We start from the raw sequence: 57,671 nt of genomic DNA on the forward strand, positions 1-57,671 counted from the left end.
ATATCTACAATCCTCAAATTCAATATCCTCTTTTAAATATTTACGTCCCTCAGGCTTACGGGCTGATTCGGGGAACGGTGGATGATATGGATCGGTGGATGCAAAAGTTATCGCCTATCCTCAATCAGCTAACGGTTGGACAAGCATACCAAGCATATGAGGTTTACCAAAAGTTGGAGCCATCGGCTCGGAAATTCTGGAAAGCTTGGAACTGGGCACAGTGGGTTTTAAATCCTGTGGCGGCGGTGGCAAAACAAGCCAGCAAGGGTTCTAGTAACCAGGCAACTCAGCAATTATTGGGGAATTTGAGCCAGTTATTTCGGGAAGCTGCCCTGAGAAACTTATGTCAGCAGGCGATCGCACTCTATGGACGTAGCACATTATCAGTTTCAGCAACCGTATCCACACCAACTCTACCCAAGGCAAAAACCCAAACACTCCGAGAAATCCTGACTCAAGCTCAACCAGCCGAAGTGGTTGAGCAAAAACCCGTGAATATTCTGCTGGTGGGGCGCACGGGTTCGGGAAAAAGTAGTCTGATTAACACACTATTTCAGGCAGATTTAGCAGCCGTTGATGTTTTGCCCAGTACCGATCGCATTCAAAATTATCAATGGCAAACTCAAAGTGGAGAAATCCTAACGCTTTGGGACACACCTGGTTATGAACAAGTCAACCGTGCTGATCTCCGAAACCTAGTGCTTGATTATGCCATCAACGCAGATTTGCTGCTGTTAGTTACCCCTGCCCTCGATCCTGCCCTACAAATGGATGTAGACTTTTTGCAAGATATGAAAGCAGAAGTTGCAGACTTACCAGCAATCGCGATCGTCACTCAAGTAGATCGTCTGCGTCCCATCCGCGAATGGCAACCACCTTATGATTGGGAATGGGGCGATCGCCCCAAAGAAATTGCTATTCGAGAAGCTACTGAGTATCGCGCCAAACTGCTGGAAACCTTCTGCAATCTAGTTGTACCTGTGGTTACAGGTGACAGCAAAACAAATCGAATCGCTTGGGGAGTAGAGGCGCTATCGTTGGGATTAGTGGACGCGATCGCACCTACTAAGCAACTCCGTCTCGCCCGCTTTTTACGTAACCTCGAAGCCCGCACCATCGCTGCTGCCAAAATCATCGACCATTACACTTTCCAGATGACAACAACACAGGGACTAACGGCATTGCTCAAAAGTCCCGTTCTCCAGTTTGTTTCTACTTTTTCAACGGGATCTCCAGCCCTAGCATATATGCTGGCAGAGCAAATTCCTGTGGAACAGTTGCCGATTGTGATTGGCAAACTCCAAATGGGATATGAACTTTTCTCGCTCTTAAATACAGGTAATCTTAACCCGCTCAACTTTGAATTGCTATCCCTCTGGCCGCTATTGCGGGAAAACTCTGCTTCACCAGATCGCAACGCCTGGGCATTTGGTCACGCCCTAGTGGAGTACTGGACTCAAAATTTAACGGTTGAACAACTCCGGGAGCGATTTGAGTATTATCTGTCGATTGCCAATTGAAGAAGGCAGGAGGCAGGAGAGAGAAGAATAATTTGATTTGTGAATCCTTGGTTCTATACTTCATTTAGCTGCAAACTGCTGTATAGAGGCAGGGGGCAGAAATTGGATAATTTATTTTTTGGAGTTCCCCAAGATTCTAAACATAAACAAGTATAAGATTTTAGGAAAAATCACATAAAAATGCTTACTGTTACTAAACTCAAGCGAATTGCGATGGCTATGCCTGCGGCGGGCATCGCAATCTTTTCTTTCACTCTCCTTGTTTACACCCAAGTTGCATCAGCCGCCTTAACTTTACCCCTACGCAGCAAAAAGGGAATGGTGGTTTCAGCCCATCCCTTAGCAAGTGAGGCGGGAATTTTAATCTTACGCAAAGGTGGTAATGCAGTAGATGCAGCTGTAGCCACAACCTTTGCAATCTCGGTAGTTGAGCCTTTTTCCGCAGGAATCGGTGGCGGCGGATTTTTGCTGATGCACTCTGAGAAAACTGGCGATATGAAAGCGCTAGATTTCCGCGAACGCGCACCCCTGAAAGCTACAAGAAATATGTATCTGGATGCAGAAGGCAAAGTGCGTCCCAATGCAAGTATTAATGGTTATTTGGCAGTAGGGACACCAGGAACTGTGGCGGGACTTTATGAAGTGCATCGTCGCTATGGTAAGCTTTCTTGGCAAGAGGTGATGAAACCTGCGATCGCACTTGCTAAAAATGGCTTTATTGTTAGTGATAGGGTAACTTGGCGTTCTCTGCAAGCAAACGATCCCCGCAAGGAAGTAGTTCTCAACAATCCAGCCGCACAAGAAATTTTCACTCGCAATGGTGAATTTTATAAACCAGGGGAGAAGCTAGTGCAGCGTGATTTGGCACGCACCTTAACAGCAATTGCCCAAAATCCCCAAAGTTTTTACACCGGAAGTATTGCTCGTGCGATCGCTTCTGATATGGTAAAAAATGGTGGTTTAATTACTCTAGAAGACCTCAAAGCCTATAAACCAATCTGGCGTACTCCCGTTTGTGGAAACTTTCGCAAAGCTAAAATTTGCTCAATGCCACCACCATCATCAGGAGGCGTTCATCTATTGCAGATTTTAAATATTATCGCTGATACTGATTTTAAATCTTTAGGATGGCATCATCCCGACGCTTTACATTTAATGGTAGAAGCAATGAAGATTGCTTACAGCGATCGCTCAGAATATTTAGGCGATCCCGATTTTGTCAAAGTTCCTGTACAAGAACTGCTCAGTTCAGCTTACGCCAAAAAACGCCGTCAAGAAATTAATATGCAAGTGGCTAGACCCTCGACCGAAGTCAAGCCAGTAGACAAAAAGACGCTACAACGTTTTACTCAAGCTAATATTCACAAATGGCAAGAAAATATCATCCCATCACGAAATCATACAAGCCGACATGAATCTCCTGAAACCAGTCATCTTACAGTTGTGGATGAAGAACGCAACGCTGTAAGTCTGACTTTCACGATTAATCTCAGTTTTGGTGCTGGTATCGTGACACCGGGAACTGGAATTGTTCTCAATAATGAGATGGATGACTTTGCTGTTGCACCAGGAGTGCCTAATGCTTTTGGTTTAGTTGGTAACGATGCCAATGCCGTCGCACCCCGTAAGACTCCCTTATCCAGCATGACTCCCACAATTGTCACAGAAAATGGTCATTTCCGAATGGCAACGGGTGCGCCTGGCGGTAGCACCATCATCACCCAGGTTTTGCAAGTCATCTTAAATGTGCTGGAATACAACATGGATGTTGGTACAGCTGTTTCTGTTCCACGCATACATCATCAATGGCTTCCAGATGAGTTACGCGTTGAACCCTGGAGTTTGGATGCTCTGACTATGCAAGACTTACGCAGACGGGGGCACAAAATAAAGGAAACTACTCCTTGGGGTAATAGTAACGCGATCGCTGTAACATCTGATGGAACTTTAGAAGGGGCGGCTGATCCTCGCGGTGAAGGTTCTCCCAGAGGTTTGTGAGCTAACAAGGGACTGGGAAGATGCAGAGAATAAGTAATGACCACATACTTCTCTTTTTAGGCTGTGCCCGAAGCGTAGCTATGCCGCAGCCTTTACGGCTTTGCTCAGTACAAGTGACCAATGACCAATGACTAATGACCAATGACTAATAACCAATAACTATTGATTTTGGGCTGTTGACTCTACGTAGCTGCTCCTACCAAACTCATTTGCCCGTGCGGTAGGTACTAGTGTCCAACCTGCTTTGAGAAGTTTTTGATAAGTTGCCCAACCTTTAGAACCATTTGGTATTTGATAATCTGGGACTTTAAAATGTCCAAAAGCAGTGTAAGGACGCCAAGGTTGATTGGGTTCTGTTTGCAAATACAAAATTTTCTCTCCGTTGCCACCAGACTTAGGTAACCAGCACATTTGTCGATGCATTGCAAACTCCTTTGCCTTTAGATAATAATGCATAATAACAGATTTTTGTCAAGGACATTGTCACCCTTGTGGGGTACTTTTTTGCCTAATACTTTAGACAAAGTGTAATTAAGTTCTATCCACTAAGAGTTAATTACTTAACAAGTCCTACCCTGAGAAAGCTGCTAGTAGGACACAAAGATAAACAGCTTTCTCTCACCTTCCTTGTAGGGGAGATTTTTCTAATGTTATCCGCGCTTTTTATGATTGTGTGTAACAATAACTACTGTTTTGACTAAGGTTCGCAATCTGGCTATTTGTTTTTCTGCTTACATACATAAGCGCAGATTTTGGAAACTACTTATTGATTAAGGGAACTCCAAAAAATAAATTATCCAATTTCTGGACTTCACTACGACTTTCCCTCCCCCTGCCCCCTGCCTCTATAGCTTTGGGGAAGCAAGCTACGCGTAGCGTCCCGCAGGGATGGTATATTTTTTGATTTTGAAGTCCCCAAGCTGGAGTTGCAGTTGCGCCTAGCGCAACCGCCATCTCCTCATGCGCCTTGGCATTCAATAAAAAATTGGTCTTTGATAACCCATAACTTGGATTATCACAAAGATGGAGCATACAACTTATCGCCAACAATCTGGCGAATTGTCTCTACTAGTTGAGTGTATGCAAAGTCAGATAAAACTGGTTTTGCTCCTTGCAAATCAATTGGTTGATCTAAATCAATCCATGACTTGCAACCGCCGTATTTAGGTTGGTAGGGAATTTCTTGTTGGCGTAATTTATATGTCCGTAGGAGGAGAATATAAAGCGGCTGGCGTGGTTTCCATTTGAGGCGATCGCTAATAAAATGCTCGTTCCAAATATGGAAGGGAAGCAAGGTGTTGACAATAGACTCGTCACTAACTGGCAAAATATCTGTAATTTCAGCCCAACTGCCGATGGGAACTGTCTCTGGATGCCAACCTGATGTTACTGGATAAACACGATCAGCATACTCAGCTTTCAGCATGAAAGCTTGTTGATGTTCATAAGTAGGATAAAGTAAAACTTGCTTGTGGGCAACTTGGAAATGTCCATTTCGTTCATGGATACCCCCTTTGCGGAGCAACATAATTGTTTTGCCACTTTCTAAGGCATTGACGGCGACTGCCCATTCTTTGAGAGCATGAAAAGTTGTAGTTAATTCCATCAGCATCTACTGTAACTCTGATTTAATTTCAATCTAAAACCGATAACGTGTAAAACTATCCAGGGAAATGAATTAGGAAGCAGTTATGGAAAAGCGCTCGCTTGGTACAACTGATGTGAAAATCACACCCATCTTGATGGGAACTTGGCAAGCTGGTAAAAGAGCGTGGGTGGGAATTGAGGATGTTGACTCGATTAAAACGCTCCGAGCCGCTTATGAAGCTGGGATCACCACAATTGATACTGCTGAAGCTTATGGTGAAGGACACTCTGAGCGAATTATCGCTGAAGCTTTATCTGATGTACGCGTAGACGCGTAGCGGCTTGTCGCCAGACATCGCGTGGAATATGCCACAAAAGTTTTCGCTAATCATCTAAAGTATGAACAAGTCATTCAAGCTTGCGTAGACGCGTAGCGGTGAGGGGGTCGCAGTCTTGGCGGTTCCCGTCGATTGCGACCCCCCGAACCCGTTGGCGAAGCCTCTCGTAGAGAAGGGCTTGTCGTTAGACATCGTTCTTTAACCAACTTGAAAACTGATTACATCGACTTTTACCAAATACATTGGTCCTCTGGTGCTTTCAATAGCAAAATAGTACCTATCGAGGAAACTATGAGCGCTCTTAACCTGCTCAAAGAGCAAGGTAAAATTCGAGCCATTGGTGTTTCCAACTTTTCCCACGCCCAGTTAGCAGAAGCAGCAAGTTATGGACGTATTGATAGTTTACAACCACCTTATTCTTTATTCTGGAGACAGGTAGAACAAGATGCATTGCCCTATTGTATCGAGAACAATATTTCTATCCTTGCTTATTCGTCTTTAGCACAGGGATTATTGACAGGGAAATTTGCTCTCGGTCATAAATTTGACCCAACAGATAACCGTGCTAAAAATAAACTGTTTCAAGGCGAAAACTTTGAACGTGCCCAACAAGCGCTAGAAAAACTGTGTCCTATAGCCCTTCTTCATAATTGTACCCTTGCTCAGTTAGCTTTAGCGTGGTTAATTGCTCAACCCCAAACAAATGCCATCGTCGGGGGGCGTTATCCCAAACAAGCGCTAGACAACGCATTAGCCGCCCAAATTAAGCTTTCTGCTGCCCAATTGGCAGAAATTGATGCCATTAGGCGTATTGTCACCGACAATCTAGATGATAGCCAGATTATGTGGAATTGCTGACAATTCAGTTTGGTTAGCTATGCTGATCTATCCAAGATCCCATTGATTCTCTTAAAAAGAAAGCTGGGGATCAAATTTATGGGTCTAGATTGCAAAATCTAACAGAACATGAACTTTAGTAAACTAAGGGTTGTAACTCACCAAAGTAAGTGATAACTTAAATAGTAGGACACCAAACAAAGCAAAACCAAACAGAAAGGGTCAATGACTTAGTGTCCCCTTGTCATGAACCCAAGCAAATGTCAGCATATCAAATATAGAAGTGGTAAAAAGCCTAATGTAGAAGGCAAAACCAAATTTTAAAGCGGAAAAACGCAAGAATGCTGAGTTTGTTCGTTGTTTAGTCCACCTTAGTTATTAACTTTCAATTACTTAATTAGTTTAACAATTTGAAGCCTGTAAACTCGATAAAACCTGGTCACCCTTGACCAGGTTTTTGGTGTTTTACCAAAACAGAATTCAGGAGTCAGGAGTTAGAATTCAGTTGGATATTCTGAGCGATAAAGCAGATAGCATAGCGGTAGCGAGTCTACGAGCGTTTGAATAAAGGCGTTTAAAAGCGTTTAAAACTTCCACCAAATCGGAAATTTGGTGGTCAACAAAACAGTCGCGGGTCTGAATGCCGCACAGATAGCGAAGCGTCTCGCAACAGAAGGGGAAACGCAAAAGGCGAACAAGCAAGGGTCTTGATTCTGGCCGGCGCAGCGTCTCCGGCTTTGCTCCTGAATTGTGACTGCTGAATTCTTCTTCAAACAAGAGGTCTAATATCAACACAAATAAGATTGTGGAAGCTTAGGCATGAGTAATGGAATGCAAATGCTAACATTACCGTGGTAGTCCAAATACCTACAGTTAATTCTGTACGTTCCTGGTTATCACTTACCTTTTGTCATGCTTATGGCTAAAACAACTAGGATTTTTAGCACGAATTTTGTAAAGATTAAAAAACAAAAGCAGTCAGGGCGTTGGCAGAAGACTAGGCTGGCTCACTTTTTACGCTTGCCTTTGTACTTCCTGATAGGATTGCTATGCATTCTTGGTTCACCCGTGCTGGCAAAAGTTCCTGGCACAATTAATTCTTCCTCTGAACTACCAATTAACAGTGTTACGTCGTTGGCTGTGACCTCTGACCCAGCCTCACTACTACAACAAGGCAAAGTTTTATACGATAGCGGAAAGTTTGCCAAGGCGGTAGAAGTGTTACAAGAGGCTGTCCAAACATATAGGCAACAAGGGGAGAGTCTTAGACTGGCAGCAACACTGAGTAATCTTTCCTTAGCTTACCAACAACTCGGTGCGTGGAATCAGGCACAGCAGGCAATTACAGAGAGCTTAAATTTGCTCAATGAACAGGGTGAAAACCAAAATCTGCAAATATTTGCCCAATCACTTGATATTCAAGGTCGTCTCCAACTGACAATGGGACAGGCAGACAAGGCTTTAGCAACTTGGCAGCAGACAGAAGAAATTTATAGGCAAGCAGACAATAAAAGCGGCGTGGTGCGATCGCAAATTAATCAAGCACAGGCGTGGCGAAGCCAAGGGTTTTACCCTCGCGCTGTCAAAACACTCGAACAGGTAAGCCAGACGTTAAAATCTCAACCAGACTCTATAGAAAAGACAGTGAGTTTGCGATCGCTCGGTGATACCCTTTTGGTATTGGGTGATTTGGAAAAGTCACGTCAGGCGTTAGAAGAAAGTCTGATAATTGCTCGAAATCTGCAATCAAACGCTGATATTGGGGCCAGTCTGTTCAGCCTGGGAAATAATGCCCGTAAACGAGAAGACATACCAAAGGCGATCGCCTATTATCAACAAACAGTTGCAGCATCTCCCTCACCCCTGATAAAAGCCCAAGCCCAACTCAATCACTTGAGCCTACTCATTGAAGATAAACGAGCCGCAGAGGTTCAAACTATCTTGCCGTTGGTAGAGTCTCAAATCGAGCAACTCCCCCTTAGTCGTGCCAGTGTTTACGCTCAAGTTAACTTTTCTGAAAGTCTGGCAAAAGTCAAGAGTGGCATATTGCAAGCATCAAGTCAAAATTATTACTCAGGATTTAGCACCAAAGACTCAGCAGTATTACTTGCCAACGCCATCAAAGAATCTCAAAGTTTAGGAGACAAGCGAGCAGAAGCCTATGCGCTGAAGAGTTTAGGCGGCTTGTACGAAGAAACCAAGCAGTGGAAAGAGGCGCAACAGCTTACCCGGCAAGGATTAGCTTTAGCACAGAGCAGCAATGCACCAGAAATTACCTATTCCTTGGAGTGGCAATTAGGTAGATTGCTCTGGGCACAAAAAGATATTAATGGTGCGATCGCGGCGTATGATTCTGCTGTAGGCACTCTCGAGTCTCTTCGCAGAGACTTAGTAGCCAATAAAGACGTAGTGAACCAGGATGTGCAATTCAACTTCCGGGACAGCGTGGAACCCGTTTACCGAGAGTCAGTAGAATTACTCCTGAAATCCCAAGAAGGAAAACCACCAGATGAAAAAATATTAGAGAAAGCACGAGAGCGGATTGAAGCACTCCAGCTAGCAGAATTGGACGACTTTTTCCGGGAAGCTTGCCTACAAGGCCAGAGAGTAGCCCTCGATCAAGTGGTAGATAAAGATAATCCCACGGCTGCCATCTTTTATCCGATTATTCTTCCTGACGAACTCCAGGTAATTGTCAAAATTCCCAAACAGCCTCTACAAAGCTACAGTAACAAGATATCCCAAGCAAACGTAGATAAACTCTTAGTAGAACTGCGAAAAAATCTTGTCAATCCTACCGCAACCAAAGTCGTTCAAACCCAGGCACACCAGGTTTACGACTGGCTGCTCAAACCTATGGAATCACAATTGCAAAAAAGTGGAGTAAATACCCTAGTGTTTGTGCTGGATGGTCAGTTACGCAATTTACCAATGGCTGCTCTCTATGATGGTAAACAATACTTGGTAGAGAAATATGCAGTTGCCCTGAGCTTGGGTCTGCAACTCCTCGACCCTAAACCGCTAGTACAACAGCAATTAAGAGCTTTAACAGCAGGACTGACTCAGCCGCCACCAGGTTTTTCTGAGTTTGCACCATTGCTTGCTATTAAATCCGAATTCGAGGGCATTACCAAAGCAGGTGTCTCGACAACTAGCTTACTAGATGGAGATTTTAAGAAAAAGAATTTAGAGAGTGAAATTGGTGATACTTCATTCAACATAGTCCATTTAGCAACCCACGGTCAATTTAGTTCTCGTCTTGAAGACACTTTTATTTTGGATTTCGATGGTCAGATTAATGTCAAGGATTTTGATACTCTCTTTCGCAGTCAGGGGAAAAGTATAGTAGAGCTATTAGTTTTGAGTGCTTGCCAGACAGCAACAGGAGACAGCCGTGCAACACTCGGTCTTGCAGGAGCAGCTGTACGAGCTGGGGCACGCAGTACGATAGCCTCTCTGTGGCAGATTGATGATCAATCGACAGCAATGTTTGTTAGTGCCTTCTATCGAGAACTCAAGAGTGGCAAAACCACCAAAGCCGAAGCAATCCACCGTGCCCAGCTAGAACTGCTGAAACATCCTAACTACAAAGCACCAAGCTTTTGGTCTGCTTATGTGTTGATTGGGAATTGGTTGTAATATTTATGAGTTATAGGACTAATATTTGATTTTTGAAATAACTCCATACAACTTAAAAAACCGGGGATCTCGATTGAGCAGTTTATTGTAGCTAACTTGGCTCTGTTACCCTCTAGAAAAACTGCTGAGAAATAAACCCACCAGCCTTCTCCCAAAAACAAGCCAATCCAACCAAAATACAATGTGAACAGCTACTATTATCCAAAATACAACTTGGTATGAAACCTTGCTACTTTTATGGCGTAATTTTCGTTGGGCAATAAATGCCCCCAACCATCCACCCATAAATTCACACAAGTGTAATCTCTTTTCTGATACTCTCCAACGCCCCTGTTTTGCACGAGATTTATCATCCGCATACAGTGTAAAGGTAATAAAACTCATTACAGGATAAAGAATCAGAGGAATTGGGTTGAAAGTTTTAAATGCAAAATGTATTGCTCCTAAACCCGGTAATAATGATAAGAGAAACACTTCAAATATTAAAGAAGATTTCGCTGTGGGCTTGAATATTTTTTTCCCTATTGCAGAAGATGAAGTTATCGGCATAGATTTGGATACCAGTCCCTCAATGAAGGCGTTGCAAGCATGAACTCTTCCGTCTTTATCAACTGTTAGCTGATAGCAAATTACATCACCAACTTGTGGACGATGATTTGTTTCTTTGAGTGCAGTGATATGAAGAAAAACGTCTTGACTGCCATCACTGGAGCGAATGAAGCCAAAGCCCTTGTCATCTTTCCATGTTGTTAGTTGACCTTTATGCAAAACAGGTTTCATAAAAGACGCTGATCTTAATACTTTATTGTTAATGTTCCCATCTCAATAGCAACAGACAACATTAATCCTGAACCCATCTACAAATGACTTTCAGGGCTACGCCTACGCAAAACCCATTGAGCCTTTATATCCTGAGGTTGATTGTCATCGTCTGCCTACTCAATAAGAGCTAATACTGGAACAATGAGAGTAATGCTAAACCGACATAATAAACTATGAGTGAACTTCCAAATAGTCTTGAAGATGCGATCGCCCAATCTCGTGTAGCCGTCCAAGCTGCCCTTGCAGATGGTTGTACTCGCATACAAGTTGAGTTCCTGTTTCCAGAACTCAAGTTTATGCCAGTGGCGGAACAATTTCTGCCACTGTTTACAGAATATGGTTCCCGTTTGAAGATTTTCTTTGCTGACGCTGGTGCTGCGGCCTTAGCCCGACGCGATTGGGTTGATACACCATTTCAAATTTTGGATATCGGTACGGGAAGGGCTGCTTCTTTGGAAACCAAAATTCAGCCAGAGGATGAAATTTTCTTATTCATTGCCCCCACTTCCGTAGAAGTACCGCAGTTAGAAAAGCTATGTGAAGTAATAGGCGATCGCCCTTTAGTCTTGTTAAATCCCCGCCTAGAAGATGCTGGAACTGTGGGTATTGGTTATACAGCAAGAAAAATCCGCGATCGTTTTATCAGTACCATTGAATCCACCTATTACCTCCGCCCTATAGACGATGAAACCGCCCTATATCGCTGCTACCCCGGACAGTGGGAAGTTTGGCTGGAAACCGACGGCGAATATCAAAGAATTGCCGAATTACCCAAAAGGCCATCAGGTGATGAGTTGGATCTCATCCTCTTAAAGGGACAACCGCAAACAACAACAGATGCTGCACCTGTGAGAAAGCCCAGTGTATTTAAGAGTTTGCAACGGTTTTTAAAGGCATTGAGTAGTTAGGATAATGCAGAGGTAGCAGAAGGAAACTTGATCGCCTGCTGCCTCATTTTGAGTTTTCTATACATAAACTTGATGCAGAAAACCCTGTATATTGTGCGACATTGCCAAGCTGTTGGACAGGAAGCTAATGCGCCTCTTACATCAGAAGGAAATCTCCAAGCGATCGCTCTTGCTGATTTGTTATTCGATTTTGGGATCGAGCGGGTTATCTCCAGTCCATTTATTAGAGCATATCAATCAATTGCTCCCCTAACGGAACGTCTGGGCCTCTCAATCGAGATTGATAACCGACTTTCCGAACGTGTGCTGTGTGCAACACCGCTTGCTGATTGGCGTGAGCGATTAGCTGAATCATTTACCAACCTTGATTTATATCTAGATGGTGGTGAGTCAAGTCGTGGTGCTATGGCGCGTGGGATAGCCGTAATTGATGAAGTATTGCAGCAAGAAGCAAACACAATTGCGATCGTGACGCATGGCAATTTGATGGCGCTGATCCTGAAGCATTTTGACGATCGCATTGGTTATGCTGAATGGGGAAAATTGAGCAATCCAGATGTTTATCGCATACAGTTTTTCAATGGTGCAACACAGGTAGAGCGAATGATCTGCGCTAACGACATTAGTATTAATCAAAACTTGCATTACTGATAATTCTCAGTAAGATTTAGATTGATTTGACTGCGCTGGATAATAGTTTTAATAAATGGTTTATTTAAAAAATCGTTATAAGTGTTTAAGGGCACTGCTAAATACAAAACTCGCTCAGAACCTATTTCTTAAGAAAGCATATCGATAATTAATAAGTCGATGTACATATCAGTAATATTTTCTATGCGAATTAACAAAGGATCATGAGTAATTCGCCACCCGTCTTTTTGCAATGCCGATTTTACAACATTGTGAAATTTATCTCTAGCTGACATAAACTGTTTTTTCAGCCTGTGTAGGCATTATAAATATATTTTGCCTTGCCAAAATTCTGAAAGAAGAAGAGGAGCCAAGAATCTTACTATTAATTCCTAACTCCTCACTCTTAACTTTTTTAATTCGCTTGCAACGGCGCGTTTAAGACTTTCTCAATGCGATCGCGTGTTTCTAGTAAGTGCGCTTTGGTATATTCATCATCTGAATTAACCTCCTTGAGCTTATCATTCAATTGTCTAAGTTTATACCAAGCTAAAGTACGAGCATCTTCTGGCACATATTCTTTTCGCAACACCATATCAGTTAAGATGTCCAGGTATTGTCGCTGTAAGCCTCGCCGTAAACTAGCAATCTTCATTGGTTTACCTTTTGGTTGGATTACTTCTGTCCAGATACCTGATTGCAAAGTTTCAAATAGTTCTGGTAGAGTCAGTGCATTTTCGAGCTTCGTTTTCAGTTCAATATCCTTGAGACGAGAAAGGCGATCGCCTGAGAGTAAATCCCGCAACACAGAACCCTGCATGAATAGCACTAAGTCATGAATTGGAAAATCCAAACGACCAACTTGCGGTGTACTACCCCAATGCCGCCAACGGGAAGGTGCTAATTTATTCAGTAATTCTGGTGAAAAACTCAAGGCATCTTCTGCAAATAGATATTTTTGCAGCGTTTCTAAAGCCTGCCGTTGTTCTTCAACTGGTACCGATTCAAATGGTAATCGGCGTTGGCCGACTTCAGAAGCCTTCCCCGAAGGTATCTCGCTAGGATGAATGCGAGAAAAAGACTGTCCCCCAATATATTTTGTGGTGTAATATATTTGCTGAAAATAGTTACCCAATACTGTACTAAAACGTTCGCTCACATCGCTGTAACTATCACCAGCCATTGGGAAACGCTTATCGAGACGTTCCCACATCACCCGCGAATTATTCAACTGCCACTGAGAATAAAGCAGCACATTGCCGCTGTTATCCCAAGCATCTGCTGTGGGGTCAAGGTCATACACATCTTCATCTGTAGAATAACTCAACTCTGGTTTGTAGGATTGTCCAGCAATTTCCTCTAAAATTGGCTTTTCTGCTATGGGAGTTGATGTCTGAATTGATAGGTAGCCGTATTTAATCGCCCACTCATCATAAGGGCCTACCATACTGGGAAAATAATCTCCCTGTTTTGTCCCTTGAGGGGCAATATTTGGAGGAATATAATCCATTACCGAAGTTGTCAGACCTTTGGTTTTGGTAATTTCCGTATTATTCATCTCTTGTGGTGATAGCAGTGTACTACCACGGAAGTTATGGCGCAAACCAAGAGTATGCCCAACTTCGTGAGCGATGATTAAACGTAAATATTCGTTGATATATTGTTTCATCTGGTCTGGAGTGGCCATGGTTTCTGGTAGCAATGACATTGCCAGTGAACCAACGGCAAACTGGTTAGCAGCTTCCATTCCGTAGCATAAATCGTACTCGCTTGCCATTTTAGATAAACGGTTCAATAACCCTTGTCCCTTTTGCATCTGTTGGGGGACACCGCTATTTTTTGCATCTAAACCATTGGCGCAAAGTAGACGATTTTGCATCAAGGCTGATAAAGTGGTGCGATTTTCTGTTTGGCTAGGTTGAATAATTTGGCGATATTCACTTTTGAGTACCCGCACGAAGCTAGCATCTACGAGAATATCTGCATCCAAAATTTCCCCAGTCAATGGGTTAACGCGAGATGGCCCCATTGCAAAATAACCATCTACTGTGTTGATCCAGCGAATCGTGTTATAACGAATATCTGCTGGGTCCCATGTGGCATCATCTGGCATTTGGCGAACTTCAATTGCGTCTTTGAATCCGGCTTTAAGAAAGGCTTTGTTCCACATTAAAACGCCTTCTTTGATAGGATCGCGGTACTCTAAGGGCACAGCGTTATCAATCCAAAAGACAATCGGTTTTTTGGGTGGAGAAATTGCTGCTTTCGGGTCTTGTTTTTCTAAATCCCAGCGATTGATGTAACGGACAAAAGAATCGCCGCGATCGTCTTTGGATAAATCTTGGTAGGCGGTGATGAAATAGCCGATGCGTTCGTCAGCAATGCGCGGGCGATAATTTTTATCGGGGAGTTGGGAGAGACTATAGTGTACGCGCAAGGTATAGCCACGGTTATCAGCTAGCGACGCAAAACTTGCCACTTCACTGTCACCACTACTGCTACTAGAGAAATTTAAAACTGACTCAATTTCTAAGTTTTGAGGAAAAGCTTTAGCAGTACCAAAATATGACTGGTCTGTGGTTGCTGGGACTCCTAAACTTGCAGATAATCCACCTAAATCTGTCAGTAGCAAATCTCCTAAGTCGATAAGAAGAGTTTTGCGTTCTGGATGAATGCTTTTAAGGGAAATGTTGTAAAGAACAGAATCACTAAAAGACCGCGCTAGCGATCGCGCTTGAGGATCTCCCTCACGAGTGCGAAAATTAACATTGCGGATCACGAAGTTTAATTTATCATCCACGCGCTGGAAATAAAACAAAAAATCTTGCAGAGGCATACCGCTGTAAATACCTCGTTCGCCAATACCCGATTCCAGAGTTGCTGTAGCTAAGTAATTTTTGTTAAGTTGCTCTGGCTTAATTTCTAAATAAATTTTATTCTTTTCTTTATTACGATAAAGAGTGAACAATCCTCCTGACTTTTGCGTGTCTTTGATTACTTCATCAAACGGCTCTAAATCATCCTTTGCCGTTGATGTTGGTGTTTTACTAGGTTTAGGTTTTTCTGCGGGTTTTGCAACTTGTAAAAATGGTTGCTGTCCTGCTTTTTTAGGATCTCCCACTACCCAAATAAACGGTTGAGGCTGTGCGTGTTTATTTTGATTAACCACCCAAACTTGCCCTGAAGGTAGCCTCTGCTTCTGATAAATATTGATATTATTTAGCGATAATGCTGAGGTTTTAGTTGAAGAAGTTTCTATCTTTAACTGAGTATTGGATTTCTCTTTGCTTCTGGCTGTTACTACGGCTTCTACAACCGGCGCAGCTTTACGGTTAGCTGACAACTCTGGATCAATGTTAACAGATGGTGACTTGGCGCTAGCCGTTGCTATTCCTAAAAATAAACCATGTAACAAAATCATATAAAAAGTTAATCTGTTCTTCATTCTATATATCTCCGATAGCTATCCCGTAATTAATCTTTAACTTTTGCAAAGTTATGTAGCGGCTTTTTGCCGATTATCTCGGCTGCTGTTATATCAAGCAGTAAGCTTTAGACTTCAATTTTAGTTGCTATTTTTCAGCAATATTCATGCTTTTGTACAGTAATATTTTTCCTAACAATTGCGACTTTCACAAACAGTAAGTATTATTTTTACATCAGACTAATAAATATCTTGGGAAAAAAGTATAACAAATTAGCCAAAGAAGGTGGAAAATTCCTTGATTTTTGAAATAATTTTTCTGATCACACTTTATTTGCAGCAGTAGAAGAAGCTTAAGCTTACTATGGGTTAGCAAGAAGCCGACTTCTAGGAACACCGTCGGTATAGACCATTGGAGATGTCGCCAATGGATGATATTTTTCGTGTAGTATTTATTGATACTATTAACTTCCGGCAATGAAAAGCAAACTAGCATAGAAAAATTTTTAATTCAGAATTATCGAAACAGTAATTTAAATGTAACAACGGACACAGAAATGTCAACATATTTATCTCAAGTCTGGCAACTGCTGAGAAATTATGTGAGGGATATAAGGTTAGAAGAGATGCCAAAGACCACATCTGTAAAAACCGAAGCAGTTTTACCTTTAGGAAAAAGTATTAAAGAACCATATAAAAGCATTAATTTTGCTCAAGATAATTTACAAGAAGATTTATGGTTTCAAAGACTGCAAAAAAGCTTAGAAAAATGGACAATATCAAAGAGCAGTTTGACTTCTGAGATAGTTGATCAGACATCTGACGCACTACCTTCTGGGTTCTGTTTCGGAGTGTGCGATCGCCAGATGCATGAAGAGATTTATGATTTACTAGGCAATCGGGCGCTAAAACCAGAAATAGTTAACCAACTAATGGAATTGGTTGTGACTAGTCAAAAAAATCGCCCAGAACTGCTTTTTTGGCGGCTAGAAGATTTTTATCGTCGCTGGTGTCAGGGAGAATTTATCGATGAGACACCAGATGATAACCTACCTCAGAAAACAATGATAAAGCTAGCGGCGCAAAATATTGCGATCGGGCTGAGGCAGGTAGACATATATACAGGGCTGAACGTATTGATTTTACTGTTAGAGCTACACCGCTACGCCCAAGAGCGAGATGAACTCAAACAAAAAATCACTTTTTTTCCATCTGCTCAACCAGATACAGACAATTTTTTTACATCCCAACTGCTGCGGATCATCAACTATAGTGATGCCCTGGAAATTGGTAATTTTAGTAATATAGTCGGGCAATTCCTCAAAGGCGGGAACTTTAGAGGTGTTTACTTGGGCGATGCCAACCTGATCGGTGCAGACTTTAGGGGGGCTGACCTAAGCCTTGCTTATCTCGGCGATGCCAACTTGACTGGCGTAAACTTCAGTGGTGCAAACCTTAGCGGTGCCAACCTCGGCGACGCTAACCTCAGCAGTGCCAACCTCAGTGGTGCTAACCTCAGTAGTGCCGATCTCAGCAGCACCAACCTTAGCGGTGCTAACCTTAGCTGTGCCAACCTTAGCCGCGCCGACCTCAACCGTGCTGACCTTAGCAGCAGTAACCTCAGCCGCGCCGACCTTAGGCGTGCCGACCTCAACCGCGCTGACCTCAGCAGCACTAACTTTAGCCATGCCGACCTAAGTAACGCCATCCTTTTCGGTGCGAATCTAAGTGAAGCCAACCTCTACAGCGCCAACCTTAACCATGCTGATCTCTGTCGCGCTGACCTCAGTGGTGCTGATTTGAGTCACGCCATCCTCAACGGTACTAACCTCAGTGACACAATTCTTTTTAGTACCAACCTTAGTAATGCCATTCTCATGGCCGCTGACCTCAGCTATGCCAAACTCAACGGTGCCAAGCTTAACAACGCCAGACTCAACGGTGCAATGTTCTTAGGCGCAGACCTTAGCGGTGTAGACCTGAGTGGGGTGATTCTCAACGAAGCCGACCTGAGTGGGGTGATTCTCAGCGAAGCCGACCTCAGTGGTGCCGATCTCACCGACGCGATCCTCTTCGGCACAGACTTCAGCTATGCCAACCTTAACAGTGCTAACCTCAGTGGCAGTAACCTCAGTGGTGCTATGCTCAACGGTGCGGATCTTAGTCATAGTAACCTCAGCTACGCCATTCTCGGTGGTGCCGACCTCAGCGATGCCAATATGGAAAAAATGACCTGGGGTAAAAAGCAGCAGTGGGAAGGTGTGCGGGGATTAGAGACAGCAGTGAATGTGCCGGAGGCGTTGAAGGAAGAATTGGGGCTGAATTGAGATGAGGGGGCAAGAGGGACAAGGGGACGTAAAATCCAAGCTTTGAACAGCAACTTTCGAGTTCTGAACACGATTTTCCGAGTTCCGAACACCAACTTCCGAGTTCCAAACACCAACTTCCGAGTTCTAAACACCAACTTTCGAGTTCTAAACACCAACTTTTGAGTTCTAAACACCAACTTTCGAGTTCCGAACACGATTTTCCGAGTTCCGAACACGACTTTCCGAGTTCCGAACACCAACTTCCGAGTTCCAATCTCAAAAGATGGGGATCTGAGCTTGAGCAGTGATGAATACTACCTCAAAGCCCGCTCTGAGTATGTTAACTGTACACCAGATGCCGATATCCCGCTTGCTAGAGTGTAAGTCGTTCACGTAAAATATAATGCCATTGTTGCGGCAGTTCTCATGACCTCATCTGCGTCGTTTGACACATTAGAGTCTTTACAGGCGGATATCGCTGAATTGATCGCTCGCTTACCGACATTAAAAAATCGGCAATTTATTCAGCAATCACTTGCGACTATTCTTCGTCTAGCTGATACCGAAATTGAACGTCTCGATTGGAAAATCTTGTCGGCTGCATTAGCAGATATGGAGAGGGGTTTCCAGCTATTTTATGATTATCGACATGTTCGTAAAGTCACCATCTTTGGTTCTGCTCGTCTAGCGCCAGATACGCCAGATTACCAAATGGCTCTTAAGTTTGCTCGCGCTGTTTCTCAATTAGGATTTATGGTGATGACAGGCGGTGGCGGTGGAATCATGCAAGCGGGTCAGGAAGGGGCTGGGCGAGAAAATTCTTTTGGATTAAACATTCAGTTACCCTTTGAGCAGGAAGCGAACCCGTTTATAGAAGGTGATCCTAAGCTAGTTCACTTCAAATATTTCTTTACCCGCAAGCTGTTTCTCCTTAAAGAAAGTGATGCTGTAGCCTTGTTTCCTGGAGGTTTTGGCACTCAAGATGAAGCTTTTGAATGTATGACATTAAGCCAGACTGGTAAATTTGGCCCAGTACCCGTAGTTTTAATTGATCACCCTGGTGGCGATTATTGGCGATCTTGGAGCGAATATATTGATAAGCAACTAGTGCAAAATGGTCTTGTCAGTCCTGAAGACCCCAACCTTTATACGGTGACGGATAACGTGGATGTGGCTTGTGACGCTATTACCCGTTTTTACCAGGTTTATCACTCCTGTCGATATGTAAGCAATAAATTAGTCATCCGTCTGAAGACAGATATATCAGATGATCAGGTAGAGCAACTCAATGCTAATTTCAGCGACATTATTATTCAAGGGCGGATTGAAAAAAGTCAGGCATTACCCCAAGAGGCACAAGATGAAACTGTTGGACTACCCCGGCTCATTTTGTGCTTCAATCAACGTGACTTGGGGCGCTTGTATCAGATGATTGCCACAATCAACCAGATGGGTACGCCTTCACCAGAGGATGCAGCGCATCCAGAAAGGAAGTAGGTCTTAACTAATTCCTAATTCGTAATTCGTAATTACGTTCGCGGACTCCTTCTCTCCGAAACGCTAAGAGCGAACGCGCTGCGCTAAGTTAATTTTTGGGTTTGTTGAGTCCCGTACTAAATTCTAAAATTGCTGCTTTATAAGTAGTAGGGGTATGAATCCTTAATTAATTCAATTACGAATTACGAATTACAAACTATTTTGATTTTTATTGCGAATTGCGTTACCGGAGCGGGGCGTTAGCCCATTGCGAATTGGATTTATGTGGCTATCTTTATGAACAATAGGCACTTTGGCATTGTCAAAGGAGCCGCGAAAACAATATTATTCACCCTACTTAACAGATGAGAAAAACAGCAGTTATCATGACTCAATACTGATTCTTGTAAAAAAGCTTGTATATTAGCACAGTAAACTCAAATCCTAACAGAGGAATAAAAAATGCTGGAATTATTGGGTTCAGGTTTAGTGTCGCTCTGGCTAGAGATGGCCGGGGTACAAATCAAACCTCTAGATGCCTTAGATGCTTTGACTTGGCAAAGTAGCCCTGGCTTGGTTCTTGCCCCTGATCCCAATCCAGCTGGGGCGACTACGGTGCAGCAATATCTGAAACAGTTAGTAACATCGAAACTAATAGCCCAAAATCTGGCTGAGAGTCAGGGGATTTGGATGCAGTCGGGGCCGATGTTAATGGCAAATCACCAAGGTACAACACCCCTGCCGGCTGCCTCTTTAACCAAAATTGCCACTTCACTAGTTGCTTTGAAAACTTGGGGACCAGACTTCCAATTTGATACCTTAGTCAGTGCTACCGGCCCAGTGGTAAAAGGGGTTGTACAGGGTGATTTGGTAATTACTGGTGGTGGTGATCCTTTGTTTGTTTGGGAAGAAGCGATCGCTCTTGGCAATACTCTCAATAAAATGGGCATCAAGCAGGTAAAGGGAAATTTGATCATTACTGGCAATTTTGCCATGAATTTCCAACGTCAGCCGATGCTGGCGGGTCTGATGCTCAAGCAAACACTAAATCGTGCGACTTGGGGCCGCCCCGCTATTTATATACACTCAATTATGCCCAAGGGAACGCCCAAGCCTGAAGTCTTGATTGCGGGTGCTGTGAAAGTTGAAGCGCAACCAAGCCCTCAACAAACTTTGTTAATGCGTCATCGCTCGTTGCCCTTGAAGCAACTAATCAAAGAAATGAATGTTTACAGTAACAACGAGATGGCAGAGATGCTGGCAGACTCAGTGGGAGGAGCCACTGTAGTGCAGTCAACTGCTGCTAACCTTGCTAGGGTGCCACAAGTAGAAATTCAGTTAATCAATGGTTCTGGATTGGGGCCGGAAAATCGTATTTCTCCCAGAGCTGCTTGTGCGATGTTGATGGCTATTCAAAAAGAAGCAGCTGCCCATCAATTGAATCTGGCTGACTTGTTCCCCATGTCTGGATTTGATCAGCGAGGGACACTACACTCCAGACACATTCCAGCCGCAACTGTAATCAAAACTGGGACTCTCCGGGATGTGAGCGCTTTAGCTGGAGTGATGCCCACACGCGATCGCGGTTTGGTTTGGTTTGCTATTATCAACCGTGGGACAAATGTCTGGGGTTTGCGGACTGGACAAGACCAACTACTGCAAAATGTTGTAAAACAATTACAACTACCTTTGGCTGTTCCTGTTAATCTCACTCCCCACTCAGCCATCAACTCTTTACCACAGCTAGGCGCAGCCAGTCGAAATGAAATTTTATTCAAAAGTTAGTTCATCGTCTAGAGTCACATCTGACAAGGTTTTGAACTAAAAGTGAGTATCGGTGTCTACTAGCCCTTATTTCCTTTTGATGTGTGTCACTACCTCGAAAGGTTTAGTACAGCACGGTGTAAATAAGCAGACCATTGAAAAGTCCTAAAGAGCTTATTTCATAAACCTTTTGACTTTTTATTTTTGACTTCCGCCTAGCGGTACTAGTATTATTTAGAAATCCAAAAGTTTTATTAATGGGTAAAAACCGAACTTGTAAAGGGTAAATGTCCATAATAGCTTTTGGGTTAAATTTTCAATTAAGTTGATTACAGATAGTTCGCAAAATGCCTTAACCTCAGTATTGAGAAGAGCAGACAAACCTCAAGTAAAAATAACTGTAAATAGATTTGTCACATCAAGAGGAAAGGGAGCAGGGGGTAGGGGAAAAGACCCCATACCCGCTTCCTGCCCCCTGCCTCTTCGGTCACGACTAAGCAACAATTAAGCTTATAAATTAGGTTGTGATTATGCGATTTCCGAAATCATCCCGGTCTATACGTCAACTCAGTAGTCATGTTTTAGCGATCGCGCTAGGAGTTTTGCTAACCGTTAGCACATTGCAGGTTTTGCCCTCCCAAGCCGAACCCGCACCCACAGTAACTGCTGGAGATACTTCGCAACTGATTGCCCAACGGCAATCACCAGCCACTGCTGCGATCGGTAGCAGTAGCTTTGTCACAACAGCAGTAAATCGTGTTGGTTCAGCAGTTGTTCGGATTGATACTGAGCGCACAATTACTCGTCGCGTTGATCCATTTATGGAAGACCCCTTTTTCCGTCGGTTTTTTGGTGACGGTTTCTCTCAACAGATGCCTCCTGAGCAGCAGTTACGCGGTGTAGGCTCAGGTTTTATTCTTGACAAGAGTGGGTTAGTTCTGACTAATGCTCATGTGGTCGATAAGGCTGATAAAGTAACAGTCCGGCTCAAAGATGGTCGCACCTTTGAAGGGAAAGTTCAAGGTATTGATGAAGTTACAGATTTGGCAGTAGTCAAGATTAATGCTGGTAACGATTTGCCAGTTGCACCCTTGGGTTCTTCCAGTAATGTCCAAGTAGGAGACTGGGCGATCGCAGTTGGTAATCCTTTGGGATTTGATAACACCGTTACCTTGGGAATTGTCAGTACTCTCAAACGTTCCAGCGCCCAAGTCGGCATTAACGACAAACGCTTGGATTTCATTCAGACAGATGCTGCCATTAACCCTGGTAACTCTGGTGGGCCGCTATTAAATGGCCAAGGTGAAGTGATTGGCATTAACACAGCCATTCGTCCTGACGCGATGGGTATTGGGTTTGCCATTCCTATTGATAAAGCTAAAGCGATCGCAGCCCAACTACAACGTGATGGCAAAGTAGCTCACCCCTATTTAGGTGTGCAAATGCTAACTTTAACACCCGAACTTGCCAAGCAAAATAACACCGATCCCAACTCTCCTATTCAGATACCAGAAATTAATGGTGTTTTTGTAATGCGAGTTGTCCCCAATTCTCCAGCTGCATCTGCCGGCATCCGACGCGGAGATGTAATTCTTCAAATTGATGGTAAACCAATTACCAGTGCTGAACAATTACAGAATTTAGTGGAAGACAGCCGCCTTGGTCAAGTATTACAGGTGAAAGTACAACGGGGTAATCAGACACAGCAGCTTTCAGTCCGTACTGCTGAGTTGCAAAATGCTTCGTAGGGGCAATATAGCCGATTTTAATAGTGTGGAATAGTAGCGACACCATTGGTGTCAACTTAAGCTCAGGTTTTACCTTAAGTTGACATCAATGTGCCGTGCCCCTACCAAATCAGGTGATATCTACGACGGGCTGCGCCTATGCGCCATTTCTCTACAGTTTTAGCACTAACTCCTGGAACTCTTTCCAAGTCTTGTAAAGATGTAAATTTTTGCTGTTGACGGCTAATAATTATCCGTTGTGCTAACTTCTTACCCACACCAGGGAGAGTTGCTAATTCTTCTAGACTTGCAATGTTGATATTGATTTGTTTAATTTCTTGTAGTTCAGTTGATGAACTTTTTATCTGGGGACAGCGTATTTGTTCTAATTTAATTTTTTCTTGAATTGCTGGTGGTAAACCGGGTTTAATTTTGGTATAAAGACGAGCAAATTCGCGCACATAATGGGCAGCAACTATAGAATTTTCAATCACTACAAGTGTCTCATCGTTACTGTTATTGGCAGCATCTGACCAATTATGAGAACCTGTAATTACTGTTTGGCTATCAATAACACCAAATTTGTGATGTAATAAATCACCTTTGGGTAAAACAGGTACGCCTACAGTAGTAATTGGATTTTGCCAAGGATGGTTATCAACTTCATATTTACATTTGTTACTAAGAGCAACCCCCATCATATCCAATGCCTCGCTATAAGGACGATAGGCAAATTGCGGTTCAATTAAAGCGCGAATTTGTACACTTTGTTGATGGCGATTTTCTAAGATATTGGCAAGACGCTGTTCGGAAAAGACAAACAACGCCATATCAATAGATTTGGTTGCTGAATCTAAAGTTTTGCCAATCAAACCATTACTACTGTTACTCCAAGGTTGAGTTGGTGAAGTAGGCGAAAATTGCACAGTAATTTGGGTGTTACCTAAAGTTATTTGTTTAGGTAAACGCATTGGTTTTTGTATACCAAATTGACTATCTGGCTTACCTCCTGGCCCATCTCCCCACATGATGTTAAACTCTTCTGTAAATAAAGATGCTAATTCCGGGCTGTCAATCTGCAATAAGTTATTAGCATTGCCTAAACTGCTGGAATTTGTGTAATCACCATAAGTATCACTCAAAGTAAAATTGGCAGAAGTTATAATTACGATGCGATTATCCACAATCACAAATTTGTGGTGCATCAAACTACTACCCGCAGAACCATCTGCTTGATCATCTATCCAAGTAATTTTGGCATTCTGCAAAATTATCAAAGCATCCCTTTGATTTATTTCTGTTGAACTAAGTTGATTATCTTGGTTAATATCGATAAATTTGCGAACTTCGTCGTAGCGTTCCTGCTCCCTTTTATCTAACTTACCTACTTCAGCAGATGTTAAGCTACTCCAAGGTCGGCTATAGGTATTTTCTAAAATTATCCTGACTTTTACCCCAGCTTTTTCCCTATCAACCAGTGCTTGGGCAACTTTGGGTAAACGTAATTCTTGCACCGCCACATCTACTGTAGATTTAGCTTGAGAGATAGCATCGACAATCTGTTTTTCTAAATCATCCCCAAGTCGAATTTGCTGACGGTAAAGTTCTTTGTATTCTGAAGACTCAGAATGGTTAAAGTAAACTTGAACTAACGGATCTTGTGGTAAAGCTGCTGGACGCTGATTGAAAGATTGCGCTCGTTGACAAGCAGCAAGGGGAAACATCAGTAAAAAGATATATAAAAAATACCTTCGTCTAGATAAAAGTTGCACTGTAATCTGTTAAAAGTGGATTGTGAGGGGACATATTTATCATTCCCAAAATTTGGTCTTCTGAATTAAGTAGAAAAATAACTTTTCAAGTAAAGGGAAAATCCACTGCTAAAGGCAGAATTACAAAGATTTTTTCAGGATTTGTCCACTCAAACTGGATATGCTGACAAGATCGGCAGCCTACTAACAACGTGTGTTCTCACCATTATCGGTTATATGCAAATTTATCTAGATTACAGCGCTACGACTCCAACTCGAAAAGAAGCGATCGCAGTTATACAAACAGTCCTCACGCAAGAGTGGGGCAATCCTTCTAGCTTACATGAGTGGGGACAACGGGCTGCAACGGTTGTGGAACAAGCCAGAGTCCAAGTTGCTGGATTAATTAATGCTGTCGATCCAGCATCAATAATCTTTACCTCTGGTGGTACAGAAGCAAATAATCTAGCGATTATGGGTATGGCTCGGTTGTATGCTGTTCCTCAACATATAATTATCTCCACCGTGGAGCATTCAGCAATTTCTGAAACAGTAAGGTTGCTAGAAATCTGGGGTTGGGAAGTTACGCGCCTATGTGTAGATGTTAAAGGCAGAGTCAACCCATTAGATTTAAAGGCAGCATTGCGACATAATACAGTTTTGGTTTCTATAATTTACGGTCAAAGTGAAGTTGGAACTGTGCAACCGATCGCAGAACTGGGTAAAATTGTGCGATCGCATGGTGCTTTGTTCCACACAGATGCGGTGCAAGCTGCGGGACGCTTACCCATAGATGTGCAACATCTGTCCGTAGACTTACTTAGCCTTTCCAGTCATAAAATATATGGGCCTCAAGGTGTAGGGGCGCTGTATGTGCGTCCTGGTGTGGAATTGATGCCTTTACTAGGTGGTGGCGGGCAAGAAATGGGACTGCGTTCTGGTACGCAAGCAGTACCTGTAATTGCTGGGTTTGGTGTAGCAGCAGAATTAGCAGCGCAAGAATTGGCTACAGAAACACCACGATTGATTGAGTTACGCGATCGCGCTTTTGCCCAATTAGCTGAGATTCCTGGTTTAATCCCTACAGGACATCCCTGCGATCGTTTACCTCACCATATCAGTATGTGCCTAGAAAACGCCGATGGAGAAAAATTGAGCGGTAAAACCTTGGTACGACAATTGAACCTTGCAGGTATCGGTATTAGTGCTGGTGCTGCCTGTCACAGTGGCAAACTTAGCCCTAGCCCGATACTGTTAGCAATGGGCTATTCCGAAAAAGCTGCCTTGGGCGGAATTCGCATCACATTAGGGCGCGATACGACGCAAGCTGATGTGGATTGGGCAGTAATGGTGTTGAAGCAAGTTTTGCAGAGGCTGACACCGCATTTATCTTTAGTCAAGCATTAAATCAATTGGGAAGCACTTTATATAGATGAGCCGTTTTTTTGTCGCCCTTTTACCACCACAAGACATTCAAGACTACGCCAACCAGATTAAGCAGCACTTTGCCGATCGCTATGCTAGTAGCGGGGCGCTAAAATCTCCGCCTCATATTACTCTGCAACCACCCTTTGAATGGGTAGATGCTAACTTGCCACTGCTAGAAGCATCTTTAAAGGAATTTGCTAGTAGACAACAGCCAGTAGCAATTACACTCAGGGGGTTTGATGCCTTTGTGCCTCGTGTCATATACATTAATGTAGTCAAAAGTCAAGAACTTTTGACTTTGCAAGCTGATTTAATGGCTTATACAGAAAGTAACTTGGGAATCGTTGACAAGGTTTCTAAAACTCGCCCTTTTGCACCCCACATGACGGTTGCGTTTCGGGATTTAACAAAGCAGAACTTTAAAGCTGCTTGGCCAGAGTTTGAAAAGCGCCAGTTTGATTTTGAGTTTACTGCCGACAAATTAACACTACTGCTTCACGACGGTAAGCGCTGGAATATTAAATCGGAGTTTGGTTTTTTGCTTACTGATTAGTAAATATTATTTACTAAATAATTTAAAAATTAATACAGCATTAGGCAGGATATCAACAGCTTATTGGTATTATTTTGATGCACTAACGCAATGATAATAAACCACAATGGATGAGAATCAGCGCCGTGCTTATTGGCGTGCTAATACTGCTTTAATTCGTAATCTTTTAATTGTCTGGGCATTGGTTTCCCTAGTTTTTAGTATTTTATTGGTTCAACCTTTGAATGCGATACGGTTTTTTGGCGTACCCTTTGGCTTTTGGATGGCGCAACAAGGATCAATCCTGGTATTTGTGGCCTTAATTTTCATTTATGCCTTTCAAATGGACAAGCTAGACCAAAAATACAATCTCAAGAAGTGAGGAAAAACCGTGTCAGTTGAAATTTGGACTATTGTATTGGTTGGACTTTCCTTCCTCGCCTACATTTATATAGGTTGGCAATCACGAGTCGAAAATAGTAAAGACTTTTTTATAGCAGGTCAAGGGATACCTTCAATTGCGAATGGTGCGGCTACTGCTGCCGACTGGATGTCCGCAGCCTCGTTTATTTCAATGGCGGGGCTGATTTCTTTTTTGGGCTATGACGGTTCTATTTATTTAATGGGTTGGACTGGCGGCTATGTACTGCTAGCATTATTACTGGCTCCCTATCTACGGAAATTTGGTAAATATACAGTGCCAGATTTTGTAGGCGATCGCTACTACTCTAATATCGCTCGTTTGGTCGCAGTAGTGGCGGCCATTTTCGTTTCCCTCACCTACGTTGCTGGACAAATGCGGGGCGTGGGCATTGTTTTTAGCCGCTTCCTACAAGTTGATATCAATACAGGTGTAATCATCGGTATGGTGATCGTCGGCTTTTTCTCTGTGCTGGGGGGGATGAAAGGCATTACCTGGACACAAGTAGCACAGTACTGTGTGTTGATTTTTGCCTACCTGATTCCAGCGATCGCGATCGCCTGGTTTCTCACTGGTAATCCTATTCCTCAACTAGCATTTACCTTCAGTGATATTGGAGAAAAACTCAATCAAATTCAGGTTGACCTGGGTTTTAAGCCCTATACTGAGCCATTTGTGAACAAGTCGATGCTAGATGTACTGTTCACCACCATTGCTTTGATGGTAGGTACTGCTGGCTTACCCCATATCATCGTCCGTTTTTACACGGTGAAGAGTGTGCGTGCAGCCCGTTTTTCTGCTGGTTGGGCATTGCTATTTATTGCCATTCTTTATACAACTGCTCCAGCCCTCTCCATGTTTGCCCGCTACAACCTGATTGATTCTCTGCACGATCATACGGTTGCAGAAGTGCAGCAGTTAGACTGGGCGACCAAGTGGGAAAAAACTAAACTTTTGGGTTTTGATGACATAAATAAGGATGGGCGTCTCCAGTTAACGCCAAATAAAGACACTAATGAAATAAAGATCGACCCAGATATTATTGTGCTTTCCACCCCAGAGGTAGCTAAACTGCCTCCGTGGGTAATTGGCTTGGTAGCGGCTGGCGGTTTGGCAGCTGCATTGTCTACGGCATCGGGTTTGTTGCTGGTAATTTCCAGTTCCATCGCCCACGATATCTACTACCGGATCGTAGATTCATCAGCCTCAGAACAAAAACGGGTGTTTGTCGGGCGGATCATGGTAGGTTTTTCCCTCGTCCTCGCCGGCTATTTTGGGGTGAATCCGCCAGGATTTGTGAGTCAGGTGGTAGCTTTTGCCTTTGGTTTAGCTGCTGCTAGTTTCTTTCCGGTGATTTTCTTGGGGATTTTCGACAAGCGCACCAATTCTGAAGGTGCGATCGCTGGTATGTTGACGGGTTTAATTTTTACAATAATTTACATTGTCGGCGTTAAGTTTGGGGGTATGCAACCCTGGTTCTTTGGGGTTTCTCCTGAAGGAATTGGTACTTTAGGTATGCTAATCAACTTCGCAGTTACCTTAGTAGTTTCTCGCCTAACGCCACCTCCTCCAGCAGAAATTCAAGCTATGGTAGAAGACCTCCGTAGCCCGATTATTGAAGAATAGGGAATGGGGAATGGGGCATTAGGCATTGGGCATAGTTATTCTTCCCTCTTCCCCTGCTTCCCGTGCTTCCCCTGCTCCCCCTGCCCCCTGCCCCCTACTGCCCAAGTTCTTTGATGTTCTTCATCACTTGTTGGTATAAGTCGTTGTTACCCTGAGTTTGAAAAATGCTTGCTGCTTGTTCCAAGTCTTTAAGCGCTCCCTGTTTGTCTCCATTGGTGGCGCGAGCATTTCCTCGGTTATTATAGGCAGCAGCAAAGTTAGGGTTGAAGCGAATGGCTTGATTGTAATCTGCGATCGCACCCTGTCGATCTCCATTAGCAGCACGGGCATTCCCTCGGTTATTGTAAGCGATCGCATATTTAGGGTTGAGGAGAATTGCTTGGTCAAAATCATCTAGCGCCCCTCTTTTTTCTCCCAAGGTGGCGTGGGCATTTCCCCGGTTGTTGTAGGCTTCGGCATAGTTAGGATTAAGGCGAATCGCTTCACTGTAATCTTTAACTGCTTCTCTGTTATTTCCTAGTGAGGCGCGGGCATTTCCCCGGTTGTTGTAGGCTTCAGCGTTGTCAGGGTTGATGCGAAGGGCTTCATTGTAATCTGCGATCGCTTTTTCCTTATCTCCCGAATCAAAGTGGACTAATCCTCGGCCGTTGTAGGCAGCGCCATATTGAGGGTTTTGAGCAATTGCCTTATCATAAGAAGCGATCGCAGCTTGCAAATCACCGTTTAAATGCTGATTCTTTCCCTGAAGATAGAATTCCCCACCAATAGAAGCTGTAGCTGAACGACGACTAGGTGGAGTGACTTTTATTTCTGTTACCAAAACATTATCATTTCTACTGCAAGAAACACTGCTAATTGCGCTCAATGTAGTAAAAATAGCTATGGTAAATAAAGTATTTACCCTTATTCCCTTTTGCTTAAATAAACGCCGTCTCATAAGTTAATATAAACTGCCACAACGCCTAAATGAAATTAGTACCAAGCTGTAAATTTTAATTCTTTAACTCAATAATTATTCTAACTTTTAATATAAGTGTAAAATTAATTTACGAATTTATCTGATATTCAATAGCTTTATTTAATAGTTTATATATAGGGGCGTTCGCACAGCGTATCGCAGACAAGCCTCTTGTACCACTTCGTGGAAGCAAGCTACGCGTTAGTGTCGCCGTTGATGCAGCCTCTCGTAGAGGAAGAAAGGAGAAGAGAAGACTTTATGTAGCGCATCTACGATAATTTTGATAACTCAAATAGAATTGCTATATAAATTTTGGTATTTGTAACTATATAAACAGTTTACTCATTCTGTGTTTCACTATCTTGAGTTTTAGAAGCTAGCCGCCAAGAGGTAATTTTTTCAATATCTACAGAGAGCTGTTCCAAATTTTGCCCTAAATCTTTCTGGAGTTTCTGAGTTAGTGTGATGGGAAAATCTAAATTAATATCTTGAGTTTGTGCTAGCCTTGCCAATTCTGAAAAAGTAGCTTTAACTGTAGTACGCTCATAACTAGTCAGCTTGTGAGCAGAAGTTTCGGATATATTCTGAGCTTGCATAGCTCTTTTCATCCGTTCTTGCAAATGCTCAAATTCGGAATTCAGCAACTTCCATTGTTGCTCAATTTCTGAGTATTTAGTACTTAGTGATATTAAATCTTCCGTTGCAGGTTCCGGGCTAGCTTGGGCTTGTAAACCTAACAAATTTAAGTGGATTTGAGCGAGATAAATACAATCTAAGTAAGCATACTCTATCTGTTCTTCAGTTAAGGGACGTTTTCCCCAATCGCTGGTTTGTTCTTGTTTATCGACATTGTTAAAGCTACAAAGTGCCGTAGCTATGGTTTTGAGTTGGTAATTAGGTAATGGCAAGAGATAGTAGGGAATTTTTTTTGCCATTTCCAAAGTACAAGTAACATTTTTAGCTTTCTTGTTACCGAGAAGTTTTATATCATAACTGGCGTTGTGAAAAACTTTTTCTATAGTAGAATTTATCATAATTTTTTCAATAAATTCAGCTATAATATTAGGCTGATCTAAGACATCTAAAAGGTAGACGCGATCGCCACTCATATCTTTGGGATTATCTAATACCTGAATCAGCGATAGTCTAGGATTACGACTTTTATAGTCAGCTACTTCTGTATCTATCCACAGCGTTTTAGCGTTGGTATATTCAGCAACAATGGCACTAATTTCGCGGGCGGAAGTAAGGTATGGCATTGGCTAATATTTCCTGATATTTGGGGCATTGTAAGAAAGCCATAGTTTTCTAAAGTAACATTTTGTTGGTAATTTTGCTGCCATACTAATTGCCAAAATGCTGAAGTTTTGAGTTGGGTAGGCGTAAACATCGCCAAACTGACTTAAATCTGATAACATCGAGTCACCACTGTGGGATGGTATAGCCTACCATTGAAAAAGCTACCGGGCATCTACATCATAGAGAGCTACAGGCGGTATGCAGAGCCATCCTAGTTAGCAGCCGTCAGGAAAATTGAATTGGCATTTCTAAAAACTGGCAGTAAAACCTTAGCTTCAAGAAATCGTCCAAGTTTCAATTTTTAGTAACCTAAGCGATTGCTTGGGCACTTTTGCTACTTCACATTTAATTGGTTTTTAACATCTTGCTCCTCACCATGACACACACTTCAATTAATCGCTTCAAATACTCAATTCGGAGAAGATAATGAAAAAGCTAATTCCATTACTAGTTAGTAGCATTTTGGTAGTTGGTACTTTTGGCTGTCAAGAGGCTCCTAAAACTGGTTCCGAAACTCCTAGCACTACAAATGAAACCGCTCAAGTACCAGCAACACCAGCTTCTCAGATAAATCCAACTGCTAAAATTCCCGGAAAAGAAACAACTCCTTTAGCAGCTAGCACAGATACTAAAGTTAAAACCGATTCTAAAAAAACGGCAGCAACAAAAGCTAAGAACGACTTAAAAACTGAAGTTAGCGAAAAATTGAACAAAGGCTTACCAAACAATAAGTTAGAAGTTGAAAATAAAGAGGGTGAAATTATCCTCAAAGGCACAGCAACTTCTGCTGAAGAACTCCAGAAAGCTGAAACCTTGGTTAAAGAAGTTCAAGGTGTGAAGACAGTGAAAGTAGAAGCAAAAGTGGAAGCTATGAAGCCATAAAAGAATAGCTGAAACTCTGAGTTAACAGTGGACTAGCTAAATCAGGTTATATCATCAGAAAATTTAAACAGGGTTTACGCAGATGTAATCCCTGTTTTTTTTGCTTAAATAAGGGTAAGGGTGAGTTAATCAGTAGTTAATTATCTATCGCCATTCATTCTGCATTTTTAATGCAGTTGTAGCATTCACAATTTCGAGACTCTCATCACTTTTTCCCTTTCGATCACCACATGAGACAGCGAAACCCAATAAAGCCGTGAGAATGTTGGGTTTAGTTCCTCTATTAAACTTACGCAAGTTTAAGTTTTTAACCTCAAAACTAGCTTGATAAAGTACTATTACCTAATGAGCATCCATAGCAGCTACTTTTGTAACATGGTTATTAAATTATTGGTAAATTAAGAATCCGGTTTTGGTATTCGTTATCCAAAGATGCTTCAGCAATTAAAATTAATTCATTAATATTCTGACCAATGGTTAATTTATAATTCAAAATAAAAATACCTGGTATATTACGACCTTGGGCGATATGTTCAAAATGTACAGGCATAGATTTGCGATTATTCGTAACCAATAAAAAGTAGTGTTCCTCACACCAGCATAATATTTATGGGTCTAATTGCAAATAATAAAGAATAGTCGCGTAAACTTATTCTAGTGTTAGTGATGTATAAATGTTGGAAATTTCTTCTGGAGTTCGAGCGCGGTCGATGTAATCGTAAAGGATAGTTTCAATTCCTACTCTTGTACCTTTGAGTCGAATATCATCAGGTCGCTGAAAATCGAAGTAATCTTCTAATTGCATAATTTACTTTGTTATGTTTACCCATAAAATTATCTTAAATACTTATAAAATATTCTTGCAATAAATAGTAATAAATTAATAGCGATCGCTTTGTCGTTGATTGTTTTTCCAGTTAGTTATCTCAACTAAAACTGGAATGATTTGATATAGTTGCTTTTTAGAGCCTGCAATGAAATTTCGTGCTTGTGTTAACTCTATCAGTATTGTGTGTTCTCTGAACCACGATTCTCCTTACCCTCTCTGCGTTCTCTGCGCCTCTGCGGTTCAATAATCTTCAAATTTCTCCCCTACCCTCTTGCGAATTTTTAATTAGTTGATACACTTGTTCTTCATTAGCCCAGTTAACCAGCGCCTATGGTTCATATCAAGCGCGTGGAACTTACGAACTTCAAATCCTTCGGTGGCACTACCTCAGTCCCTCTGCTACCGGGGTGTACTGTCATATCTGGGCCAAATGGTTCAGGTAAATCTAATATTCTAGATGCACTGCTATTTTGCCTCGGACTCTCCAGTTCTAAGGGAATGCGAGCCGATCGCTTGCCAGATTTAGTAAATAACACCCAAACCTCTAAAGGACGCGCTTCTATTGAAGCTAGCGTCACAGTCACCTTTGATTTGTCAGGAGAGGACTCACCCAAAGCCGCAAAGGCGCAGAGTGACGAAACAGGGAAAGAAGTAGATGAAGATCAGGAAAATTCCCACTCCCCACTCCCCACTCCCCACTCCCCAACTGAATGGAGTGTCACTAGAAGGTTGCGAGTCACTCACCAAGGGAGTTACACGTCGAATTACTATATCAATGGTGTACCTTGCACGCTGACGGAGTTGCATGAAGAATTAAGTAACCTGCGGGTTTATCCTGAAGGCTACAACGTGGTGCTGCAAGGGGATGTTACCAGCATTATCTCGATGAATGCGCGGGAACGGCGGGAAATTATTGATGAATTGGCTGGGGTAGCGGCGTTTGATCGCAAAATTATCCAAGCCAAATCAACTTTAGATGAGGTAAAGGAAAAAGAAGATAGCTGTCGGATTATCGAGACAGAATTAACTGCACAGCGCGATCGCCTTTCCCAAGATCGGGCTAAAGCTGAGAAATATCAAAAACTCCGCACGGAATTTCTGGCGAAACAATCATGGGAAGCTGTTTTATCATGGCGATCGCTACAAGCACAACAAGAAAAGTTAGTTAACGAAATTCAAACAGGCGATCGCAATTCTAGTGAACTCACTACCCAACTCACAAATCTAAATTCCGAAATCGTCCAAAAAACTGCTGAACTTGAACAACTCAATGCCCATGTCAAAGCATTGGGAGAAGAGGAACTTTTGGCGGTACAATCTACCCTCGCCACCCAAGAAGCTGAACGAAAGCAACTCCAGCGTCAGTTAACGGAATTAGAAACGGCTTCTCAAGAAACTGCTAAACGTCTAACTCAAACTCAGCAAGAAATTCAAAAGCAGCGTCATTCCCTTGAAGAAATTGCCCAAACACAAGTTGTAGAGGGACAATCTATTGTCTACTGTCAGCAGCAAAGAGATGAGACGCAGCAAGCTTTAGAAACTTCCCGCGAAGCAGCCGCAGAAATCGCCTCGGCTTCGGAAGCATGGGTGCAACAACAAACGGCATTCAACCGTCAAATTGAAACTTTGCTGCAAACTCTAGAACCGCAACGCACCGAACAAGCACAACTCAGGGAACGCAATAATCAATTACAGCAATTAATCCAAGAACAAACCCAGTTAATTGAACGCGACGAACCGCTATTAGCTCAAAAACAAACTGAATGTAGTCAAATTGAAACGGAATTTAACGCCTCTAGCGAACCCATCCAAAATTTAGCTCAAAATCTCTCAGCCACAGAACAAGAATTACAAATCCAACAGGAAACCCAAAAGCGGTTACTTTCTGAACAACGGGAAAAACAACGCCAGCTGGATAAAATAGAGGCGCAAGCGCAAGCACAGCAAGAAGTCCAAGGAACCCAAGCTAGTAAAGTCATTTTACAATCGGGAATGCCTGGACTTTGTGGCTTAGTTGTGCAGTTAGGAAAGGTGGAACCCCGTCATCAGCTAGCTTTAGAAATGGCTGCCGGTGGACGCTTGGGACATATCGTGGTGGAAGATGATAGTGTAGCCGCCGCAGGGATTGAATTGCTCAAACAGAAACGTGCAGGGAGAGCAACTTTTTTACCACTGAATAAAATTCACGCTCCTAAATTTACTCAAGATGCAACGCTACGTTTTGCTAGTGGCTTCGTTAACTATGCTGTTAACTTAGTCGATTGCGATCGCCGTTACAAAGATGTATTTAGCTATGTTTTCGGTAACACAGTGGTATTCGCCAGCCTGGAGGCGGCTCGGAAAAATTTAGGGTTGTATCGCATCGTCACCTTAGACGGAGAATTGCTGGAAACTAGCGGTGCAATGACTGGTGGTAGTAACAGCCAGCGTTCAGCATTGCGGTTTGGCAATGCGGAAGCGGCGGAATCTGATGAAGCGATCGCTTTAAGAAGTCGTTTAGTGGACATTGAACGAGTTTTAGAGCGTTGTACAGAAGCGATCGCAACTTTGTCAGCCAGAACCAAAAAACTGACGCAGGAACTCACAGAAGCGCGTCAAGCGCGGCGTGAACAGCAGTTGCAATTGGAACAGTTGCAGAAAGACATTAAGAATTTAACAGCACAATTAGAGGGGACGCGATCGCAACTCACACAAAATAGCGAAAAGTTAGCCACTGCTCAATCCCGATTGGAAATTTTAGAGCAAGAATTACCGGGGCAAGAAAATCAGTTGCAACAATTGCGACACGCTTTAGCAGAGTTGGAAGCTTCCCAAACTCCTAGTGAATGGCAACAAATCCAAGCGACAATTAAAATTCAAGAGCAACAATTGCAACAACGGGAGACAGCGTTACGCGAAGCTGAACAAAGATTAAAAAATTTGGAAAGTCAGCAACAACGATTGCAAGAAAAAATCCAAGAAGGGGAGGAGCGAATTGCCCAATATCATCGTGAGCAAGAGGCACGAAAAAATCAACTAACTTCCCTCACCACTCAACACTCAGAACTCAGCACTCTCATTATTGAAACTCGTGCGACGCTGAGTCAAATGGAACAGAATTTGGGAGAAGAGAAGCAAAAACGCGACGCCACAGAACAAGAAGTGCGATCGCATCTTTTGCGCCAACAACAATTGCAATGGGAAATCGAAAAACTCAAAGAAACCCAAGAGAAGCGGCGGGAGGAACTAATTGCACTGCAAAGCCAGTTACGGGATGTAGGAGCAGAATTACCAAATCCCTTGCCAGAAGTTCCAGATAAGGTAGATTTGGAAGAATTGCAGAAAGAATTGCGATCGCTTACCAAACGCTTACAGGCAATGGAACCTGTTAATATGCTGGCGTTGGAAGAATACGAACGCACCCAAAACCGCCTCCAAGAACTCACGCAAAAATTAGAAACACTAGAAGGGGAACGCACTGAACTACTTTTGCGGATTGAAAACTTTACCACATTGCGGCAACTTGCTTTTAAAGAAGCATTCGACGCTGTTAACGAAAACTTTCAATCAATTTTCGCCATTCTTTCAGACGGCGACGGCTATTTACAACTCGAAAATCCTGAAGATCCCTTTAGCAGTGGACTGAATTTAGTCGCGCACCCCAAAGGCAAACCTGTACAGCGCCTAGCTTCCATGTCTGGGGGAGAAAAATCACTTACAGCCTTGAGCTTTATTTTTGCTCTCCAACGCTACCGCCCATCGCCCTTTTACGCCTTTGACGAAGTGGATATGTTCTTAGATGGGGCAAACGTAGAACGATTAGCTAGAATGATTAAACAACAGTCACAACAAGCGCAATTTATAGTTGTTAGTTTGCGTCGTCCGATGATAGAATCAGCCGAACGCACAATTGGCGTTACTCAAGCACGAGGAGCTTACACTCAAGTTTTGGGGATTAAGTTACAATCATCCAATACACCTGCTTGAGTTTTTGTTAATAATAGTGTATATATAAACCGGATTGGAGATCAGGACTCGGTATAGAATGACCTCTGAACAGATAATTAGACGTTCCGACATATTAAATACCCAGGTGATTACCCGCGACAACGGCAAGCGGCTAGGCATCATCAGTCAAGTCTGGGTTGATATAGATCAGCGAGAGGTTGTGGCTCTTGGTTTGCGAGACAGCCTGATCTCTATTTCGGGCATACCGCGCTATATGTACCTCAACAACATCAGCCAGATTGGTGATGTCATCCTGGTTGATAACGAAGATGTAATTGAAGATATCGAAGTTGAATCTCTCAGTAATCTAATTAACTGGGAAGTAATTACAGAAACAGGTGAAGTCTTAGGCAAAGTTCGGGGCTTCAAATTCAACGGTGAAACCGGGAAGCTTAACTCCATATCCATTGCTTCTTTAGGATTGCCCCAAATTCCCGATCAATTTCTGAGTACTTACGAGTTTTCAGTCGATGAAATTGTCAGCACTGGCCCCAATCGGTTGATTGTGTTTGAGGGAGCCGAAGAACGAGTAAACCAGTTAACAGTTGGTTTACTAGAGCGCCTTGGTATTGGCAAAGCACCTTGGGAGCGAGATATAGAAGAAGAATACGGCTATACTCCACCGCGCCAAGTTGCACCAGCTAATCAACTACCTAGTGGAGTGCCATTGCAGCCACCCAGGCAAAAAGTTCGCGCCCCCGAACCCGTAGCGCGGGAAGAAGAATGGACAGAAGACTATGTGGAAGAAGAAAGGCCACAGCGTCAGGTAATGAAGGCGCGGCAGTATGAATCTATTCAATACGAAGAAGACGAAGAAGAAGATAACTGGAGCGAAGCAACAGGCAGCGACAGATATCAACAACCGCAACCGCTAAAATATGAAGCCCAGCCTTACAGCAAGCCATACGTTGATGAATACGATGATTATGACGACGTAGAGGGCGATGCTTGGGAGGATGTGCCGAAGCCTGTAAATATTCCCAAGAAAGTTAAAGAAAGACAGCCAGAATACGAAGAAGAAGGCGGATATTAGCGAGAAAGGCAGAGAGCAGGAGGCAGGAGCCAGAAGGGAATTCTGACTTCTGGCCTCTGTCTTCTTGACAATAATCCTACCCCCAACCCCTTCCCCGCGCCAGCGAGGAGGGGGTTTTTTTTATAAAAAAAGCAAAGCCCAATGGGCAATGCCATGTCCTTACGATAAATCTATATGTAAGCTGATGCGCGTCTACATTATATAAACACTCTTTACGGTCGTTATTCAACTTCTGAAATTCAGTACAACTTTCCCTGCTCTTAAAGCAATAGGACATTTTTTTATTTGGAAATCCCTAATGTTGCGTCATCCGAAAAAAATTGCAGTTAGAGATAGTACCCTCTAGGGTACTATTAACCTCCAAGTAGCCATACTACAATGTAAACAAGTAATTAAGCAGTTCAGTTATAGATTTAATTAAGTAGAAAAACACAAAAAAGATAGCTATGAAAAGGAAATTAACGGACTAAAATTGTCTTCGCTTCTGCATTTCTCATAACGGGAATGTTGCCCGAATAACAGTTGCTCATGAAGAGAATTTTTAAGACTATACTGCTTTATCTTTTGATAAATATTTAGTAGTTAGTCCGCTAATTAACTTTTGCATAGAGCAGCAAACTTCAAGTAGTTTTGAAATTAGCATTTTGGCTTCAATTTCCCAGTAAACTTGTCTTGCTAAAATGCCTAGCTTACTTCTATTTTGACTACGATAAAGGTAGGTTATTTTTCGCTGCTTATACCTGTAGTTTCTACTATAACCAACAATATTATTTTTAGAGATTAATCATGATTTCAATAGATGAAGCACCCCTAGCTAATGTTCTTGGATTTATAGCATTAGTTAGTTATATAGCCACATTACTTCCCACAACTCTTAGAATTGTTTTTCCGCAAACCAAAGAGACTGGAATTCCGCAATGGCTCCTAAAACGCCGCCGTATCATCGGTATTATAGCTTTCTTTTTGGCTTTAGGTCATGGTTTTTTAATGGTTCAAAAGAGAAATTTTGATTTTTTTGACATTAAAACATTTTGGATATATGTCCAAGGTGTAAGCACTTTCATAATTTTTATGCTTCTTTCTATAACTTCTAATAATTGGAGTGTGAAAAAGCTGAAAAAGAACTGGAAGCAATTACACAAACTCACTTATGTAGCTATGTTTATTTTGATTTGGCATATCTGGGATAAAATGTCAGGTCATTGGACGTATTTAACACCGATTAGCCTTATAGCTACTACCTTAATCACGGTTTTATTTATCATTCGGCTTTGGATTGAACGCCAGGAGAAGCAACAAAAAAAGGCAACCAAAGTAACGAAAGCAAATTTAGCAGAAAAGAGCATTAGATAGTTTCATTCGTACAAAATGGCGGAAGTAACTAATTAGTTGAAAAAGCTAAAGCAAGCTTTATTTTGTTCTAGCTTCTATTTCCTTATACTATTTTCGGCCAAATTGTGTAAATGGAGAGTAACTCTGTAGTGTCAAACTCAATTGTTAATAAAATTTCAATACTACTGGCAATTACCTCTACAGCAACCTTGGTTGGGTTTAGCTCCTATCGTTTACTATTTCCCTTCCAGATGGTTACACCTGACGTTATGACCTTGCCAAGCATTCAACCTTATCAAACTCTCAAAGGACATTCAGCGTGGATTTATGCGATCGCTATCAGTTCAGATGGTAATACTTTAGCTAGTGGTAGCTATAATGGCACAATCAAAATTTGGAATCTGCACACTGGCAAATTACTCCACACTTTTAAAGGTCATGCTGATGCAGTTGCATCCTTGGCGATTAGTGCTGATAAGCGTGTACTCGCTAGTGGTAGCTGGGATAATCGAATTAAACTGTGGAATCTAGAAACAGGAACTCTCATCCGTACCCTTGATGGGCATAGAGACGATGTAGCAGCAATTGCTATGAGTGCCAATGGAAAATTGCTTGCTAGTAGCAGTGCTGACAACACTATTAAGCTCTGGAATCTAGACACAGGCAAAGAATTTACACTCCAGAATGTAGGCTGGGTAAAGTCTGTTGCTTTTAGCCCCGATAGCCAGAAGTTAGCCAGTGGCAGTAGAGATAACTCCATTAGAATTTGGCAGCTAAACACTCCTAGTCCCACACTCATACAGACTCTGACAGGGCATACTCAAGAAGTATCTTCTGTTGCCTTCAGTCCTGATGGGCAAAACCTTGCCAGTGGCAGTAAAGATAAAACCATTAAACTGTGGCAACTGAGTGATGGCAAATTGTTGCACACTCTAACGGGGCATTCCCAAGCTGTGTGGTCTGTTGCTTTTAGTCCTAATGGACAGACTTTAGCCAGTAGTAGTTATGACACAACAATTAAGCTCTGGAATCAAGCTAGTGGCAAACTCCTTGCTAACTTTGCAGGACATACCAAGTCTGTATGGTCTGTTGCCTTTAGCCCGAATGGGCAAACTTTAGTAAGTGGTAGTGGTGACGAAACCATCAAACTTTGGCCTATACCCCGCGATACTAACGCTCAAACTCAAACACTTGAAAGATATTTAACATCGAGTCGTAGCTAAACAAATGTAGTCCATCTCTAATGACTAACGGAGAATTCTCGATATATTCTGGTTCAGCAACGCCACTTTTGTAACTAATGAGTTAACTGGTCAGAAACTCACCAAAAACTGATAGCGTCAAACAAAGGAAGATATCGTTGTGGACGTTAAAGCTTGAAAAGCCGTTCTAATTATTGGCAACTGCTGCCTTATATCCGACTCCAGTGGAAAACCATCACTAAGGGACTTGTTGGGATCTTGGGATACGTGCTGGCAACATTAGTGCTGATAAATCTTGCTGGTAAATTGGCAACTCCCTTTGCACAAGGTAATGTAGTAGCGATCGCTCAAATAACTGGTAACTGTGCTTTAGTATTTCTTGTTAGAGGCTTATTTCAGTCTATACAAGATATGTACATGGCAAAAGCTGCTTTGAGAGTTGCTTTTCATCTTCGTCAGCAAGTCTATGCACATCTTCAAAAGCTAAATCTCAGCTATTTTGAAACAGCAAAAGCGGGTGATTTATCTTACCGCCTCACCGAAGATGTTGACCGAGTTGGCGAAGTTGTAAATAAAGTATTTCACGACTTGATCCCCTGCATTTTGCAGTTGCTAGCAATTCTGATTTACATGATTTACCTAAATTGGCAACTGACACTAACAACGGTGATAGTTGCACCACTGATGGGTATTTTAGTTGGCTGGTTTGGTGAACGCTTACGCAAATATTCCTTAAAAAGCCAAAATCGCGTGTCGGGTTTATCAGCCATCCTGGCGGAAGTTTTCAACGGTATTCGTTTGGTACAGGCTTTTGCTGCCGAAAATTACGAAATCGCCCGCTTTGGCCATGAAGCAGAACGCAGTCTCAAAGCAAAATACTCAGCCGAACGTCTCAAAGTGATTCAGATTCCCATCGTTGGATTTCTGGAAGCCTTAAGTGCGTTATCGTTACTGATTGTGGGAGCGTGGCAAATTTCCCAAGGCAATTTAACAGTAGCGAATTTTTTTAGCTATCTGGCGGCGGCGGCGCTGTTAATTGATCCCATCGGTCACACTACTAATAACTACAACGAATTTAAGCAGGGTGAAGCATCTATAGACCGTGTTTTTGAATTGATGGCAATTCAACCGACGGTGATCGAAAAAGCAAATGCGATCGCTCTCCCCCCAGTCAAAGGCAAAATAGAATATCGTCATGTTTCCTTCGCCTATAAACCAGGTAAACCTGTATTAAAAGATATCAGTTTATTGGTATCCCCAGGTGAAGCGATCGCTCTTGTGGGTGCTTCTGGTGCTGGTAAAACCACATTTGTCAACCTTCTCCCCCGTTTTTATGACCCCAAACTTGGTCAAGTTTTGATTGACGATGTTGATATTCGAGATGTCAAGCTGCATAGTCTGCGGCGACAAATTGGGATTGTTCCTCAAGAAACCATTATGTTTTCGGGAACAATTGCCCAAAATATCGCCTTTGGACAAGATGTTTTTAATATGGAAGCAGTTAAAGAAGCGGCAAAAATTGCTAATGCTCACCAGTTTGTTAGCCAACTGCCGAAGGGTTATCAGACTTGGGTGGGTGAACGTGGGGTAAACTTATCTAGTGGACAAAGACAAAGAATTGCGATCGCTCGTGCTGTTCTGCTTAATCCCCAAATATTGATTCTCGATGAAGCCACATCAGCATTAGATTCTGAGTCAGAATCACTGGTACAGGAAGCGTTGGAAAGACTGATGGAAAAACGGACAGTATTTATTATTGCTCACCGTTTATCAACAGTTAAAAGGTGCGATCGTATTTTAGTTCTCGAACAGGGACAAATTGTCGAATCGGGAACCCACGAAGAGTTATTAGCCTTAGAGGGTCGCTATGCGCGGTTTTATGCCCAGCAGTTTAGTTAGAGGCAGAGGAGCAGAGAGCAGGGGGAGCAGGGGAGAAATAACTAATGCCCCATGCCCCATGCCCCTTTGCTAACTATCTCCTAGACTGAATATCCTTAATTAAGTCATAAAAAGGTTGCCAATTATCTTCCTGAGCAATTGGTTCCCAAATAGATTCAATCACAGGTCTTAATAATGCCGTTTTCGGATTATGAACAGCTAAAGTTTGGGCAATAACATTGGTGCGATCGCTCTCCAAATCATTCAAAATTTTATGATACAGTATGCACCAATCATCAAAAATTCCTGACGCACCCGGTACTGGCACAATATCTGAACTATTCATCACAAAACCTGGTTCATCTCGCCATTTCGATGAAAAAGTACGAGCCATCTCATAGAAGAATTGGTGATAACCAACTTGGCTGTCTTGCAAAAATTCAACCGTTAGATTCAACAGTTCCTCAGCTTGTGGATGCGGCAAATCCTCAAAACCTAACTTTTTCAACATCAAAGAACTGTATTCAACTTGATAATACTCAGCAAACATTGCTAATCCAGTTTCCATTTCCTCTTTATCGATAATCGCCTTTAAAGGTTCCTGGAGCATTTGTAAATTCAACTGACAAATACTTGGTTGATTACCGTAACAATAGCGTCCATAATAATCAAAATATGCAGCTATAAAGGATGGGTTATAAGTTGGGATAAACGCATAAGGTCCATAGTCAAAACTCTCTCCCGTAATCGACATATTGTCAGTATTTAGGACTGCATGACAAAAGCCAGCCGCCATCCATTGCGCTACTAGTTTTGCAACTCGTTTCACTAATTCGGCGTAAAACAAGACATATTTATCTTGTTCAGCACTTAAATGTCGATAATACTGCTCAATTACGTGGTCTAATAACTTCTTAGTTAAATCTGGACGCTGGAAAAAATGCAGTCGCTCAAAAGTGCCAAACCGAATATGAGAACTGCTCATTCTAATCATCACACATGAGCGAGTAGGCGAAGGTTCATCTCCCCGCCAGAGGGGTAAACCTGTTTCAATCATGGTCAGACAGCGCGAGGTACGTACACCCAAGTGGTGTAGTGCTTCCGCAGCCAGAACTTCCCGCACCCCACCTTTGAGCGTCAGCATACCATCGCCACCACGGGAGTAAGGCGTTCTTCCAGAGCCTTTCGTGCCAAAATCGTACAATTCGCCATCAGTGGCGCGTACTTGCCCGTAGAGGAAGCCTCTACCATCACCTAACTGTCTGTTATATTCACCAAATTGATAGCCGTGGTAACGCAGTGCCAACAAGGGTTTACGCCCCTGAAATTTGCCGAAAGCTGTGATAAAATCTTCGTCTTTGACTAATTGGGGATCTAAACCCAAGCGGGGTAGTAGTGCATCGTTACGCCAACGCAGGATGTGTTGAGGAAATTCCTCTGCTGCAACCTCATCGTAGTAGTCATCGCCTAGAGATTCCAAGGCGCTTTCGTAGTTGAGGGAGAGAAAAGGATTGCTAGAATTTTTGTAGTTTGGAGTTTCAGCCAGAGTCATTACAAGCAAAGCTTAATTCATTCTTCCCTTAATACTACCTCTGGCTTCAGCATCAGCATAGACGCAAAAAGCGGCCCATATCTAAAATATCGCAGCGTCACCATTAAAATCTAGAACGCATAATGAATAAAGTTTTGCAATTAAAGAAAAAGTTAGCTCAATTAGCTATTTTAGACGCTACATTTGAGGTTTTTGGCTCAGAATCACACCAATATCAATTTAAACCTTGCTTGAGTAACAAGGATATTCAAGTGTTTGAATCTAGATATAATATTACGCTACCAAGTGAATATCGAAACTTTCTCTTAGAAATTGGTAATGGTGGTGCAGGGCCTGGATACGGCTTATCTGGACTATCGGGAATTGAATCTGAAGATGTCATCCCAGAAAAAGTATACCGAGAGAACTACAAAATTCTCTCTAAACCATTTCCTTTGACAGAGGCATGGAATGATTTAGATTTAATTGTCGAGGACAATACGGATTTTGTTACCAACAATGATGCCTATTTCGACGATAAATTTATTCACGGTACTCTCACAATTACAAATTATGGTTGTGGAATTTATGGGATGTTAGTTATTACTGGTGAGCAGTCAGGAAAAATCTGGATAGATGATCGTACTAATGATAATGGAATATATCCTGCTTGTTTGAGTTTTTGCCATGCTTTCCATGACATCAACTCTGATGATTCTTATCCAAATAGCAATGAGGAGCAGCCTTTAAGTTTTTATGAATGGTATGAAGACTGGCTCAACCGAAGTTTAGAGCAAATCCGCCAGTCTTCTGAAACTTAATCTTAATTAAATAAAACTGATTTTCCAAAACTTGAAGCTGACTATTGCAGAGGTATAAACCAAGCAATTAAAGCTGCTTCAATTTCTGATAGTAAATTAGCGTCAGTTTGTAAGTATGCAAAGAGCAGAGGGACAAGGAAGGGATTTTTTTCGCTTATTTCCCCCTGCTTTGACACCTGAGCGACTAACTCAAATTGCTAGTTAGTTCAGGAAATTTGAAGTCCCTTTACCACCATTCTTACCTACAGCAGGAATTTCTAGTACGTTATCGGCAGCTTTACCAGTACCATCATTGACAACAAACATAGAGTTACCTAAATGTCCATTGGGAATGAACAGTTGCGGATGGTCAAAGGGCGCTTTGTCAGTGACAACTCGCTCATCAGTAAGTCCTTTTAGGAAAGCCACCAAGTCATCTTTTTCAGTTTGGCTTAATCCCAATGGGCGGAGAACCCCTTCCTGGCGGAAATCTCCACCACGATTATAGAAGTCCACCACTTGTGGCAAAGTCAAATAGCCACCATTGTGGAAGTAAGGAGCTGTCAGTTCTATATTGCGTAATCCAGGAGTCTTAAACTGCCCGTCTGCAACTACTGTGTCATTGGGGCTAACTGTAACATTGGGGCTTGAACCGAAAAGTAGCGGGAATTTCCCCAAAGCAGCCACCCGCGACTCCGAAAGCGGATTACCAAATGGGTCTTTACCACCAACACTGATGTCTTCTAGGGTGGGTCTAACACCGATATTGAAGTAACCTCTGTCCGAGACGGTTTTGGGAGTGGTGGTAGTGGCTCTAAGTCTTTGGTTCTTGACGTTGCTAACCGAGGCGCTGGTGAGTTCCAACCCACTATGGCAGAAGATGCAGGCAGCTTTACCCTCGAATAATTGTTTGCCTCGTTGCTGCTGGACGGTGAGGGCAGTGGTTTTTCCTTCTAAGAAGCGATCGTAAGGTGTATCGTTGGCAATGAGTGTAGACTCGTACAACTGAACTGCAAGCCCAAAGAATAGCGAGAAGTTATAATCCAACAGCCTGTACTCATTGGTTTGGGAAGAGTTATCAGCGCTGTTGACAAAAGTCCGTTTACCTTCAGCATCAACTTGGATGAGTTGATTAGAGTTCCACCACTCTGGCTTAAAGGCATCTTTAATCAGATCCTCGTAGGTTATATCCTTGAGTCCGGGTTGAGGCGAGTTACTGTTTGCACCTAAAACGCTGTCTTGTGGATGCACAACCTGTTTGCCTAGTGGTGTGAGTCCAGACAACTTTTGCCCCAGGACTCTGGGGAGCTTTGTACCCCCAATTGACAGAATATTGTCCAGCGAACCCTTAACAACTATAAATTTGCTGAGGTCAATTTGACCAAACTTATTACCAATTTCTTGAAAAGTACGACCATCGGCGGACGACTCGAAGGAGCTGAGTGGCGGGCCGACCGCTTGGGAAGCCAAAGACGAATTATTCAGGCTGACTTTGACAAATTTAAGCTGATTTGGGTTTTCTGCTTTCACCACAGAGGCGTTAGGATCTCTTAAACCGAAGGGATTCACCCCATTAAAAATATCTTGTGCCCTTCCATCCCAGAAGTTGCGGAAGTTGAATGCTGCATTAATTACGGTTGGCGTATTACGCGGCTGGACGCGGCGCACATTGATACCTCCCACTTTAAACACTGGATCTGGCTCACTTGTTTCTAGGTCTTTTGAGCTACCAGGTATAACACCAACAAATTTTGTATTTGCGACTCCTTGAGAGGAGCTAACATCGTTACTGTCAGATACCACAGTCGTAGAATCATTTGGATTTGACAGCTTGTGAAAGGGAAAATCTTCTTTTCTTAGCTGGTAGTTTGGCGCGCCGCCTATATTAAAAATTGTATCTGGATTCTCTGTACCATCAGCATTAATTCGCAAAAGCCCTGGAGCAATCTGATTTATGGATCTATTGTCGGCTCCAGCATGGAAGTGACAAGTAGCACAGGAGGTCTGTCCGTCGCTCCCAACCTGCATATCCCAAAAAAGAGTCTTTCCTAGCTTGATTGCAGCTGCTTTGTTTTTTACAAAGTCTCCAAGATTGTCAGGTTCTGGAACCGATACGCTCTTGAGCGAAACTGGAGCCGACCCCGTAACCTGCGCCGATACACTATTTCCAGCGATTACTGCTACCATAATAATCGCAGCAATTGTTATAGTCTTGGAAAATCTTGATCCTAGTCGGTTAAGCTTGCCAAAGCTTAGTCTCCACCATTGGTAGTTTATTTTCGTCACCAAAGATTTGAGCAAAATTCGACCTCTTGAGGTCAGTAGGAAGTAAATTAATAAGCCAGCAATAAAGGCTACTAAGCTTATTGCAAGTATAATTGTCATAATTTTGGTTACCAAATAATACCGAAACAAGCAGTAGTTGCTCCCACAACGGTTACGCGATACCAGAGCAAGTGAACCTAAATTAATTATCGTCAAGCAAGTACCTACATAATTTACATTGGGCATACAAGTTTTATGCAGAACCAGCCAATTGGTTACAAAAGTTTATAAAATTTCTGTCTGAATCTGACAGCGTAGTGTCTGTCGAGTTTTCAGTTCTATCTCATAAGTTTTTTGCAGACGATACGCAATATTTACAAAAGCTCACTAACTGCGCTACAGCCAATGTTTTCTCCGTAACCCAAAAATGAGGACGGGTCGCACGATGACTGGGATCATCGTGTTCATTTCAATTTTTGTACGCGCTCGAAATTTTCAAATGCTTAGTACCGCAAGGCGGAAGTCAAAAGTCAAAAGTATTATGGAGGGATTTTTAATGGTTGCTCTATTTCCGGCGTGGCGTACTAGAATGACGATTTTCGTTCAAATTAGATTAATAGGACTGCGCGTGTTTTCAGAGATTATTTATTACATTTACCAATAGTTATAGCAAGTAAGTAAAATATATTATCTTAAATAAAAATTATACTCAGCCGTTTTTAAAATTTAGGTGCTTGCCAATTAGGATTGATAAGACTTGTCATAATATGATCTTCCCATTGCCCATTAATTAATAAATAATCTCTAGCATATCCTTCAATGACAAAACCGAGCCTTTTAAGGACATTGCCACTGCGCCGATTGTGAGGCATATAATTAGCCATAACTCGGTGAAAGTTTAACTCTTGAAATAGATATTGAGTTGCGGCTTTTAGCCCTTCTGTCATATATCCTTTACCTTGTTTACTTTCAGCAAGGCTATATCCTACGTAGCAAAAATGAGCGACTCCTCGAACAAAATTACTAAAATTGACAGTTCCAATAATTACAGTGGGATTTGTTTTTGTAAAAATAAATAGCTTTAACGATTGCCCATTAATAAATTCTAGAAAACTATTCTCTATTTGATATTGCCAATATTCTTCAGTGAAAAAACCATCAGCCCAAAGAGGGTAGAATGGAGTGAGATAGGTTTTGTTATGAATGAAATATTTGAGAATTTGGGGTATATCTTCATGGATCGCTGTTCGTAATAATAGGCGATCGCTTGTAATTAGTGGCAATTCTGAGATCATAATCGACGGTATATCTTCCCAGCACATTCTCTAAATTTTATAAATTCTCTCATACCTACGCTTTAACAGCAGCAATAAGATTAACTGTCTCATTATCAGTACAACTGCCCAATGCCCAATGACAAGGTAAGTATTTATACTAGTAATCTGCCATTCATCCAAAATCTTGATAAGCTGATGTCTAATATCTAGAGCGGAAGGATTGAGAGCCAATGGGTGATAAAGCACAGTACGTGGCATAACTTCGATAAAATCGCTTTGCCTAAGCACTGTACCGCAGGAAATTCAACCAAAAGACAGCTCAAGATTTAACCCAGTCTACAAGAAGGATAGTGATGTGGTGGGAATACGCTACGATTGGCAGGAATTAGAGATTCGGGCGATATACGACACGCCATTGCTAGAGCTTATTTATCAAGCTGCTAGCGTGCATCGCCAATATCATGACCCAACAAAAATACAAGTTTGTAAGCTTATATCTATTAAAACGGGGGGTTGTCCAGAAGATTGTAGCTACTGTGCCCAATCTTCCCGCTATAAAACAGAGGTAAAGGCACAAGCACTCCTAGAAAAAGAAACAGTAGTTAACATCGCCCAGAAAGCTAAAGAAACTGGTGTTAGTCGCATCTGCATGGGTGCTGCTTGGCGCGAAGTGCGGGATAACTCGCAATTTGAGGAAGTCCTGGAAATGGTCAAGGATGTAACCTCAATGGGTTTAGAAGTGTGCTGCACTCTGGGTATGCTGACGGCAAATCAGGCCCGGAAATTGGAAGAAGCGGGACTTTACGCCTACAACCATAACTTAGATACCTCGCAGGAATATTACAGCACAATTATTACCACGAGAACTTATAGCGATCGCTTGAACACAATCGAGAATGTCCGTCAGACAAATGTTACCGTATGTTCCGGCGGTATCCTGGGTTTGGGCGAAACTGTCGATGACAGAGTTGGGATGTTACAAACTCTGGCAAACTTACATCCGCATCCAGAATCCGTGCCAATTAATATTCTTTCACAAGTACCGGGGACACCTTTAGAAAATCAGCCTGATGTCCCCATTTGGGATATTGTGCGGATGATTGCCACAGCCAGAATTTTAATGCCAGCTTCCGATGTGCGTCTGAGTGCTGGTAGGGCTAGACTTTCTCAAGTTGAACAAGCTTTCTGCTTTATGGCAGGAGCCAATTCTATCTTTTCTAGCGACGACAACAAAATGTTGACAGTGACAACTCCCTGTCCAGATTATGATAGCGATCGAGAAATGCTGAATTTACTTGGTTTGGGAATGCGTCCACCTTCCCAAAGACAAGAAAAGGTAGCTAGTCCGGCTGTTGTGGGATAAATATTTGATTTCGTGCAAAACATTTAGTCTGGATCTGAATCCTTGACTAAATGTTTTTTCTTTTGCCTTTTTTTAACAAGGTAGCCGCTATTCTCCTTCAAATGAAGTCAAGAGCTTTCTTAACAGCACAATAAGTAATTCCCGTTCTGATGGCTGCAAAACACTGAGGATGCGATGCTCATTGGCAACATGAGCTTTTACGGCTTTCTCAATTAAGTTAAAACCTTCTTCTGTCAATGTAATTAAAGTGCCGCGCCGATCGCTCGGATCTGGAATTCGTTTTACCAACCCAGCTTGCTCAAGTTGGTCAACGCGATGGGTCATTGTGCCCGATGAAACCATCAAAGTGTTAAACAATGCCGTTGGTGATAGCTGGTAAGGAGCGCCAGAGCGACGTAAGGTAGCCAATACATCAAATTCCCCAAGATTCAGACCAAACTCAGAAAACGTCTCTTGGATTGCGTGTTCAAAATGCTTGGCTACCCGTCCCATCCGCCCAATTACTCCCATTGGCGATACGTCCAAATCAGGACGCTCACGTTGCCATTGCGCCAAAATCATATCGACTGAATCGGAAGCCATTGTGCTGATTGCTGATGCAAGTTTCTTGATATCAAATATCTTAACATCAAGATAAATGCTAAAATCTCGATATCAAGTATCTTGATGTCGAGATAAAATCCATGAAGATAAAGACTACCGGAAGGTTTGATATTTGGCTGACAGCCTTAGCACCAGCAATCTGGGGAACTACGTACATTGTGGCAACCGAACTTTTGCCACCGAATCATCCGTTGTTAGTTGCAGCGTTGCGATCGCTACCCATCGGTATTTTGTTAACCGCAAGTTTGCGACAACTCCCCAAAGGTATTTGGTGGTGGCGCATTTTGCTGCTGGGAGGGTTGAATATTGGTATTTTCCAAGCCTTGTTATTTGTGGCAGCCTATCGTCTTCCCGGTGGAGTAGCAGCAACAGCCGGAGCAATTCAACCGTTGTTAGTGGTGATATTTTCGTGGCTATTACTGGGCGATAAACCATCCAAACGCTCAATAATGGCTGCCATTGCCGGATTTATTGGCGTTGGTTTATTGGTTCTCAGTCCTGCGGCTCGTCTTGATTGGATCGGAATTGGCGCTGCGATCGCAGGAGCAGTAACAATGGGCTTAGGAACGACATTAACCAAACGCTGGAAACGTCCAGTTTCTCTGCTGGTGTTTACGGCATGGCAATTGGCGATCGGCGGGATCATTCTTTTACCTATTGCCCTAGTTGTTGAAAAACCGTTGACTAACCTGAGTGTGACAAACCTATTGGGATTTGTCTATTTGGGTTTAGTAGGAACTGGGTTAGCTTATATGCTTTGGTTTCGCGGAATTGAACGATTAAAAGCCACAGCTGTTTCCTGCTTGGGATTGATGAGTCCCCTAGTTGCAACACTGATGGGATTTATTGTGTTACATCAAACGTTAATGCCAATTCAACTGATTGGAGCAGCGATCATATTAGTGAGTGTTTTAGTGGGACAACAAACTAATAGATCGGGCGATCGTTCGACCACTTTTAAGCGCAACTTGTTGTGAATTGAGGGACAGGCAGAGTACCCGTCCTTCAAAAGTCATAGGTTAATAGGTTGAATGTATCTCTGGGTTAAATTATTTTGGCAGTCCGCAAACCGAACAGCAGACCGACAGCCAAACCAAAGAACAAAGCTAAAAAGCCGATGTAAGCTACAATTGCAAACATTTATGTTTCTCCACAATACTTTCTAAATCTATTGAATCATTAGTTGTTGGGCATTGGGCATTGGAAAACTTTTCCCTAATCCCCAGTCGCCAGTCCCCAATCCCCAGATTGCGATAGAATACAGCCCACGGGCGCTTGTTAGGGGTTGAGCAATGACTTCTGTAATTAATGTAAATTTACCAGAGCAGTCTTATGAGATTGCGATCGCATCTTTGAATTTAGATCAACTGGGTCAACAGATGGCCAGTCTCAAGCTAGGCAAGAAGGTATTGCTGGTTTCTAATCCGACGATTTTTAAACATTTTGGGGAAAGAGCGATCGCATCCTTAACATCTGCTGGATTTGAAGTTGCTAGCTGCACCCTACCACCAGGGGAACGCTACAAAACCCTCAATTCCATTCAAAAACTTTACGATGTCGCCTTAGAAAACCGCCTAGAACGTTCTGCTACTATGGTGGCTTTGGGCGGAGGTGTAATTGGCGATATGACTGGCTTTGCAGCCGCAACCTGGCTGCGTGGCATTAATGTTGTCCAAGTGCCTACAACTCTTTTGGCGATGGTAGATTCGGCAATTGGTGGCAAAACTGGCGTAAATCATCCCCACGGTAAAAACTTGATTGGGGCATTCCATCAACCGCGTCTAGTATTAATTGACCCAGATGTGTTGAAAACTCTACCTATGCGCGAGTTTCGGGCAGGAATGGCAGAAGTTATTAAATATGGTGTAATTTGGGATGCCGAATTGTTTGCCCAATTGGAAGCAAGTAAACGCCTCGACCAACTCCGCTATGTAAAACCTGAACTGTTATTTACCATATTAATGCGCTCTTGTCAAGCCAAAGCTGATGTCGTTAGCAAAGATGAGAAAGAAGGCGGATTGCGGGCGATTCTCAACTATGGACATACCATCGGTCATGCAGTGGAAAGCTTGACTGGTTATCGTCTAGTGAATCACGGTGAAGCGGTGGCTATTGGCATGGTCGCAGCCGGTCAAATTGCCGTGGAATTGGGAATGTGGCAAAAAGAAGACACGGAACGTCAAAATTCTTTAATTCAAAAAGCAGGTTTACCGACTCAGTTACCATCTGGGGTAGATATTGAAGCAATTATTGAGGCATTGCAGTTAGATAAAAAAGTCAAAGCAGGGAAAGTGCGGTTTGTTTTACCAACAGAGATTGGTGTAGTCACAGTTACCGATGAAGTCCCATCAGATATCATTCGGCAAGTGTTGCAGGGAATGTGAACAATTTGAAGAAGAATTCAGGAGTCAGAATGGGCTAAACGCCCCGCTACCGCTAATAGGAGTCAGAATAAAAATTAGTTGCTCTGTCCTTCAATTACGAAGTACGAATTACGAATTATTGAGCCATGATACTCCAAACCAAGAATCAATTAACCTTGCAAGAGTTCTTAAATCTTCCAATAGATGAGGGAGATATCACCTATGAACTTGTTGATGGTCAAGCAATTCCTAAGATGTCACCAAAGTTTTTTCACGCAAAACTTACCCGCGTCCTTCTCAATTTGATTGAGCAGTGGTGTGAGGGAAAAGGAGAGGTTTGCCCGGAATGGGCTGTTGCATTAACCCGTCGGGGGCGAGATTGGATGCCAATTCCAGATATTTTATATATCTCTAATGAACGTTTACCCGGCAACTGGGACGAAGACGAAGCTTGTCCTGTTCCTCCTGATTTGGTGATTGAGATTATTTCCCCAGGACAAACCTTTGGACAAATGGCAGCTAAAGCCAAAGACTATTTAGATGCTAAGGTGCTGCGGGTGTGGGTATTAGATAGTAAAGCCAGAAGCATTACTGTTTTTTATCCAGATGCAGCACCACAAACTTATATGGGAGAAGAATTACTCAAAGATTCTTTGTTTGAGGGATTAGAATTTACTGTTGAGCAGGTGTTTCAAAAGGCAAAAATACCATTAGATACCGAATAGCAAACTTTTTGCATCTAACACAATTCTCTTCGTCTCAACGTCCATCTAAATTTTAATCGGCGGTTACTACTCAAACTTTTATATCTTTATCCAGCAACGCCTATTTTTGAAGGTGCGGTTCTTTCTGCGGTTGCTGCTGGCTATTTGTTGGTTGCAATTTTTGAAATAAAGCTGGTGGGGTAGCTTTGCGGAATGCACCGCAGTAGTGCATAGTCATAACCGCCTTGAAAGCCCAATGGTCTGTTGGCACATCACTAAAGGGATTCGGTAAAGTTTCTGCTTGATTCTGAACACAAGCATTCAAAACTTGATTCGATTTTGCTGGAGTGTCGGTAGTAGGTTCTTGAGATTTAACAGGGGTTACAAAGCTAGTAGTAGCTAGCACTACGACTGTTGCCAGAAGTTTGCAGTTCATAATTTAAGTTTTCTAGGAATGAAAGTCTACCCTATGTTAGTTCCCAGGCTGTTGCCCAGGAACTAGAATAAACTTGCTGAGATTAAGCGTTAGAAAACATGGTAAGCATTACTAACATAACAACTAATGCACTGATCCAAAGAGCTAAAGATCCCCAACTAACTGAATCTTTTTGTACTTTTTGCCAGAAATTGCTAACTAAGTTATTCCGAATTGCCATTTTATAATCTCCAATTTTTATTAAACTTGTACTGACTCAATGCATTAAGCCTACATTAAGTTAAGAAAAATTCATGTTTTAGGATATCAGCTTTTATTTGCTGATCCCCAGAGCTAATCAACAGAGAATTAAATTAATGCGTACAGCAATGTTGACGACGGGCTACGCATAAGCGAATACCTGTGACTCAACTCATTACCGAACTAAAAAGCGAACAAAAATTTACAAAAAGATATTTGTTTATCTTAAATTAATTTTCCCATACGTAACTGTTTACACTGCGAAATTTGGCGATTTTGAGAAAATTCTTAACGTTGTCTTAATCACGTATAAAAATTAGTGTTTAACAGTCAAAAACTACTTAAATACTGACTATGTTTCACTTTCAATCGTGATTTATTTACACTTGAAAATAGACACAATTAATAGTGAGGTTGAGAGGTCAATAATGGTGCAACAAATAAGACATAATGAACCGCAATATATCTGTATCATTCCAGTTGAGAGAATTACAGCTAATCAAGACGAAGAAATTATGACCTTTGGTGTATCAGCCGACGAGGCAAAAAAACAAGGTGAGGAATTATTAACATCTACCTATGGTTGTAATCAATCACAAGTTTTGGAATTGATCCAGCAAGCACGAATTGAACCAATAGCTCAGTGGTGTGCCCCTAAAGAGCGTTAAAACTACTTATGACGGTTTTGGCAACAGCAACTATTAACACCCAAAATAGTATGCAAATATTTGGCTAACCTGCATGAAAGAGTAATGAATTTATGACCGATGCAAAGCAAACTTCCCCGTGCCGCCGTCGCTCTTGGGCAGAGCCATATAAAATCAAGGTGGTTGAGCCATTAAAAATTACTACCTGCACTGAACGCCATACTTTTCTACTGCGTTCTCAAGATGTCTACATTGATTGACTCACTGATAGCGCCGCCATGAGCGATTATCAATGGGCAGGGATGATGCTTGGTGATGAAGCTTACGGCGGCAGCAAAAATTTTTACAACTTGCTCACATGGATCTAACTGCTGAAGCAGTTGGAGAAGTTTATGTCTCATAATTGCGATCGCTTACACGGACTCAAAATGATTTACGAACCAAAGTATCTCCGCTTGTTTCAAGCAAGTTTTGAATTGCTTTAGAGGTAGCCAAGGCACTGAAATGGAAAAATTAATATAGAGAAGTCTAAGGAACAGCGCCGCACTACCAACTAAACTATGCTACCGTTCAAAACTCTGCTACGCGTTCGACACTATGAGATGGATGCCCTTGGGCATGTAAATAACGCCGTCTACCAAAATTATCTAGAACAAGCAGCCATTGAACACTCAGAACACCTAGGCTTAACTCTGGATGTATATCGGCAAGTGGGTGGGGTATTTGTCATGCGGCGGGTAGAAATTGACTATTTACGCCCAGCAGTAGCAGGAGATACCCTAGAAGTCACTACTTGGTTGAAGGAAATGCGCGGGACTCGTGCCTTGCGATGCTACGAAATTCGTAAAAAAAACGAAGATAATTTGTTAGTCACGGCAGAGGCGCTATGGGTTTGGGTGGATGCACAGACAATGCGCCCACGACCAATTCCAAGTGTCATGTTAGACAAATTTTTGCAAATCCAAAACCCAGGTGTTACAACCTAAAAATGGTTACTTATTTGCCATTTAATGAATCTTAATTATTCTAATGAAAAACAAATGATTAATTTTTTACCCCAGGTAATGCGGATGATCAAGAATACACAACTATGATGTTATAAGTGCAAAATTTAAATTTGTAGAAACTGCAATCAAAATTAGCTCACTAAATCAGGATTTTCCAGTCAATATTATGGAGCAAAGTCAGCCACAAAAGCGCCGCATCGCTGATCAAGTATTTCAAGAATCCCTTGATCAGTTGGAGGATATTTTACAAGAAAGTTCAGATGAAGAAGAAATTCCACAACTCGCACAACTGCATAGTAGTAATTTTAGTGAAGTCGAAGATCAAGACTTGACAAATATTGATTTAGCCGCTCTTGAAGATGCAGTTGCTGATATTGAACAATATCTTGAAGAAAAGACAAAAACTAAAGAAAATTGATGATTTATGAGTTCTAAGTTTTAACTCTTAACTCTTGACTCATTTGCCGTCGAGCTTCGTACAACATCAAAGCGGCTGCGATCGCTACATTCAAAGATTCTACCCCAGGACTCAAAGGGATTCTTACTTGTTTGTCTGCGATTGCTGCTAAATCTGCTGACAATCCAGCACCTTCATTTCCCAGTAAAATCAAACTGGGTTTGCGCCAGTCCACGTCCCAATAAGTTAAAGTCGCACTGGGTAAGGTTGCCACTACCTGCATTCCTGCCTGTTGACTTTGTTGAACTGTAGCTTTTAAATCTTCAGTTACGGCCGTTGCTAGGCGAAACCATTGCCCTGCTGAAGCCCGGAGAACTTTCGGGCTGTCTAAATCTACACTATCTTCGCTTACCCACAAACCTGATGCACCTACTGCCGCCGCAGTGCGAATCATTGTACCCAGATTCCCCGGATCTTGTACGGTTTCTAAAGCTAGGACTAAACCAGTAAATGGTAGTTGAGTTTGGCCTTTGCTTCGTTTTGCCGTTGCCACCACCCCATCGGGTTGGACTGTAGTAGCGATCGCATCCAATACTTCTGTACTTACAATTTCGGCGCGATCGCTTTTACTACAAGCTTCTTCCCAGAGTGACGAGTGCGCTGCTTGCCAATCTGGAGTACAACACACTGTTTCTAGTGGGTAATTAACCGCACAAGCTTCCTCTAACAGGTGCGTCCCTTCGAGTAAAAATAATTGCTGCTTGTGCCGCTCCTTGGTGGAGTGAAGTTTGCGGATTTGTTTGACTAAGGAATTTTGTAAACTGGTCAACATCAAAAAATTAGGAGTTAAGAATTAGGATTTAGGAGTTAATTTAGTTTTCTTTCAACTTATAACTCTTAACTTCTAACTCCTAACTTAATAATATGCGGAACCCGGGACTTGAACCCGGAAGCCTTGCGGCACTAGAACCTGAATCTAGCGCGTCTGCCAATTCCGCCAGTTCCGCTGGCACTTGTACTTATCGACAATTTCCTATTATTGCGCTATGTTTTACCTTTGTCAAGTGAAAACATAACACCTCGTTTAAGAGGCTCAGACTGGAAACAAGTTTTTTAGGGCATTGGGTCAAATCAAAATATTAACTGAAAAGTACAGCATTGATTTTTAGAGAACACTTAAGTTATTTTACTGAGTATTTAATTTAGCTTAAAACTACTACTTATTCGTTCGTTTTTATTAAATTTTTTAAAAGCTCAAAAGGCTTGCTGTTGCTTATTTTCAGCCTAAAGGTTTCACCAAAAAACAATTTTTTTATGCAATATGTTGCTTTAAAATGTGGACAATTTGAATCTTTAATGTAGAATCAAAACCAACTTCAAACATCATAAAATACGTATTACTTTTGGAGGTAGGCTTATCAATCCTTCTACCAGCTTACCAGATGCCAAAATTGCTCCAGAAGCAGACTCCTCAGTCTTGCAAATTTGGGGTGGGCATCCTTTGCGAGGTCATGTGAAAATTAGCGGGGCAAAAAATGCAGCACTGGTAATCATGGCTGGAGCCTTGCTGTGTCCGGGCGATTGTCGTATCCGCAATGTCCCCTTATTGGCGGATGTAGAGCGGATGGGTCAGGTATTATCGGCTTTGGGTGTAAGCTTAACGCGCCAAGGCGATATTTTAGACATCAACGCTAGCGAAATTAAAACATCTAAAGCTCCCTACGAACTAGTTACTCAACTGAGGGCGAGTTTCTTCGCCATTGGTGCGATTCTGGCAAGATTAGGAGTAGCGCAGATGCCGTTACCCGGTGGTTGTGCGATTGGGGCAAGACCAGTTGACTTGCATGTGCGAGGACTGCAAGCAATGGGGGCTGAGGTGCAAATTGAGCATGGTATTTGTA

General features: G+C 42.4%; 46 protein-coding genes, 1 tRNA gene and 3 pseudogenes (2 of these 50 cut by a window edge). 32 read left to right on the forward strand and 18 right to left on the reverse strand.

The features are described 5' to 3' along the window. Positions 1-1,520: the 3' portion of a GTPase family protein gene (locus tag H6G96_RS24940; protein ID WP_190914500.1), read on the forward strand. The gene continues 400 nt to the left of window position 1, outside the view; the window shows 1,520 of its 1,920 coding nt (coding positions 401-1,920); its start codon lies off the left edge, out of view; it ends in the stop codon at positions 1,518-1,520. A gap of 180 nt (positions 1,521-1,700) precedes the next feature. Further along, positions 1,701-3,518: a gamma-glutamyltransferase gene (ggt, locus tag H6G96_RS24945; RefSeq protein WP_190914502.1), complete on the forward strand. Its 1,818-nt coding sequence runs from the start codon at positions 1,701-1,703 to the stop codon at positions 3,516-3,518. A gap of 159 nt (positions 3,519-3,677) precedes the next feature. On the opposite strand, the gene H6G96_RS24950 is transcribed toward ggt, so the two are convergent. Together H6G96_RS24950 and H6G96_RS24955 are read right to left on the reverse strand one after the other, a co-directional pair. After that, positions 3,678-3,941 (reverse strand): hypothetical protein, encoded by a 264-nt coding sequence (locus tag H6G96_RS24950; RefSeq protein WP_190914504.1) that lies wholly within the window; start codon positions 3,939-3,941, stop codon positions 3,678-3,680. A 592-nt stretch (positions 3,942-4,533) separates the two neighbouring features. Then, the gene (locus H6G96_RS24955; RefSeq protein ID WP_190914506.1) at positions 4,534-5,130 is read right to left on the reverse strand and encodes a DUF1802 family protein; all 597 of its coding nucleotides are present in this window, start codon (positions 5,128-5,130) and stop codon (positions 4,534-4,536) included. Positions 5,131-5,209: 79 nt separating this feature from the next. Here H6G96_RS24955 and H6G96_RS24960 point away from each other — a divergent pair. The 3 genes and pseudogenes from H6G96_RS24960 to H6G96_RS24970 form a co-directional block, all read left to right on the forward strand. Further along, positions 5,210-5,527, forward strand: a pseudogene (locus H6G96_RS24960) (aldo/keto reductase); the annotation flags it as partial. 108 nt (positions 5,528-5,635) lie between these two features. After that, positions 5,636-6,301: pseudogene (locus tag H6G96_RS24965) on the forward strand (aldo/keto reductase); the annotation flags it as partial. An 897-nt stretch (positions 6,302-7,198) separates the two neighbouring features. Continuing rightward, complete coding sequence (locus H6G96_RS24970) at positions 7,199-9,919, forward strand: CHAT domain-containing protein (protein ID WP_190914508.1); 2,721 nt, start codon at positions 7,199-7,201, stop codon at positions 9,917-9,919. Between the two features lie 105 nt (positions 9,920-10,024). Here H6G96_RS24970 and H6G96_RS24975 read toward each other — a convergent pair whose 3' ends face one another. Then, the gene (locus tag H6G96_RS24975) at positions 10,025-10,699 is read right to left on the reverse strand and encodes a cold shock and DUF1294 domain-containing protein (protein ID WP_190914510.1); all 675 of its coding nucleotides are present in this window, start codon (positions 10,697-10,699) and stop codon (positions 10,025-10,027) included. A gap of 215 nt (positions 10,700-10,914) precedes the next feature. Here H6G96_RS24975 and H6G96_RS24980 point away from each other — a divergent pair, with 215 nt between their 5' ends. Both H6G96_RS24980 and H6G96_RS24985 read left to right on the forward strand, forming a co-directional pair. Then, positions 10,915-11,649 (forward strand): DUF1995 family protein, encoded by a 735-nt coding sequence (locus tag H6G96_RS24980; protein WP_190914512.1) that lies wholly within the window; start codon positions 10,915-10,917, stop codon positions 11,647-11,649. 72 nt (positions 11,650-11,721) lie between these two features. Further along, complete coding sequence (locus H6G96_RS24985; protein WP_190914514.1) at positions 11,722-12,300, forward strand: histidine phosphatase family protein; 579 nt, start codon at positions 11,722-11,724, stop codon at positions 12,298-12,300. Here the strand turns inward: H6G96_RS24985 and H6G96_RS24990 are convergent. Further along, positions 12,294-12,575 (reverse strand): annotated as a pseudogene (locus H6G96_RS24990) (element excision factor XisH family protein). The gene H6G96_RS24985 and the pseudogene H6G96_RS24990 overlap by 7 nt on opposite strands. Before the next feature lie 119 nt (positions 12,576-12,694). Continuing rightward, positions 12,695-15,724, reverse strand: coding sequence for a zinc-dependent metalloprotease (locus H6G96_RS24995; RefSeq protein ID WP_190914516.1), 3,030 nt, complete (start codon positions 15,722-15,724; stop codon positions 12,695-12,697). 536 nt (positions 15,725-16,260) lie between these two features. On the opposite strand from H6G96_RS24995, the gene H6G96_RS25000 reads away from it, so the two are divergent. From H6G96_RS25000 to H6G96_RS25015, 4 genes are all read left to right on the forward strand, one after another. Beyond that, on the forward strand, positions 16,261-18,030 hold the full coding sequence (locus H6G96_RS25000; RefSeq protein WP_190914518.1) for a pentapeptide repeat-containing protein: 1,770 nt from the start codon (positions 16,261-16,263) through the stop codon (positions 18,028-18,030). A gap of 408 nt (positions 18,031-18,438) precedes the next feature. Then, on the forward strand, positions 18,439-19,509 hold the full coding sequence (locus tag H6G96_RS25005) for an LOG family protein (protein ID WP_190914520.1): 1,071 nt from the start codon (positions 18,439-18,441) through the stop codon (positions 19,507-19,509). A 441-nt stretch (positions 19,510-19,950) separates the two neighbouring features. After that, the gene (locus H6G96_RS25010; protein ID WP_190914522.1) at positions 19,951-21,273 is read left to right on the forward strand and encodes a D-alanyl-D-alanine carboxypeptidase; all 1,323 of its coding nucleotides are present in this window, start codon (positions 19,951-19,953) and stop codon (positions 21,271-21,273) included. A 509-nt stretch (positions 21,274-21,782) separates the two neighbouring features. Further along, the gene (locus H6G96_RS25015) at positions 21,783-23,000 is read left to right on the forward strand and encodes an HhoA/HhoB/HtrA family serine endopeptidase (RefSeq protein ID WP_190731175.1); all 1,218 of its coding nucleotides are present in this window, start codon (positions 21,783-21,785) and stop codon (positions 22,998-23,000) included. Between the two features lie 101 nt (positions 23,001-23,101). On the opposite strand, the gene H6G96_RS25020 is transcribed toward H6G96_RS25015, so the two are convergent. Next, a complete protein-coding gene (locus H6G96_RS25020) occupies positions 23,102-24,703 on the reverse strand; it encodes a DUF655 domain-containing protein (protein WP_190914524.1) in 1,602 nt (533 codons plus the stop codon). Positions 24,704-24,967: 264 nt separating this feature from the next. On the opposite strand from H6G96_RS25020, the gene H6G96_RS25025 reads away from it, so the two are divergent. The 4 genes from H6G96_RS25025 (at position 24,968) to H6G96_RS25040 (ending at position 28,737) form a co-directional block, all read left to right on the forward strand. After that, a complete protein-coding gene (locus tag H6G96_RS25025; RefSeq protein ID WP_190914610.1) occupies positions 24,968-26,137 on the forward strand; it encodes a cysteine desulfurase family protein in 1,170 nt (389 codons plus the stop codon). A 25-nt stretch (positions 26,138-26,162) separates the two neighbouring features. Continuing rightward, positions 26,163-26,711, forward strand: coding sequence for a 2'-5' RNA ligase family protein (locus H6G96_RS25030; protein ID WP_190914526.1), 549 nt, complete (start codon positions 26,163-26,165; stop codon positions 26,709-26,711). 106 nt (positions 26,712-26,817) lie between these two features. Further along, a complete protein-coding gene (locus H6G96_RS25035) occupies positions 26,818-27,072 on the forward strand; it encodes a DUF4212 domain-containing protein (protein ID WP_190731177.1) in 255 nt (84 codons plus the stop codon). A 9-nt stretch (positions 27,073-27,081) separates the two neighbouring features. After that, positions 27,082-28,737 (forward strand): VC_2705 family sodium/solute symporter, encoded by a 1,656-nt coding sequence (locus tag H6G96_RS25040; RefSeq protein ID WP_190914528.1) that lies wholly within the window; start codon positions 27,082-27,084, stop codon positions 28,735-28,737. A 94-nt stretch (positions 28,738-28,831) separates the two neighbouring features. Here the strand turns inward: H6G96_RS25040 and H6G96_RS25045 are convergent, their stop codons facing one another. Both H6G96_RS25045 and H6G96_RS25050 read right to left on the reverse strand, forming a co-directional pair. Then, entirely contained in the window at positions 28,832-29,674 is an 843-nt protein-coding gene (locus H6G96_RS25045) for a tetratricopeptide repeat protein (RefSeq protein WP_190914530.1), read from the reverse strand. A gap of 359 nt (positions 29,675-30,033) precedes the next feature. Beyond that, a complete protein-coding gene (locus H6G96_RS25050; protein WP_190914532.1) occupies positions 30,034-30,954 on the reverse strand; it encodes a ribonuclease D in 921 nt (306 codons plus the stop codon). A gap of 466 nt (positions 30,955-31,420) precedes the next feature. Here H6G96_RS25050 and H6G96_RS25055 point away from each other — a divergent pair, with 466 nt between their 5' ends. Further along, positions 31,421-31,876 carry a BON domain-containing protein gene (locus tag H6G96_RS25055; RefSeq protein WP_190914534.1) on the forward strand — a complete coding sequence of 152 codons (456 nt, stop codon included), beginning with the start codon at positions 31,421-31,423 and terminating at the stop codon, positions 31,874-31,876. Positions 31,877-32,258: 382 nt separating this feature from the next. Here the strand turns inward: H6G96_RS25055 and H6G96_RS25060 are convergent, their stop codons facing one another. Together H6G96_RS25060 and H6G96_RS25065 are read right to left on the reverse strand one after the other, a co-directional pair. Next, positions 32,259-32,426, reverse strand: a complete 168-nt coding sequence (locus H6G96_RS25060) for a hypothetical protein (RefSeq protein ID WP_199339736.1) — start codon at positions 32,424-32,426, stop codon at positions 32,259-32,261. Between the two features lie 99 nt (positions 32,427-32,525). Beyond that, positions 32,526-32,681 carry a hypothetical protein gene (locus tag H6G96_RS25065; protein WP_190914619.1) on the reverse strand — a complete coding sequence of 52 codons (156 nt, stop codon included), beginning with the start codon at positions 32,679-32,681 and terminating at the stop codon, positions 32,526-32,528. Between the two features lie 354 nt (positions 32,682-33,035). Between H6G96_RS25065 and smc the strand changes: the two genes are divergently transcribed. The 5 genes from smc to H6G96_RS25090 all read left to right on the forward strand — a co-directional run bounded on the left by smc (position 33,036) and on the right by H6G96_RS25090 (position 42,158). Continuing rightward, positions 33,036-36,671: a chromosome segregation protein SMC gene (gene smc / locus H6G96_RS25070; protein WP_190914536.1), complete on the forward strand. Its 3,636-nt coding sequence runs from the start codon at positions 33,036-33,038 to the stop codon at positions 36,669-36,671. Between the two features lie 58 nt (positions 36,672-36,729). After that, positions 36,730-37,725: a PRC-barrel domain-containing protein gene (locus tag H6G96_RS25075; protein ID WP_190914538.1), complete on the forward strand. Its 996-nt coding sequence runs from the start codon at positions 36,730-36,732 to the stop codon at positions 37,723-37,725. A 786-nt stretch (positions 37,726-38,511) separates the two neighbouring features. Next, on the forward strand, positions 38,512-39,078 hold the full coding sequence (locus tag H6G96_RS25080) for a ferric reductase-like transmembrane domain-containing protein (protein ID WP_190914540.1): 567 nt from the start codon (positions 38,512-38,514) through the stop codon (positions 39,076-39,078). 128 nt (positions 39,079-39,206) lie between these two features. After that, the gene (locus H6G96_RS25085) at positions 39,207-40,280 is read left to right on the forward strand and encodes a WD40 repeat domain-containing protein (RefSeq protein ID WP_347242278.1); all 1,074 of its coding nucleotides are present in this window, start codon (positions 39,207-39,209) and stop codon (positions 40,278-40,280) included. 153 nt (positions 40,281-40,433) lie between these two features. Then, positions 40,434-42,158: an ABC transporter ATP-binding protein gene (locus H6G96_RS25090; RefSeq protein WP_190914545.1), complete on the forward strand. Its 1,725-nt coding sequence runs from the start codon at positions 40,434-40,436 to the stop codon at positions 42,156-42,158. A 73-nt stretch (positions 42,159-42,231) separates the two neighbouring features. Here the strand turns inward: H6G96_RS25090 and H6G96_RS25095 are convergent, their stop codons facing one another. Beyond that, positions 42,232-43,689: a YdiU family protein gene (locus tag H6G96_RS25095; protein ID WP_190914547.1), complete on the reverse strand. Its 1,458-nt coding sequence runs from the start codon at positions 43,687-43,689 to the stop codon at positions 42,232-42,234. A gap of 122 nt (positions 43,690-43,811) precedes the next feature. On the opposite strand from H6G96_RS25095, the gene H6G96_RS25100 reads away from it, so the two are divergent. After that, entirely contained in the window at positions 43,812-44,489 is a 678-nt protein-coding gene (locus H6G96_RS25100) for an SMI1/KNR4 family protein (RefSeq protein WP_190914549.1), read from the forward strand. A 201-nt stretch (positions 44,490-44,690) separates the two neighbouring features. Here the strand turns inward: H6G96_RS25100 and H6G96_RS25105 are convergent, their stop codons facing one another. Next, positions 44,691-46,853, reverse strand: coding sequence for a cytochrome c peroxidase (locus H6G96_RS25105; RefSeq protein WP_190914551.1), 2,163 nt, complete (start codon positions 46,851-46,853; stop codon positions 44,691-44,693). A 599-nt stretch (positions 46,854-47,452) separates the two neighbouring features. Next, the gene (locus H6G96_RS25110; protein ID WP_190914553.1) at positions 47,453-48,028 is read right to left on the reverse strand and encodes a GNAT family N-acetyltransferase; all 576 of its coding nucleotides are present in this window, start codon (positions 48,026-48,028) and stop codon (positions 47,453-47,455) included. A gap of 337 nt (positions 48,029-48,365) precedes the next feature. Here H6G96_RS25110 and bioB point away from each other — a divergent pair, with 337 nt between their 5' ends. Then, positions 48,366-49,373 carry a biotin synthase BioB gene (gene bioB, locus H6G96_RS25115; RefSeq protein ID WP_190914555.1) on the forward strand — a complete coding sequence of 336 codons (1,008 nt, stop codon included), beginning with the start codon at positions 48,366-48,368 and terminating at the stop codon, positions 49,371-49,373. A gap of 87 nt (positions 49,374-49,460) precedes the next feature. On the opposite strand, the gene H6G96_RS25120 is transcribed toward bioB, so the two are convergent. Further along, complete coding sequence (locus H6G96_RS25120) at positions 49,461-49,955, reverse strand: MarR family transcriptional regulator (RefSeq protein ID WP_190914557.1); 495 nt, start codon at positions 49,953-49,955, stop codon at positions 49,461-49,463. 101 nt (positions 49,956-50,056) lie between these two features. On the opposite strand from H6G96_RS25120, the gene H6G96_RS25125 reads away from it, so the two are divergent. Beyond that, complete coding sequence (locus tag H6G96_RS25125; RefSeq protein WP_190914559.1) at positions 50,057-50,953, forward strand: EamA family transporter; 897 nt, start codon at positions 50,057-50,059, stop codon at positions 50,951-50,953. Between the two features lie 67 nt (positions 50,954-51,020). Here the strand turns inward: H6G96_RS25125 and petL are convergent, their stop codons facing one another. Next, entirely contained in the window at positions 51,021-51,116 is a 96-nt protein-coding gene (gene petL / locus H6G96_RS25130; protein WP_100899295.1) for a cytochrome b6-f complex subunit PetL, read from the reverse strand. Between the two features lie 152 nt (positions 51,117-51,268). Here petL and aroB point away from each other — a divergent pair, with 152 nt between their 5' ends. Continuing rightward, entirely contained in the window at positions 51,269-52,360 is a 1,092-nt protein-coding gene (gene aroB, locus H6G96_RS25135; RefSeq protein WP_190914561.1) for a 3-dehydroquinate synthase, read from the forward strand. A gap of 125 nt (positions 52,361-52,485) precedes the next feature. Then, a complete protein-coding gene (locus H6G96_RS25140) occupies positions 52,486-53,064 on the forward strand; it encodes a Uma2 family endonuclease (protein ID WP_190914563.1) in 579 nt (192 codons plus the stop codon). Between the two features lie 100 nt (positions 53,065-53,164). Here the strand turns inward: H6G96_RS25140 and H6G96_RS25145 are convergent, their stop codons facing one another. After that, positions 53,165-53,479: an S-layer protein gene (locus tag H6G96_RS25145; protein ID WP_190914565.1), complete on the reverse strand. Its 315-nt coding sequence runs from the start codon at positions 53,477-53,479 to the stop codon at positions 53,165-53,167. A gap of 668 nt (positions 53,480-54,147) precedes the next feature. On the opposite strand from H6G96_RS25145, the gene H6G96_RS25150 reads away from it, so the two are divergent. The 5 genes from H6G96_RS25150 to H6G96_RS25165 all read left to right on the forward strand — a co-directional run bounded on the left by H6G96_RS25150 (position 54,148) and on the right by H6G96_RS25165 (position 55,791). After that, entirely contained in the window at positions 54,148-54,387 is a 240-nt protein-coding gene (locus H6G96_RS25150) for a hypothetical protein (protein WP_190914567.1), read from the forward strand. Between the two features lie 92 nt (positions 54,388-54,479). Next, positions 54,480-54,626 (forward strand): hypothetical protein, encoded by a 147-nt coding sequence (locus tag H6G96_RS41545; RefSeq protein ID WP_242063386.1) that lies wholly within the window; start codon positions 54,480-54,482, stop codon positions 54,624-54,626. An 18-nt stretch (positions 54,627-54,644) separates the two neighbouring features. Next, positions 54,645-54,734, forward strand: a complete 90-nt coding sequence (locus H6G96_RS41550; RefSeq protein ID WP_242063387.1) for a beta-eliminating lyase-related protein — start codon at positions 54,645-54,647, stop codon at positions 54,732-54,734. 192 nt (positions 54,735-54,926) lie between these two features. After that, positions 54,927-55,352, forward strand: a complete 426-nt coding sequence (locus tag H6G96_RS25160) for a thioesterase family protein (RefSeq protein ID WP_190914569.1) — start codon at positions 54,927-54,929, stop codon at positions 55,350-55,352. 187 nt (positions 55,353-55,539) lie between these two features. Then, positions 55,540-55,791 carry a hypothetical protein gene (locus H6G96_RS25165; protein WP_190914571.1) on the forward strand — a complete coding sequence of 84 codons (252 nt, stop codon included), beginning with the start codon at positions 55,540-55,542 and terminating at the stop codon, positions 55,789-55,791. A 13-nt stretch (positions 55,792-55,804) separates the two neighbouring features. Here the strand turns inward: H6G96_RS25165 and H6G96_RS25170 are convergent, their stop codons facing one another. Continuing rightward, positions 55,805-56,602, reverse strand: coding sequence for an RNA methyltransferase (locus tag H6G96_RS25170; protein WP_190914573.1), 798 nt, complete (start codon positions 56,600-56,602; stop codon positions 55,805-55,807). Between the two features lie 93 nt (positions 56,603-56,695). Beyond that, positions 56,696-56,777 (reverse strand) — tRNA-Leu (locus tag H6G96_RS25175). Between the two features lie 410 nt (positions 56,778-57,187). Here H6G96_RS25175 and murA point away from each other — a divergent pair. Further along, positions 57,188-57,671, forward strand: partial view of a UDP-N-acetylglucosamine 1-carboxyvinyltransferase gene (murA, locus tag H6G96_RS25180; protein ID WP_190914612.1) — the beginning only. Its footprint extends 884 nt past the window's final position; the window shows 484 of its 1,368 coding nt (coding positions 1-484); the start codon lies at positions 57,188-57,190; its stop codon lies off the right edge, out of view.

The sequence above is a fragment of the Nostoc sp. FACHB-892 genome, from assembly GCF_014698795.1.
Classification (GTDB): Bacteria; Cyanobacteriota; Cyanobacteriia; order Cyanobacteriales; family Nostocaceae; genus Nostoc.

Coding starts and splice junctions, on each gene's coding strand:
- H6G96_RS25005 (WP_190914520.1), top strand. CDS start 18,439: ATGACCTCATCTGCGTCGTTTGACACATTAGAGTCTTTACAGGCGGAT.
- H6G96_RS25145 (WP_190914565.1), bottom strand. CDS start 53,479: ATGAACTGCAAACTTCTGGCAACAGTCGTAGTGCTAGCTACTACTAGC.
- H6G96_RS25095 (WP_190914547.1), bottom strand. CDS start 43,689: ATGACTCTGGCTGAAACTCCAAACTACAAAAATTCTAGCAATCCTTTT.
- H6G96_RS24970 (WP_190914508.1), top strand. CDS start 7,199: ATGGCTAAAACAACTAGGATTTTTAGCACGAATTTTGTAAAGATTAAA.
- H6G96_RS25035 (WP_190731177.1), top strand. CDS start 26,818: ATGGATGAGAATCAGCGCCGTGCTTATTGGCGTGCTAATACTGCTTTA.
- H6G96_RS25150 (WP_190914567.1), top strand. CDS start 54,148: ATGGTGCAACAAATAAGACATAATGAACCGCAATATATCTGTATCATT.
- H6G96_RS25065 (WP_190914619.1), bottom strand. CDS start 32,681: ATGCAATTAGAAGATTACTTCGATTTTCAGCGACCTGATGATATTCGA.
- H6G96_RS25125 (WP_190914559.1), top strand. CDS start 50,057: ATGAAGATAAAGACTACCGGAAGGTTTGATATTTGGCTGACAGCCTTA.
- H6G96_RS25165 (WP_190914571.1), top strand. CDS start 55,540: ATGGAGCAAAGTCAGCCACAAAAGCGCCGCATCGCTGATCAAGTATTT.
- H6G96_RS24995 (WP_190914516.1), bottom strand. CDS start 15,724: ATGAAGAACAGATTAACTTTTTATATGATTTTGTTACATGGTTTATTT.
- H6G96_RS25010 (WP_190914522.1), top strand. CDS start 19,951: ATGCTGGAATTATTGGGTTCAGGTTTAGTGTCGCTCTGGCTAGAGATG.
- H6G96_RS25120 (WP_190914557.1), bottom strand. CDS start 49,955: ATGGCTTCCGATTCAGTCGATATGATTTTGGCGCAATGGCAACGTGAG.
- H6G96_RS24980 (WP_190914512.1), top strand. CDS start 10,915: ATGAGTGAACTTCCAAATAGTCTTGAAGATGCGATCGCCCAATCTCGT.
- H6G96_RS25170 (WP_190914573.1), bottom strand. CDS start 56,602: ATGTTGACCAGTTTACAAAATTCCTTAGTCAAACAAATCCGCAAACTT.
- H6G96_RS41550 (WP_242063387.1), top strand. CDS start 54,645: ATGAGCGATTATCAATGGGCAGGGATGATGCTTGGTGATGAAGCTTAC.
- H6G96_RS25080 (WP_190914540.1), top strand. CDS start 38,512: ATGATTTCAATAGATGAAGCACCCCTAGCTAATGTTCTTGGATTTATA.
- H6G96_RS25030 (WP_190914526.1), top strand. CDS start 26,163: ATGAGCCGTTTTTTTGTCGCCCTTTTACCACCACAAGACATTCAAGAC.
- H6G96_RS25110 (WP_190914553.1), bottom strand. CDS start 48,028: ATGATCTCAGAATTGCCACTAATTACAAGCGATCGCCTATTATTACGA.
- H6G96_RS24955 (WP_190914506.1), bottom strand. CDS start 5,130: ATGCTGATGGAATTAACTACAACTTTTCATGCTCTCAAAGAATGGGCA.
- H6G96_RS25160 (WP_190914569.1), top strand. CDS start 54,927: ATGCTACCGTTCAAAACTCTGCTACGCGTTCGACACTATGAGATGGAT.
- H6G96_RS24985 (WP_190914514.1), top strand. CDS start 11,722: ATGCAGAAAACCCTGTATATTGTGCGACATTGCCAAGCTGTTGGACAG.
- H6G96_RS25140 (WP_190914563.1), top strand. CDS start 52,486: ATGATACTCCAAACCAAGAATCAATTAACCTTGCAAGAGTTCTTAAAT.
- H6G96_RS25015 (WP_190731175.1), top strand. CDS start 21,783: ATGCGATTTCCGAAATCATCCCGGTCTATACGTCAACTCAGTAGTCAT.
- H6G96_RS24975 (WP_190914510.1), bottom strand. CDS start 10,699: ATGAAACCTGTTTTGCATAAAGGTCAACTAACAACATGGAAAGATGAC.
- H6G96_RS25000 (WP_190914518.1), top strand. CDS start 16,261: ATGTCAACATATTTATCTCAAGTCTGGCAACTGCTGAGAAATTATGTG.
- H6G96_RS25060 (WP_199339736.1), bottom strand. CDS start 32,426: ATGCCTGTACATTTTGAACATATCGCCCAAGGTCGTAATATACCAGGT.
- ggt (WP_190914502.1), top strand. CDS start 1,701: ATGCTTACTGTTACTAAACTCAAGCGAATTGCGATGGCTATGCCTGCG.
- H6G96_RS24950 (WP_190914504.1), bottom strand. CDS start 3,941: ATGCATCGACAAATGTGCTGGTTACCTAAGTCTGGTGGCAACGGAGAG.
- H6G96_RS25105 (WP_190914551.1), bottom strand. CDS start 46,853: ATGACAATTATACTTGCAATAAGCTTAGTAGCCTTTATTGCTGGCTTA.
- H6G96_RS25075 (WP_190914538.1), top strand. CDS start 36,730: ATGACCTCTGAACAGATAATTAGACGTTCCGACATATTAAATACCCAG.
- H6G96_RS41545 (WP_242063386.1), top strand. CDS start 54,480: ATGACCGATGCAAAGCAAACTTCCCCGTGCCGCCGTCGCTCTTGGGCA.
- H6G96_RS25025 (WP_190914610.1), top strand. CDS start 24,968: ATGCAAATTTATCTAGATTACAGCGCTACGACTCCAACTCGAAAAGAA.
- smc (WP_190914536.1), top strand. CDS start 33,036: ATGGTTCATATCAAGCGCGTGGAACTTACGAACTTCAAATCCTTCGGT.
- petL (WP_100899295.1), bottom strand. CDS start 51,116: ATGTTTGCAATTGTAGCTTACATCGGCTTTTTAGCTTTGTTCTTTGGT.
- H6G96_RS25045 (WP_190914530.1), bottom strand. CDS start 29,674: ATGAGACGGCGTTTATTTAAGCAAAAGGGAATAAGGGTAAATACTTTA.
- H6G96_RS25020 (WP_190914524.1), bottom strand. CDS start 24,703: ATGTTTCCCCTTGCTGCTTGTCAACGAGCGCAATCTTTCAATCAGCGT.
- aroB (WP_190914561.1), top strand. CDS start 51,269: ATGACTTCTGTAATTAATGTAAATTTACCAGAGCAGTCTTATGAGATT.
- H6G96_RS25050 (WP_190914532.1), bottom strand. CDS start 30,954: ATGCCATACCTTACTTCCGCCCGCGAAATTAGTGCCATTGTTGCTGAA.
- H6G96_RS25100 (WP_190914549.1), top strand. CDS start 43,812: ATGAATAAAGTTTTGCAATTAAAGAAAAAGTTAGCTCAATTAGCTATT.
- H6G96_RS25055 (WP_190914534.1), top strand. CDS start 31,421: ATGAAAAAGCTAATTCCATTACTAGTTAGTAGCATTTTGGTAGTTGGT.